Here is a 53,749-nt window from a genome sequence, read left to right on the forward strand (position 1 = left end):
CGGGTCTGGGGATCCACAGGGGATTGGATTGGTTTCGCAGCCCCAAGCTCCCATGGCTCCCTGCCCACCCCATTGACTGAGACCCATTCTGTCGCAAGGGTTCTCAGACTTGTGTCGGGCAGTCAGGGTCTGCGGTTGTTCAGCAACCCAGAGATCATCGGCAAGGCCCCGGAGCCTCTTCAATCCATTACGTTGCGCCAACCTGGCGTGGTTTAGTCTTTGAACTTGCCTGGGACTTGCTGTGGAGGCGTGGAGGGGACTCATCGTTCCCGGTTGTGATCATGCCGGTGATACCCCCAGCACGCCCATGGTCACGGGCGTGCCAGACCACCTGCTCTCGATGGTTTGGGCTCTCGTCCTCTCCCGCATGGGCGTGGCGGAGCGCCAGACAATCGAGCCAGATCGAAAGCCCACAGCCCACGCCTCCCATGGATAGCAGCGCCAGGAGTTCGGGCCAGGCCGGCTGCGGCTGGGGAGGGCCAGGAGATGCATCGCTCTGAAGCCCCGATGGCCTTGAGCAGGTTGATCTAGAGGGGGGCGCGCAGGGCTGGCTCGTGGCGAGGCAGTAACCAGCCGCCGAAGGCGGCATAGAGAGCCGGCAGCACCAGCAGGGTGAGGGTGGTGGAGGTGATCAAGCCTCCGAGCACCACAATCGCCAGCGGTTGCAGGATCTCGTTGCCTGCCCCGAAGGCCAACGCCAGCGGCACCATGCCCAGGGCGGAGGTGAGAGCCGTCATCAGGATCGCGTTGAGGCGCTGCAGGCTGCCGGCGCGGATCACCTGCTTGAGCTCCATGCCTTCGGCGTGGCGGCGGTTGTAGTTGTCCACCAGCAGCAGGCCGTTGCGCACTGCCACCCCGAACAGGGTGATGAACCCAATCAGGGAGGCCACCGAAAGCACACCGCCGCTGAGCAGGATGGCCACCAGGCCACCGACGAGGGCCAAAGGCAGGTTGATCAGGATGGCGATCGTCGCCGGCAGAGATTTGACGGATACGAACATCAACACGGCCATCACCACCGTGGCCAGCAGGCTGTAGAGCACCAGGTTGGAGGTGGCCCGCTCCTCCGACTCGAACTGCCCGCCATAGCGGGTCAGGTACCCAGTTGGCAGTTTGATCGTGTTGTTGATGGTGTTCTGGATGTCACCGACGACCGTGCCCAGTGGCCGGCCACTGACGTTGGCAGACACCACGATCAAGCGGGAGACATCTTCCCGGTTGACCACATTGGCGCCCAGTCCGTTGTCAATCCGGGCAAGGGATCCCAGCGGCAGCATGGTGCCGGCGGGGGTGGCGATCGGAATAGCCCGTAGGGCATCGAGGCTGTTACGGGATTGCTCTGGCAGCATCACCACCACATCGGTGCGATCGGTGCCGTTGCTCACCACCTGGCCCACCGTCTTGCCGTTGAGGGCGATCTCCACCGCATCAGCGAGTTGCTGCATCATCAGTCCGTTGGCGGTGGCGGCCTTGCGATCGAAAGCGATCTGCACCTGCTGGATGGGCAACTGGGGTTCGAGCTGCAGATCCACGACCCCCTCGATCGGCTCGATCGCGTCACGCACCTGCTCGCCGATCCTGCGCAGTTCGGCCAGGTCGGGCCCGTAGATCTTGATGGCGATGGCGCTGCGCACACCCGAGAGCACCTCATCCATGCGGTGGGAGATGAAGCCGCCGATGTTGGGTGCCACGCCTGGAAGGCGAAGAAAGGCTTGGCGGAGTGCGGCGAGGGCGGCAGGGCGATCCTTCATCGCTGCATCACTCAACTCCACATCCACATGGGCCAAGTTGACGCCTGCCCCATCGGCATCTCCCGGGGCCCGGCCGGTACGAACCTGCACCCACTCAAACAGTGGATTGGCCTTGAGGGTATTGGACAAGGCCAAACCGGCACGGTTGGTCATCTCCAGCGACACGCCGGGATAAAGCACCATCGAATTCACCAGGGACTTCTCGCGGAACTCCGGCAGGAACACCCGCCCGAGGCTGGGCAGGATGGCGCAGGCCAGCACCACCATGGCCAGCGCTGCTGCCAGCACCCGTTTGGGGGAGATCAGCACCATCTCCAGCAATGGCCGGTAGGCCCTCTCGACCCAGTTGGCGATCCAGGTGTTCTCGGCGGGGAGCCGTGTGTTCGCCAGCAGAATCCCGCAGAGCGCTGGCGAGAGGGTGAGTGCCACCAGGGTGGAGGCGGCGATCGAAAGCAGATAGGCCAGGCCCATCGGCGCGAAGATCCGCCCTTCCACTCCCGTGAGGCTGAAGATCGGCGCGAACACCACCACAATGATGACGGTGGAGAGAATCACCGGTTGGCGCACCTCCACCGAGGTTTCGTACACCACCTGCAGGGGATTCTTGGGCTGGGCAGCCGCCTGATTGCGGCGCAGTCCGCTGTAGCAGTTCTCCATGTCGACGATGGAATCGTCGACCACCGAGCCGATCGCCACCACCAGCCCGCCGAGGGTCATGGTGTTGATCTCCAGCCCAAAGGCGCGCATCAGCATCAGGCCGATCAGCAACGACAGGGGGATGGCGCTGAGGCTGATCACGGCGGTGCGCCAGTTCATCAGGAACAGCAGCATCACCACCGAGACGATCAGGATCCCTTCGATCAGGGAAGCGCTGACGTTCTTGATCGCCGTTTCAATGAAACTGGCCTGTCGGAAGCTGCGCGTCACCTGGATGTCGCCCGGCAGGGTCTTGCTGAGGGCAGCGATGCGTTGCTCCACCTCGCGGGTCACCCTGGGGGTGTCGATGTCGGGCTGTTTGTTGATCATCAGCACCACCGCCGGCTGGCCGTTGAAGCTGCCATCGCCGCGCTTGAGGGCGCTGGCCAGCTGAACTTCGGCGACATCCCCGAGCCGGAGCGATTGGCCTTTGCTGCCTGTCACCACGGAATCGGCGAGGTCCTCAGGGCTGCTTGCCTGGCCATCGGCGCGGATCAGTTTTTCCTGCCCGCCTGCGATCAGAAAGCCGCCGGGGGCATTGGCGCTGGCGGCAGCGGCGGCCTCAGCCACGGCTTGCAGCGACACATTGCGGGCCTGAAGTTGCTGGGGATCGATCTGGATCTGCTGCTGGGCTTCTTCACCGCCATAGAGGGTCACCTGGGAGACACCGGGTACCGCAAGAATCTGGTTGTTGAAGGTGGTGGTAACGATCCGGCGCAGCTCCATCGGCGTGGTCGGGCCGCCGCCCTTCAGCGTGAAGGCGTACTGCAGGATCGTGCCCAGCGGCGACACCAGCGGCGAGATGGCCGGCGCGCTGGCATTGGCTGGCAGCTCCGCCTCGATCTGCTGCAGGCGTTCCGCCACCGATTGGCGGGCCCGGTTGATGTCGGCGTTCTGCGCAAACACCACCTGCACCATCGAGAGCCCCACCTTCGAGGAGGAGCGCACGGTTTCCACTCCCGGCAGTCCGTTGACGGCCGATTCGATCGGCACGGTGATGCGCCGTTCCACCTCTTCCGGTGCCAGGCCATCGGCGGTGGTCTGCACATCCACCTGGGGCGGAGCGAACGGGGGGAACACATCCAGGGGCATGCGGCTCAGGATCGACAGGCCCCACAGGGTGATCAGGAAGGCGGCCACAACCACCAGCCAGCGCCTGGCAATCGAGGTGCGCAGCGTCTGGTTGAGCAGGCGTTCCAGCATGGGAATGGGTTGGGGGGTGCGGGAGAGCGCGAAGGGCGCGGAGGTCAGGTTTTCTTTCCCAAGCGAGAGACCACGACCACACCGCCCACCACCACCACCGCAGCACCGGCCCCGATCACCAGGGGGTTGAGGCCTGCGGCGGCCGAGGGGGTGGCAGCAGCGGCTGGAGTGGCTGGGGCATCAGAAGCAGCGGCGGGGGTTTCCCCACTGGCGGCCACAGCGCTTTGGCTCTTCTTCGATTCGGCGTAGAGCGAGAGGGCCCCCTGGGTCACCACGTTGTCTCCCGGCGAGATGCTGCCGTCGGTGATTTCGATCTGATCGCCCTTGGTGGCGCCGGTCTGGAGGAACACCGGGTCGTAGGTGGTGCCGCTTTTCACGAAGGCCAGGGGCTTGCCATCCGCCTGCACCACCGCAGCGACCGGAATCGAAATCACACCGCCGACTTCCGTGGCAGGGGCGGTGGTGATACCCAGCATGGAATCGATCTCGGCGCTGGCCTTCACCTGGCGCACATTCCCCTGCGGCTGAAACTCGTCGCCATGGCCCACATGGGCCAGGGCCGGACTGAGGCTGCCGAGGCCCAGGGTGGCGAGGCTGAGGCCGCCGGCCAGAAGAAGAGCGCGCATGCTGCGGCTGCCGCAAGGGCAGGACAAGGTCCCGCAGAGGATGCCGCAAAGGGGATGAAAAACAGGTGAAACCGCTTGCGCTGACTAGGATCAGCCGCAGTCTCTTTCTCCTGACCCAGGCCATGCCCCTGCGCATCCTGTTGGTGGAGGACGAAGCGGAGCTGGCCGGCGCGATCCAGGCGGTGCTCAGGGCACAGCAGCACATCGTGGATCACGTGGCGGAGGGCCTGGGGGCCTGGAGCCTGATCCGCAGCGAGCTGGCCACCTACAACCTGGTGATCGTCGATTGGATGCTGCCGGGTCTTTCAGGCCCGGAGCTCTGCCGGCGGCTGCGCGGGGCCGGCCTGACCCTGCCGGTGCTGATGCTCACGGCCCTGGCCGACACCAGCCACCGGGTGCAGGGCCTGGATGCCGGCGCCGACGACTACCTGAGCAAGCCGTTCGCGATGGAGGAATTGCTGGCGAGGATCCGGGCGCTGCAGCGGCGCCAGCCCAGCTACCGCGAGCTCCTGCTCAGAGCCGGTCCCTATCTCCTGGATCCAGCGGAGCGTTGCCTCACCGTTCAGGAGGCGGTGGGGAGCACCAGGATCGTGCTGTCCGCCAAGGAATTGCAGCTGATGGCCTATTTCATGGAGCATCCGCGGGAGATCATCCCAGGGGCGCGGTTGCGGTCCCAGCTCTGGTCGTTGGATGCGGACCCGATCAGCAATGTGGTGGCGGCCCAGGTGCGGCTGTTGCGCCGCAAGCTCGCCAGCCATGGGCTGCCCTCTCCAATCGAGACGGTGGCCTCGAAGGGCTATCGCTTCGAGCCGGAGCCCTAGGGACGCGCCCATGGTGTGGCCTGGTCCCATTCCCCGCAGCCGCCTGCGGCTGGCAGCGGCCTATCTGGTGGTGATCGGCTTGATTCTCTACGGCGCCGGCTATGGACTGTTTGGCCTGTTGATGCGCTCGACCTGGTCGGCCCTCGAGAGCGAGGTGGAAACACTGGCCGGCACCTTGCACGACAGCCTCAAGCCCCTGCTGCCGGAAGAAGCCAGTCCCTCTGCCCAGCTCGCCGCCGTGCTCCCCGGGCTCTGCCTGGTGGAGCAGTCCTGCCCGAAGCTCTCCACGCTGCTGCCGCGTCATGCCGTCAGCATCACGGATTCGGAGCGCTTCTATCTGCGTCTGCTGGATCGACGTGGCGCTTTGATCGCCCACTCCCCTGGATCTCCCAAAGCCGGAGCTCAGGATCCGAACCTGACCTGGATGGTGGTGGCAGGCCAGGGAGGCGAGCGCTTCCTGCAGTATTCGATCCACCTGCACCGTTCCCACGCGCCAGTGCAGGCAGGCGCGGCACCGACGGAGCTGGATTGGGGCTATCTGCAAATCGGGCGCAGCTTGCGCGGGCTGGACGCGGAAAGGGAACGGCTGTGGTGGGCCACCCAGACGATCGTGATGCTGGCCCTGGTTGTGGCAGGCCTGGCCAGCTGGTGGTTGTCCGGCCTGGCGATGCGGCCGCTGCTGGCGGCCTATCGGCAGCAAGAGCAGTTCACCGCCGATGCGGCCCATGAACTTCGCGCCCCTGTGGCCAACCTGCTGGCCGTGGTGGAGGCCCACAGAATGCAACAGCCTGCTGACCCCATCGCCAGGGACCAGATGCTGGCGGCTCTCCATGGGCAGGGGAAACGGCTCAGCGGCCTGATCACCGACCTGCTGCTGCTCACCCGGCTTGAGGGATCTGAGGCTGCTGCTGCAAGGGAGCTGTGCTCCTTGCCGCAGATCGCGCGCGACCTGATGGAAGAGACCAGTGAGGCGGCGGCGGCGGCAGGGCTGAAGCTGAGGCTGGTGGGTGGCGAGGATGATCTCGTCGTGTTGGGGGTTGAATCGGAGCTCTATCAGCTCGTGTCCAACCTGCTGCTGAACGCGATTCAGTACACGCCGCCGGGAGGGCAGGTGGTGCTGAGCCTAGAGCGAGAGAGAGGCCAGGCGGTGCTGCAGGTGCGGGACAGTGGCATCGGCATCACAACGGCCGATCAGCAACACATCTTTGATCGTTTCTTCCGCAGTGATCCAGGCCGTTCCCGTCGCCAGGGCGGCACCGGCCTGGGGCTCTCCATCGTGGCGGCGATCATGCATCGCCATCGCGGAGAGATCTCCGTGGCTTCCAAGCCGGGTTCGGGGAGTGTCTTTATCGTGAAACTGCCCCTGGCTGGTTGAGAAGCCTTCGCGGGCTCCCAGCGCCCTGTGGTCCCCCGGCATCAATGCTGGTGAGTCGGTAAGGCTGAACGGCTCCAGGATGACGGCCGATGGGTTGATCAAACCTGGATCGAACGCGAACGATCAATGCGGTGAAGTCACATCATGTCGTTTTCGCCCCGCTGGAACTCGGCCATTCCTTCGCTTGGTCGGTCCAACGCTGCCCCTGAGTGGCGTACAAAGAGTATCTGGTACCAGATGTGAACCTGTGGTGGCCTGTCCACTCTAGGGGCTTGCTCGAAGGCGTCGCATCTCCATAGGCAGCGTTTGCGGACCTACGCCTCGTCTGCAAAGCTCAAGTCACCCTCGCTTCACTTCTCACACTGGCGCTCAATTTCAGTCCAAGGGCCGAGACGACCTTCAAGATGGTGTCCAAGCTAGGACTGCGCTCTCCAGACAAGGCCTTGTAGAGGCTCTCCCTGGAAAGTCCTGAGTCTCTGGCCACCTGGGTCATCCCCTGGGCTCGTGCAATGTCGCCCAGGGCCTTGGCAATGAAGGAAGCATCGCCATCCGCCTCCTCGATGCAGGCTTCCAGGTAAGCCGCCATCTCCTACGGTGTGCGTAGATGCTCGGCAACCTCGTAGGGGGTGGTCGTGGTTTTCATCAGGTCTCCTCCGTCAGGTTGTTTGCCAACAGAAGGGCATCATCAATGTCCTTGGCTTGTGAGCTCTTGTCTCCGCCAGCCAAAAGGATGATCAAGGCTGTTACCCTCTGCAGGTAGTAGACCCTGTATCCAGGGCCGGACGAACCGCTCTACCTGGCGGACTTCGACCATGTACCAACTGTAGTCACCTGGCTACGGTCGCGCAACGCTGCCTGGCAGGCTCCCATCAAGGACAACACATCCTTCGAACGCGTTCTTCGACAGTTCAGTAAACCAGAGAAGGACATGTCTCCTTTTCCGCTGATCACCGTCTGCATCCCGAGTAAAAGACCGAAAGTTTCGCTGCCGCAGCAAGTCTGTAATCGCAGCATTGGCCGCCTCCTTGTTTTCTGGTCAGCCAACCACTGTTCATCAGGATACGTTCAGTCGGCGGGGCTGCAGACGCCCAGTGGGCCGCGGTTGAGCACATGGGTATCGATCATTGTGGTGCTCACATCGCGGTGCCCCAGGAGCTCCTGGATGGTGCGGATGTCTTGGCCGCCCTCAAGCAGGTGGGTGGCAAACGAATGGCGGAACGTATGGCAACTGGCTGCCTTACTCACGCCGGCAGCGGTCATGGCCTGCTTGACGGCCTTCTGCACCACCGTCGGGTCCAGCTGATGCCGTCCTTCCTGTCCTGAGGCGGGATCCCGCCATCGGCGCGCCTGTGGGAACACCCACTGCCAAGCCTATTCCCGATCGGCTTTCGGGTACTTCCTTGCCAGTGCTCCGGGCCGCATTACCTGCCCCCGGCCGGCCTCCAGGTCCAAGCGATGCCGCCTGCGCGCCTGATCAAGATGGAGTCGCAGTGCCTGGATCTGGCTCTGGGGCACCAGCGTGAGTCGATCCTTGCCGCCCTATCCATCTCGAACCAGCCATTGGCGCCGCTCGAAGTCCAGATCCTTCACGCGCAGCCGTAAGGCTTCCATGAGGCGAAGCCCGCTGCCGTAGAGCAACCCCACCACCAGGCCTGGAGTCCCCTCCAGCTCCATGTCCTTGTCCAGCAACTCGCGGTACAGGAAGAGCAGCGCAGCGAGGGCCTGGTTCTGCGTCGAGGCGCTCACCTGCCCCTCCACTGCCAGGTGGGTGAGAAACGCCTCCACTTCCGCCGAGCCCATCGTCCCCGGGTGGCGCAGGCCGTGGAGGCGCAAGAACCGCCTCAGCCAATGCACATGGCTCTTCACGGTGCGTCGGGTGTAATGGCGCAGCTGCAGTTCCTCCCGGTAGCGCTGCAGCAGGCCAGGGGGGCGGACGTTGCTGGCCATGGGCTGGCAGGCGAGGGCATGGCCCCAGAATTCCCTGACCGGGCCCCCCCGTTCCCTTCCCATGTGTCCCCGACGCCTCTGTCGCCCATGGCCGATGCCGACCCCTCCGCCCTGGCGCTCCAGCCCCTGTTCCCGCTGGCCCTGGGCCGGGTGCAGCTGGCGCCCGATCCCCTCGACACCGCCCTGCTGCTGCAGCGTGTCCTGGCGTTGCGAGAGGAGGCCCCCAGCGAGGAGGGCGTGGCCTGGACCGGGGATGTGCGCGGCGCCGGGGAGCTGCACCACGACCCCCTGTTCGCTCCCCTGATCGCCAGGCTGGCGGGCCATGCCTGGCCGTACCTCGAGGCGCTGGGGTTTGATCGCCGGCGGCTGGCGTTGCACGTGCAGCGCAGCTGGCCGGTGATCAGCGACGCCGGCGAGCAGGTGGGGCGGCATCACCACCCCAACGCCCACCTCAGCGCCGTCTACTACCTCAACGGCGACGGCTCCGGCCGTTGCGGCTGCCTGCGCCTGTTCGCGCCCCGGCAGGTGAATGAGCTGGTGCCGGGCCTGGCGTTGGGCCAGGACGGGCCGATCGACGCCACGGCGGCCCTCAACCAACCTTGGTACGACGTGGCGCCCCGGGCGGGTCTTTTGCTGCTGTTCCCGTCCTCGGTCGACCATGCGGTGCTGCCGAGCGAGGACCCCGACGACAGCCGCTTCTCGCTCAGCATCGACTTCGTGCTCACGGCCCCAGCGGCGGCGCCCCATCCGGGGGAGTACCTCGCCCCCCATCCCGGCCGCTGGCTGGCGATCGGGGAAGATGGCAAGGCGGCGGGAGCCTGAGCCGCCCCTGCCACCGCCGCCCCTCCCGGACTCCCATCCCCCGTGCCTGAGACCACCCCAGCGACCACCCCAGAACCGGCCATCTTCCAGATCAGCGCCAGCCTGAATGGTGTGTCCCACAACTTCTCCTGCCGCAGCGACCAGACGGTGCTCAACGCCGCTGAGGCCGCGGGGGTGCCCCTGCCCAGCTCCTGCTGCTCGGGGGTGTGCACCACCTGCGCCGCCTTGCTGCGTAGCGGCACGGTGCACCAGCCCGATGCCATGGGTGTGAAGGCCGAACTCCAGGCCAAGGGCTACGCCCTGCTCTGCGTGTCCTATCCGCGCTCCGACCTCGACCTGCTGGCCGGCCAGGAGGACACCCTCTACGAGGCCCAGTTCGGTCAGTTCCAGAAGTGAGCACCCTGGTGCCCCTGGAGCTGTGGCTCCAGGCCTCCCCCGGCCCGCTTCTGCCCCAGCTGCGTCAGGCGCTGGTGCGGGAGGCCCGCCGCCTGGCGGGTGCGGGCGCTGAGCCGCTGCGCTGGGCGATCACGGCGGTGGATCCCCGGCTCGGCCTGCGGCTTGAGGGCATCGTGGTGGGCCCGGCCCCGACCTCTGCTCCTTGAGCGCGTCAGCCCCGCCCCTGACCACCCTGCTGGTGATTCCCACCGGGGTGGGCTGTGCCGTGGGCGGCTTCGCCGGCGACGGCCTGCCGGCGGCCCGGCTGCTGGCGGCGGCCAGCGGCTGCCTGATCACCCATCCCAACGTGATGAACGCCGCCTCCCTTTACTGGAACGACCGGCGCCTGCATTACGTGGAGGGCTGGAGCCTCGACCGCTTCGCCGCCGGTGAGCTGGCCCTCTCTCCGGTGCCCAGTCAGCGGGTGGGCGTGCTGCTGGACGCGGGCATCGAAGCGGAGCTGCTGCTGCGCCACCGCCAGGTGATCGACGCCTGCCGGGCCAGCCTGGGGCTGACGATCGGCCCGGTGCTCACCAGCGCGGTGCCCCTGGAGGTGAGCCTGGCGATCGGCGCCAGCGGCAGCAGCTGGGGCAGCCTGGGCCGCCCGGATGTCCTGCTGCGGGCCGGTGAACAACTGCTGGCCGCCGGGGCCACGGCCATCGCCGTGGTGGCCCGCTTCCCCGAGGATCCCGGCAGCGAGGCCGTGGCGGCCTACCGCCACGGCACAGGCGTGGACGCCCTGGCTGGGGCGGAGGCGGTGATCAGCCACCTGCTGGTGCGCCATCTGGGGGTGCCTTGTGCCCATGCCCCCGCCCTGGCGCCGCTGCCGCCCGATCCCGGGCTGGATCCGCGGGCGGCCGCCGAAGAGTTGGGCCACACCTTCCTGCCCTGCGTGCTGGTGGGCCTGAGCCGGGCCCCATCCCTGCGGCCCGAACCGGCCAGCGGCAACGGGTTGCTGCATGGTGCCGATCTCGGCGCGGTGGTGGTGCCGGCCGGGGCCCTGGGGGGCGAGGCGGTGCTGGCCTGCGCCGAGCGGGGCGTGCCTGTGATCGCGGTGGAGGGCAATCCCTGCCTGCTCGAGGTGAGCGGCGCAGCCCTGGGGCTGGAGGTGATCCCGGCCGCCAGCTACGCGGAGGCGGCCGGTCTGGTGCTGGCCCTGCGCGAGGGTCTGGATCCGTCGGCGTTGCGGCGGCCGCTGGCCTGAGGGCCTCAGGGCTCGCCGAGGAAATCCCGCTTGCCGAGCTCCACACCGTTGTGGCGCAGGATGGCGTAGGCGGTGGTGACATGGAAGTAGACGTTGGGCAGCACGAAGAACAGCAGGAAGTTCTGACCGTTGAAATGGAAGGTCTCGCTGCGGATCGTCAACTCGATCGGCTTGGTTTCGCTGCCATCGATCTGCTCAGGCAAGAAGCCCTCCAGGCTGGCGAGGGTCGCCTCAACCCGGCTGATCAGCTCCGAGAAGCTGGCTTCGTTGTCCTCCATCGAGGCGCTTTCCTCACCGGCCAGCCGGGCCAGGCCGCGGCGGGCGATGTCGGTGGCGATCTGGACCTGGCGCACCAGGGGGAACATGTCGGGATAAAGGCGCGCCTGCAGCAGCACCGCCGGATCAATCCCTTTGGCTTCGGCGTGGGCGGCCGCCTTGGCGAGGATGGCGCTGAGGTTGCCCAGGCTGCGGGCCAGGGGCGGAACAGCCGCCTCGAACATCGAGAGGGACATGGCTGGGGTGGTGGGCCGGGGGACTGGCGAGACGGACTTTAGGGCGGGTGTTCGGCTGGATTTAGGGAAACGATGAGCAGAAACACTCAGCCGGTTTCCACCCTTAGGCGGATCGAATATGAGTTAAGCTCCCTTCGATCGCTGCTCCGGGCGGCGCGTCGTCAAGTCGTTCTTCACACCTCCACATGGCTTTCATCGAAAAGGTCCCCAGCGTCGTCTTCAAGACCCGTGTGCGCGATGAATCCGTGCCCGGCCCCAACCCTTTCCGCTGGCAGGACCTGAGCACCGATGACATCTTCAAGGGCAAGAAGGTCGTGGTGTTCTCCCTCCCCGGTGCTTTCACCCCCACTTGCTCCTCCAACCACCTGCCCCGTTACGAGGCTCTGCTCGAGGAGTTCAAGGGCCTGGGCGTCGACAGCATCGTCTGCGTGTCGGTCAACGATGCCTTCGTGATGTATCAGTGGGGCAAGCAGGTGGGTGCCGACAAGGTGTTCCTGCTGCCCGACGGCAACGGTGAGTTCACCCGCAAGATGGGCATGCTCGTCGAGAAGGGCAACCTGGGCTTCGGTGAGCGCTCCTGGCGTTATTCGATGCTCGTCAACGACGGCACGATTGAAAAGATGTTCGTGGAGCCCGGGCTCGAGGACAACTGCCCCACCGACCCGTTCGAGTGCTCCGATGCCGACACCATGCTGGCCTACCTGAAGGGCACCGCTCCGGCCGGCGTCTCCGCCCCCAGCCGCGAGTTCGTCGGCTGAAGCCGCCACAGGGCTGGCCTGATCAAGCTCCATCCCCCGCTCCTTCTCCGGAGCGGGGTTTTTTCATGCCCCGAATCGATGCCGGTTCAGCGCCTCTGGGTCAGCATGATCCAACCGATGGTGGTGGCTGAGGCGGTGAAGCTGGAGACGGCAACCCCAACCTTTCGCTTCCGGCCCCTGGGTCCAGGTCGTTTCTTCGTTGCGGCGTTTCTGGCGTTCTGGCTGTGCGGCTGGCTGGCGGGAGAGGTCTTCGCCGTGTCGCTTCTCTGGAAGTTGCTCAGCACGTTTCTGACCACCGGTCAGGGGACGCTGCCGGCGACCCTGTTCCTGCTGGTCTGGGTCAGCTTCTGGAGTGTCGGTGGCGCCGCCGCCCTGCACCATCTGGTCGGAGGACCGGCTGAGCGTCGCGGCGGACGGGAGTCTGGAGCGATGGGTGCAGCTGGGACCCTTTCGCCACCGGCGTGCCCTGCCCCGCGGGGCTATCCGGCGTTTCCTGGTGCGTGATGGGGGTCTCGGTGGGGCGCTGGTGGCTGAGCTGCCCAGCCGCAGCCTTGAGCTCGCCCGGCTCGGCAGTCTGAGCCAGCGGCAGGAGGCCGCCGAGCAACTCAACCGGCTTCTGGGTCTGTCTCCGGAGGCGCTAGCCGATCAGCCCTCGGCCCCGGCCGTCCTGCCGGCGGGCTGGCAGGAGCTGACCCCCTCCTTCGGCAGTCCGCTGCTGGTGCCCGACCTGGCCCTGCGGCGGCGGCATCGCCTCGTCGTGGGCCTGATCAATCTGGTGCTCTGGGGCCTGCTGGCCTTGCTGGGGCGTGGCGGCTTCACCGGACCAGGGTTCTGGGCGATGGGGATTCCGCTGGCGCTTGTCGCTCTGCCCTGCGGCTGGGCCCAGGTGTGGCTGGCGTTCGGGCGCCTGGAATGGCGGCTGGAGTCGCGGCTGCTGGTTCTGCAGCGCCGCTTCGGCCATCGCCTGCGAACCCTGGGGGAAGCCCGGGTCCTGGAGCTGATCGAACGGGTCGATTCCGATGGGGATCGCTCCTATCGGTTGCAGGCCCCCCGGACCCCCGGGAAGCCCCTGCGGGTCGATCGCCACGCCAGTGATCCGTCCTCCCTGCGCCAGCTGGGGGCCTGGCTGGCGGCGCGCTCCCATGTGCCGTTCGAGGATCGGGTGCCCACCGAAGCGCAACGCCGGGAGCAACGGACCGCTGAACTGGACCGGGGCCGGCCGGGTGAAACAGCGGCCTGACGACTGACCAAACCCAGGCCTTGTCTGCCGACAGATGGCCCGATCCGCCGGATTGGAGTCGACGACTTGTGCCGCCTGATGGAATCCCAGGCGATGGCCTTCGCCGCTTCGATGTGCCTGAGGCCAACCGGATCATCAGCCAGTGATGACAGCCATCGGCCCTTGCTCCCTGGTCAGCCGATTTAAACCTTCCTTCAACATCTCCGTGGGAGCCTTTCGATCTAGGCGCGAAAGGCAAGGCCGCAAGTGGTTGTTCTCCGGAGAGAAATGGCTAGGATTCTGTGGTAACTTCCTGGAAATTTGCCGCAGACGTGCTCGATAACCATCCCGCTTCTGCCACAGATCAGCATCACCCCTCATGGAGATGGTGAACGGGTTCGATGGGTTTTTCGGGCACGTTTCCTTTCCTGCATCCGGTTCCCGGGATGCGACGGCTCAGAGAAGTGATCACCGATACCGAGAGAGCTCAAGAGCCTGCCCTTGACGCTCGCGCTCAGCCACTCACCACCGTTGTTGGACCTGTCGCCGCTGGCCTTGGGGCCTGGTCGGGGAGCCAGCTGATGTTCGAATCCTTGCCGGACCCCTTGCTTTTGCTGGTGCCCGAGAAGAGCCCCTCCGGCACGAGCATCAACGTTGTCTGCGTGTGGGCCAACGCTCCAGCCTGCGCCCTGCACGGCCGCACGCAGCAAGGGATGCTGGGGACGCGTCTGTTGGATGTTCAACCGTCCACCGGCCTCTTCACGCCTGGCCTGCTTGTCATGGAAACGGGGCAGGCTGTTGTTATCGAGGGGCTCGATGGGTCCGGCCATGGGGGCTCTCCCCAGGCACCCTGCCGAGATCCGCCTGTTTCTCGCCAACGGGCTTCTCTGCTGCCTCTGGTGGCAGGCCAGCCCTGGGAGGGAGATTCCGCCACAGTCCCGGCGGTGGCGGAGCGGCGCTATCGCCTGCTGACGCGTCACGCCTCCGATGGGGTCGTCGAAGTGGACAGCGATCATCCGATCGTCTGGGTCTCCGAGTCGATCGAAGCCAGGCTGGGCTGGACGGCCGCCGCCCTGCTTGGTAAGCCCGCCATCGCCTTTGTGCACCGGAACGAGCGTGGCCGGGCCCTGCGCGCTGGCCTCGGCCGTTCGTGCCAGGGTTCGTTCCAGGGGGATCTTCGGATCCTCTGTGCCGACGGGCGCTGGAGGCTTGGTGCTGTCCTTCCGTGACATCCACGACCAGGTGAGGATCCGCGCCGAGCTGGAGCACAGCCTTCAGCACGACCCCATGACCGGCCTGGCTGTCCGCCGTGTCGCCCTGGATCGGATCCGACGCGCCCTCGACGGGCTGGAGGGCACGGGGTCGACGCTGGCGGTGTTGAGCATCGGCGTGGACGGCCTCACCCAGGTCAACGATGCCCTCACCCAACCGGCCAGGTCACCGGCTATGAGGCTCTGGCCCGTTGGGTGCGACCCGATGGCATCGAAGTGGAACCGGGCAACTTCCTGCCCTGCGCCGCGTGCCGTGGTCTGATCTCACGCATCAGCCAGCAGATTCAGCCGCTGGCCTCCAGTGGGGTCCGTTGGTACGTGGATGATTTCGGCACCGGCTACTCGTCGATCAGCCATCTGCGCGATCGGCCGATCGCCGGGCTGAAGCTGGATCGCTCCTTCACCTGCGCCATGCGTGCCAGGGACACCAAGAGTCTGCGGCTGGCCCAGGCGCTGGTGGGGATGGCCGAAGGGCTGGAAAACGTCGAGGAGGCCCGCCTGCTCGCCTCCCAGGGCTGGCTGCATGGTCAGGGTTGGCTCTACGGCAAGGCGGCCCCCCGCGGCTGGGTCCCTCTCCGGTTCGGAACTGAACCCTCTCAGCCCGGAGCGGCGCAGAGTTCCGCGCAACAGGTCGCAAAAGCCACCGCTGGATCAGCGGCCCCGCTGATGGGTCGGCCGATCACCAGGTGGCTGGCTCCGGCCGCCACCGCCGCGGCCGGTGTCATCACCCGCTTCTGATCGGCCGCTGCGCTGCCGGCTGGGCGGATGCCGGGGGTCACCAGAGTGAAGGGCTGGGGATGGGCGGCCCGCAGGCCCGCCACCTCCCAGGGGGAGCATACCGCTCCGGTGAGGCCCGCCGCCGCTGCCATCGCGGCCAGCTGCGCCGCGTAGGCAGCCAGCGGCGTCGTGATGGCCAGTTCCTGCCGGAAGCGGTCGGGATCCCAGCTGGTCAGCACGGTCACCGCCAGCAGGGTGGGGGCGCCGAGGCCCTCCTGGGCGGCCCCCTCCAGGGCCGCCATCTGGGCGGCGGCCAGGGCCTCACCGCCGGCGCCGGCGTGCACCGTGATCAGCTCGGCCCCCAGGCGGGCGGCACTGCGGCAGGCGCCGGCCATGGTGGCGGGGATGTCGTGGAACTTCAGGTCCAGGAACACCCGCAGACCCCGCCCCCGCAGCTCCCGCACCACCTCTGGCCCGGCGGCGGTGAACAGCTCCAGGCCCACCTTCACCCAGCGCAGCGACGGGATTGCTGTCACCAGCGCCAGGGCCTCGTCGTTGGTGCCGCGGTCGAGGGCCAGGATGATCTGATCGGCGGGGTCGACCACCTCCGTGGTGCGTTCAGCGGCTGCCATCAGGCCACCAGCCGCCGGAAGGTCTTTTTGCCGAGCTGCAGCACCTTGCCGGCCAATTCCTCCGGGCTGCTGAATTCCTGGTTCGGGTCGCTCAGCTTCTCGCCGTCCAGCTTCACGCCGCCGCCCTGGATCTGGCGCCGCCCTTCGCTGCTGCTGGCACAGACCTGCAGGGCGCTGAGCAGATAGAAGGCCTTCAGCGGAAAGGCCAGTCCCGCCAGGGAGGTCTCGGGCACGCTGTCCGCCTGGAGTCCGTCCCCTGCCCCCCCCGCTCCGGAGCGGCCGGCGGCCACCAGCCCGGCGGCATCGGCCTGGGCCTGGAGCGCTGCGTCGCGCCCATGGCGGGTGGCGGTGACCTCCAGGGCCATCGCCTTCTGTCGCTCCCGGGGCTCGGCAGGCAGCGCCGCCGTGTCCAGGTCGGTGAGCAGGGTGAGGTAGTCCTCCACCACCGCGTCCGGCACTTTCTCGAGCTTGGAATACATCGAGAGGGGATCTTCCGTCAGCCCCACCGTGTTGCCCAGGCTCTTGCTCATCTTCTGCACCCCATCAAGGCCCGGCAGGATCGGCAGCAGCAGGCCGAACTGGGGCCGCTGGCCGAAATGACGCTGCATGTCGCGTCCCATCGCCACGTTGAATTTCTGGTCGGTGCCGCCCAGTTCGAGGTCGGCCTGCACCGTCACCGAGTCGTACCCCTGCAGCAGGGGGTAGAGGAACTCGTGCAGGCTGATGGGGGTTCCTGAGCCGTAGCGGTTGGCGAAGTCCTCCTTGGCCAGCATCTGGCCCACGGTGCTGATCCCCAGCAGCTCGATCACCTGCGGCAGATCCAGGCCCTTGAGCCACTCGGAGTTGCGCCGCACCTCCAGCCGGCCGGGGGTCTCGAAATCAAGCAGGGCGCGTTCGGGGGGTTGACCCTGGCCCAGCTGGGCCAGGTAGGTGGCGGCATTGGCCTCCACTGCCGCCGCGTCGAGCTGCACGCGGGTGCTGCTCTTGCCGGTGGGATCGCCGATGCGGGCCGTGAAGTCGCCGATGATCAGTACCGCCGTGTGGCCGGCGTTCTGGAAGGCCCGCAGCTTGCGGAACAGCAGGCTGTGACCCAGGTGGATGTCGCTGCCGGTGGGGTCGATGCCCAGCTTCACCCGCAGCGGCCGTCCCTGGTGCGCCGACTCCGCCAGCCTGGCCTCCAGGCGTTGGTCGGGGTCGGGATCCCGGCCGGCGGGAAACAGGTCAGCGATGGCCCGGGCCAGGGCTTCGGGCAGGGCCGCCAACGCCGTTGCTTCCGCCTGCTTCGCCTGGATTGCTTCGCCCATCAACGCCAGCCGCCTGCCTGGGGCGATGGTAGGCAGCCATGGAGCGCCGGTTGCTTAGCCCAGCAGGGCCGCCACGGCGGCCGCCGCCCTCTCGCCACTGTCCACCGCACCCTCGAAGAAACCGGGCCAGCGCTCCGCCACCTCCGTGCCGGCCCAGAACACCCGGCCATGGGGCCGCAGCAGGGCGTCGCCGCTGCGGGTCCACAGCCCCGGGGGCATCCAGGCGGCAAAGGCGCCACCGATGAAGGGTTCCTGGGGCCAGTTCTTCTCCACGTACTCCAGCGGCTCCAGGGCCATGGGGCCGAAGTACGCGGCCAGATCGTCGAGCACGGCGGCCCGGCGCTGCTCCGCCCCCAGGGCGGACCACCGCTCCCGGCGGCGCCCCACCACGAAGGCGGCGAGCACCCCGAGGCCCGTCTCCGGGTCGGAGCTGTCGGCGCACAGCTCCACCCAGGGGCGATCGCCGATGCCGATGCCGGACAGCCCCGTCTCCCGCCACCAGGGCCGCCCGTAGACGATCAGCACCTTGGAGCAGTTCCCCATGGCCATCCCCTCCTGCAGGGCGAGCCGGTCGGCCGGCAACGCCGGCGTGAAGCGGATGGCACCCGCCAGCGCCGGTGGCATGGCCACGATCACGGCCCGGCAGCGGTGGCTGGAGCGATCGGTGATCACCTCGACAGCCACGTCAACGTCGGCGTCTGCGTCGGGGCCGGACGCGCTGTCGGGTTGATGGATGGCCCGCACGGGCTCCCCCAGCACCAGGGCGTCCCCCAGGCCCTCGGCCAGCAAGGCCGGCACTTGGCCGGCGCCGCCGTGGATCAGGTCCTCCTCGGGGTGGTCCCCCTGGGGCGCCGTGCGCTGCCCCCAGGCCACGTGCAACAACGACACCTGGTCCGGTTCCGCCGGCCCGAGAAAGCCGACGGCCCGGCAGAAATAGGCGAAATACCAGGCGGCGAAGGGGGTGTGGGTGTGGGCCTCGATCCAGTCCTGGAAGCTCAGCCGATCGAGGGCGGCGGCGTCGGGATGGCGGTGGGGATGGCCCTCGGGCAGGGACGCCACCAGCGCCTGGAACTGTTTCAGGGCCGCCATGGCATCGTCCCAGTCGCGGCTCGGGACCGACGGCGGCTGACCCTCAGGGAACCCCTGGAAGAAGCCGCTGAAGGTGCAGCGATGGGAGCCGAGGCAGAGGACGGTCTCACCGTGGTGGGGCGAGGGGAAACGGCTCAGACCGTGGGCCTCGAGCAGCGCCCCGAAACGGGAGTGACTGGGTCCCACCCACTGGCCGCCCAGGTCGACCCACGCCGGCGATCGGGCCTTCGCCAGCTGCAGGGGGGAGCGCACCATGCGGCCCCCCACGGCCGGAGCCGCCTCAATCACCGTCACCGACAGGCCTGATCGCTGCAATTCCCTCGCGGCCACCAGACCTGAGAGCCCGGCTCCTACAACGACGACATCGTTCATAGAGGCTCAGCCTTCGGCTTCCAGTTGGCTTTTCATGCGCTCGAGGGTGAGATTCATCTGCTCGAACATCTTTTCCGGGGTGAGGCCGAACTGGCCGAGCTGGGTGCGCAGCTGTTCGACGGTGAGCTTGGCCTGGAAGTCCTCGGAGAGTTCGAAGCGCTTCATGAACACCTGATACCGCTCCATCATCTCCTCCATCCGTTCGATGTACAGCTTCTTGCCCTCCCGGTCGAACTTTCCGTACTCGCCGCCCAGCTGCATCAGCTGCTGGTAATCGCTGAACAGCCGCTTCGCCTCGTCCTGGACGATCTCGGAGTCGAAGAAAGCCATGGGGACGTCGGCTCCGGGCTGCTTAGGAGAGCGATTCTGCAGAGGCCGGGGCGCCAGGGGAGTGCGGATCCACGTATCGGGGCCACGGCCCGCAACGAAAGATACTGAAATAATGGTGAGTGTCTGGTGAAAATTGGTCGATCAATTGGCGGGGGCGGTCGCGCCCTCTGTTCCCGTGGACCTCACCCCCCTGCTGCCCCATGTGCGTGACGACATCACCCAGGGACTTGTTCTGCTCAAGGGCGTCCGGCTGGTGCTCTGCCTGGGCACCCGGGCCCACGTGGCCCTGCTGATGGGAACCCCGGCCCGGATCCTGGGTGCCGCCACCACCGCCACCGAGGGGCTGGCCCTGGTGCGTCAGCACCAACCCACCCTGCTCCTGGTCAGCGACCGGTTGGAGCTGGGCTGCGGTGTTGACCTTGTGGTGCAGGTCAAACGCAGCCATCCCGAGGTCCGCACCCTGCTGGTTCTATCACGGGAGCACCAGCTGGCCCTGATCCAGGCGGCCCTGCGCGCCGGCTGCGACGGCATCGTGCCGGAGTCGCGGTTGCTGCACGGCTCCGCTCTGCAGGCCCTGCGCGCCGTGCTCGGCGGTGAGATGTACCTCGACCGTTCCCTGGTCCGCGCCCTCCAGGCAGGGCAGGAGACCGGCGGCAGGCATGAGGGGCTCAGTACCCGGGAGCGGCAGGTGCTGGAGCGGGTGGTGCAGGGCCTGTCCAATCCCGAGATCGCCGGGGATCTGATGGTTTCTGTCGACACGGTCAAGACCCATGTGCGCAACGTGCTTCTCAAGCTGAGGGTCCGCGGTCGCATCCAGGCGGTGGTCACGGGCCTGCAGCTGGGCCTGGTCGACTGGCCCCAACCCGGAGGCACCCGCTAAATTCGGTTTCGACGTGCATGCAGGTGGGCCTCCATGGCAGGGCGCCACTGGCTGGATCCCCTGGCCCGCCGGCTGCTGGTGGCCGCTGGGCAGTTGCCACCGCCCCCACGGGTCGCCCCCATCGCCCTCGCCGGTCAAGCCGACGAGACGGTGGAGCGGGAGTTGCTCGCCCTCAAGCTGGCCCAGAACCCCAAGCTGCGGCTTCGCGATGCTGCTGAGGTGCATCACGCCGCCGCCCTGGGTTGGACGCTCGAAGTCAACGTTGCCGCTACCGGCGACTGGCTGCGGTTGCCGGGCTGCCGGCCCGATCAGGTGGATCGGCTGATCCGTCTGCGGCGCGACGGGGTGCAGTGGTCTGGCCCCGGGGGGCTGGCCAGGGCGCTGCAGGTTCCCCCTGAACAGGTGCTGGTCTGGTTGCCGGTGCTTCGTTTTGCCCGGCACGGGGAGCCCGGGCCTGCCCAGGTACCGGTTCCCCTGGCGATCAACCAGGCCTCGGAAGGCCTGCTGCGGGAGCGTCTCGGCCTGGGTCCGGAGCGCTGCCGGCTGCTTCTGAGGGAACGGGCCCGGGAGCCCTTCCGGGATCTGGCCGATCTGCAGCAGCGGCTGCAGCTGTCCCCCGAGATGGCCGAAGGCTGGATCGGCCGGTTCCGCTATGCCGCCGCCCCGGGGCCGGTGCTGCCGCCGTCCCGGAGGCCGGTCCCATGAGCCGTCAGGGGGAATTGTTCACGGCCGCGGCCGGGGCAGTCGGCGCCTCGCCGTCCCGGGAGCTCCCCCTGCTGCGGCAGCAGTTGCTCGCCTGGCAGGGCAGGCTGGCCGCACATCAGGGGCCGCTCTACGACGAGGCCACTCCTGAAGGCCCCCCCCCCCTGCTGCAGGGGCAGCTCTTCCCCGTTGCCGCCGACCCTGGCGATCCCCAAACGGTGTCTCGCCGCTTCGATCCGCTCAGCCTCAGCCCCCAGAGCCTCTCCTTCTGGCGCTGGCCCCGGCTGCCCCAGCGGGGGGCGGCCCTGTACCTGGTGATGGACCGTCCGCCCCAGCTGCCCGCGCCGCTGCTGCTCTATGTCGGCGAGACGGGCCGGGCCGACCAGCGCTGGAAGGGCGACCACGACTGCAAGGGCTACCTGGCGGCCTACGGCGAGGCCCTGGCGCGGGTGGGACTGGAAGCGCGGCCGTGCATCCGCTTCTGGTGTGACGTGCCGGCGGCGGTGTCCCCGCGCCGGGCCCTGGAGCAGGCCCTGATCCGGCGTTGGCTGCCCCCGTTCAACAAGGAGACCAGGGAACGCTGGGCCACGCCGTTCACGGCCGACTCTGGCTGAAGGACAGGGCCAGGCTGGCTACGATCATGGGTCGCCTGCGCTGGATCCATGGAGTTTCGCTGTCTTGCCGTCACCGGTGCCCTGAAGGAGACCTGGACGGGTGACACCCTGGTGGTGGGCCTGTTCGCCCCCGCCGCGGGCAGCGGCCTGGCCCTGGCCGAGGAGCTGGTGGGTGAGGGGTTCGAAGGCTTGCTGCAGCGGCGCCGTTTCGAGGCCAAGTCCGGCCAGAGCATCACCCTGGAGCGGCCGGGTGGCTCCCCGGCGAGCCTGATCCTGGTGGGTCTGGGGGATCCGGCGGACTTCGGCCTCGAGGCCCTGCGGCAGGCCAGTGCGGCAGCGGCCCGCCGCGCCGCCGCCGCCGGTGCCGTGGAGCTTGGCCTGTGGCTTCCGGTCGAGGGGCTGGAGCCGGTGGCGGCCACCGCCGCCATGGCCGAAGCGGTGCGGCTCGGGCTCTATGCCGACCAGCGCTTCAAAAGCGAGGCGGAACCCTCGTCCCTTCCCTCCCAGGTGAGCCTGCTCGGCGTTGCGGCAGGGGCCGAGGCGGGCCTGGCCCACGTGGCGGCCACCTGCAGCGGCGTGGAACTGGCCCGGCGGCTGGTGGCGGCACCGCCCAACAAGGCGACCCCCCAGTGCCTGGCCGAGGAGGCCGCCGCCATCGCCGAGGCCTTCGGCCTTGAGCTCAAGGTGCTGGAGCGGGACGACTGCGAGGCCCTGGGCATGGGGGCCTACCTGGGGGTGGCCCAGGGGTCGGACCTGCCCCCCAAGTTCATCCATCTCACCTACCGGCCCACCGGGGCGGTGACGCGGCGGGTGGTGCTGGTGGGCAAGGGGCTCACCTTCGATTCCGGCGGCTACAACCTCAAGACGGCCGGCTCCCAGATCGAGATGATGAAGTACGACATGGGCGGCAGCGCTGCGGTGCTGGGGGCCGCCCGCGCCATCGCCGAGATCCGGCCCGCCGGCCTGGAGGTGCATGTGATCGTGGCCAGCTGCGAAAACATGATCAGTGGCGGCGCCATCCGCCCCGGTGATGTGCTCACCGCCTCCAATGGCAAGACCATCGAGATCAACAACACCGATGCGGAGGGGCGACTCACCCTGGCCGATGCGCTCGTCTATGCCTGCGGTCTGGAGCCGGATGCCATCGTCGATCTGGCCACCCTGACCGGTGCCTGCGTGATCGCCCTCGGCGAGGAGATCGCCGGGCTCTGGTCCCCCAGCGACGGACTGGCCGAGGCCCTGCTCCGTGCCGGCGACGCCGGCGGGGAGGCCTTCTGGCGCATGCCCTTGCGCGGCTCCTACAAGAAGGGGCTCAAAAGCCACATCGCCGACCTGAAGAACACCGGCCCGCGGCCGGGGGGCTCGATCACCGCGGCCCTGTTCCTGCAGGACTTCGTCACCAAAGGGCTGCCCTGGGCCCACCTCGACATCGCCGGGACCGTCTGGAGCGACAAAGCCCGCGGGGTGGATCCGGCCGGGGCCACCGGCTTCGGGGTGCGCACTCTGGTGGCCTGGCTGCTGGCGGGTGCCGCCAGCTGACCCCATCGCCGCCGGCCCTGGCGGCAGAAGGTTGCCGCCTAGGTTTGCTCCCAGACCAGACAACGCATCGCCCCATGGCCGTTCACAAGATCCGCTGGTACGTGAAGGCCCAGCTCGGTGTGCTCCTGCTCCCCGCCGGACTCTGCCTGTTCGGGGAGGGGGTGATCCGCAAGGGCATCCAGACCTGGTCCGCGTTGGCGGCTTCGGCTGATCAGGGTCAGACGTTGCCAGAGGCGGGACCCTGGGTCTGGTATGGAACCCTGGGATTGATCCTGATCAATGCCGGTGTGGGGCTGATGGTCGAGAGTGGCCTGCTGCGTGGCTATCCCCGCACACCGCCCCGGGCCTGAGGCTCAGACCGCCACCGGCTCGGTGTCTCCCCTGCCGGGAACGTGGATGTGCAGCTCCTCAGGAGATTCCAGCCGATGGATCTGCCAGGTGGCTTTGTCACCAAAGCTGGCCTGCAGCTGGTCAAGGTCGTCGGACGCCTGCCTGGGGCTCGCGTAGGGCCCGATATGGCGCGTCTGCAGACCGTCACGGATGGTCAGCAGATACATACAGAAGGTCTCCCGGCATTCACCAAACGTTAGGGCATTCTTCGGGGTTGCGACAGGGTAGGCAACACCGTGTCGGCATCATCCGGTCGGGTTCGGTTCAGCTGCCCTGCCAGCGCTGACTGCTGCGGGCCCGCCGACCCCAGACGGCGTCCAGGCGTCGGTCGCGACCACAGGACCAGCGGTAGTAGTTGTACTGGACGCCGTTACGCTTGGCGTAGTTCTGGTGGTAGCCCTCCGCCGGCCAGAACTTCGCCAGGGGCCGGATCGCCACCTTGATCGCGGCCGCTGGCTTGCCCAGCTCCCGGGCCGCTGCCACCAGGCTGTTGCGGGCCTCCACGGCCTGGTTGGCGCTGGTGGTGAAGATCACGGGACGGTAGGAATCGCCGCGGTCGCAGAACTGACCGCCAGCGTCGAGGGGATCGATGTGGCGCCAGTAGGCCCGCAGCAGGGTGTCGTAGCGGATCTCGGTGTTGTCGAAGCGCACCCGGACCACCTCCTGATGGCCGCTCCCCCCGGCCGAGACCTGCTTGTAGGTGGGGTTGGCCCCCTTGCCGCCGCTGTAGCCGCTCTCCACGTCGAGGACGCCGGGAAGCACCTCCAGATCGTGCTCCAGGCACCAGAAACAGCCACCAGCCAGAACCGCCTCCTCGGTGGCCGCCAGGGCCGGAGCCACCGGGGCCCCCAGGGCGAGCAGCAGCCCCAGCAACAGCGCGATCAGTCGCATGGGGTGTGTCCCGAGAACGGTTCCAGAATCGCCATCGCCGCCCGGCGGGTGACGCCCGGCTCTCCCAGCTTCTGCCTAAGCCGAACGTAGCCCTCCTGCACCCGCTCCCGTGCCCCGGAGGCGGGATCAAACAGGGGCAGCAGGGCCGCGAGGATGGCCTCTGGGGTGAAGTCGTCCTGCAGCAGTTCGGGCACGAGCCGTTCACCGAGCACCAGGTTCACCGGGGAAATGTGGGCCACGTTGAAGTGGATCACATGTTTGGCCAGGAACGCGGTGGGCCGGCTCACCCGGTAACCGGTCACCTGGGGCACCCCCCGCAGGGCCAGTTCCAGGTTGGCCGTTCCGGACTTGGTGAGGGCGGCATCGGCGGCCGCGCAGAGCAGGGGCCGCAGCCCATCGGCCTCACCGGCCGGGATCACCCGCACGGCCTTGACCCCGGCCGCCTGCATCGTCTCGGCCAGGACCGCCTCGAACCCCGGCAGGCCAGCGGGCAGCAGCACCTGCAGATCGGGCCGCTGCCGCTGCAGCAGGGCCACCGCCTCGGCCATGGGCGGCAGCACATAGCGCAGCTCCTGCCGCCGCGAGGCCGGCAGCACCAGCAGCACCGGCGCCTCCGCCGGCAGGCCCAGCCGCTGGCGGGCCTCCTGGCGCGAGGGTCGCTGCTGCAAGGTGTCGATCAGGGGATGGCCCACCCAGGTGACCTGGGCGCCCCGTGCGGCATAGAAGCTGGCCTCCTCCGGAAAGATCGCCAGGATGCGGTCGGTGAAACCGATCAGCCGGGTGGTGCCGCCGTCGCCGAGGCGGAAGGCCCACTCCTGGGGGGCGATGTAATAGGTGATGGGCACATCGGGGTAGAGCCGCCGCAGGCGCAGACCCAGGTTCACGTTCGCCCCCATGTAGTCGATCAGCACCACCGCATCGGGGGGGTGCCGGCGCAGCCAGCGGCGCACCCTGGCCTGCAGCTTGAGGGTGGGAATGACCAGGGGGATCGGCTCCCACAGGCCGATGGCCCCCAACTTGGTGGTGTCCGCCAGGAGCTGGGCCCCGGCCCGTTCCATCCGGCTGCCCCCGAGGGCGACCACTTCGAGGGGCAGGGCACGGCGGGCAGCCTCCTCATGCAGGGCCTTGACCAGCAGGGAGCCCTGCAGATCACCGGAGACCTCTCCGGTGCTGACCAGGAGTCGCACCATCAGCGCTGGGCCGGCAGCGGTCCGCGCCGGCCCGGCCCCACCGAGGCCTCGAGAAAAGCGCACAGCTCATCGGCCGCGGCCAGCAGGGGACGCTCCCGTGCCTGCCGCAGGGCAGCCGCCAGCACCAGATCGCTGCGGTAGATGAGGGTCCAGAGATCCTGCAGCTGGCGGAACTGGGCGCCATCGTCGAGCTGGGCCACGCCGCTGCGACGCAGCCCGACGCGGTTCAGCCCCCGGAGGCGGCCGGGATGGCCCTCCACGGTCATGAAGGGGGGCACGTCGCGGTCGATGCGGCTCATGCCGCCCACCATCGCCAGGCTGCCGATGTGGACGAACTGGTGGATGCCGAGCACGCCGCCGATCACGGCACGGTCCCCGATCACCACATGGCCCGCCACGGCCACACCGTTGGCGATCACGATGCGGTCGGAGAGCTGGCAGTTATGGCCGATGTGGCTGTAGGCCATCAGCAGGTTGCCGTTACCCAGGACGGTGCTCTCCCCTTCGGCGGTGGCGCGGTTGATGGTGACGCACTCCCGGATCGTGTTCTCATCCCCCATCACCACTTCGGTGGGGGCGCCGCCGTATTTGAGGTCCTGGGGCTCGAGGCCGATGCAGGCTCCCGGGAAGATCCGGTTGCGCTTGCCCATCCGCACTCGCCCGTCGATCACGACATGGGGACCGATGCGACAGCCTTCGCCGATCTCCACCTCCGGACCGATGACCGCATAGGGGCCGATGTCCACGCCGGAGGCCAAGCGGGCCCGGGGATCGACCAGGGCCGTGGGATGCACGGATGTCGTCATGGCTGCACTCGACATCGCGTCAGTCCACGAGCGAGAACATCAGCTCGCCCGAGCAGACCCGCTCGCCATCGACCGTGGCAATGGCGTGCACCTTGCCGAAACGTTTGCGTTTCAGGCTGAGCAGTTCGCAGGTGATCAGAAGCTGATCGCCTGGGACCACGGGGCGCCGGAAGCGCACCCCGTCGATGCCCGCGAAGACGAACAGGCCCTTGGGCAGATCGGGCATCTGGGTGACGATCAAGCCCCCCACCTGGGCCATGGCCTCGACGATCAGGACGCCGGGCATCAGGGGGCGTCCCGGAAAATGGCCCTGGAACTGCGGCTCGTTGATGGTGACGTTCTTGAGAGCCACCGCCCGCTTGCCGGGGATGTACTCCACCACCCGATCCACCAGGGCGAAGGGATAGCGATGGGGGAGCAGATTGAGGATCTGCTCGCTGCTGAGCACCACGGCCCGTGCCGTATCGGCGGCGGGGCGGGTGGCTGGGGCGGCCTCGGGAGCGGCGGAGGGGAGAACGGTCAAGGAATCAGTGGGTCGGAACGGGCACGGGCAGGCGGGGTGCCTGGGCCGCAAGGGCCGCGGCTAGGGCGGTGTGCAGGCCATGGGAACCGCGGTAGGCAAAGACGTGGGCCCGTGGCAGGCCCACCAACGCCAGATCTCCCAGCAGGTCCAGCAGCTTATGGCGCACCGGTTCGTCGCCGAAGCGCAGCGGTGGATTGACCCAGCCGTCGCCGTCACAGACCAGGGCATTGTCGAGGGCGCCGCCGCGGATCAGGCCCGCGGCCAGCAGCTGCTCCACCTGCTCCCGGAAGCCGAAGGTGCGAGCCGGGGCGATCTCCGCCACGAAGCGCTCCGGGGTGAGATCCAGGCTGTAGAGCTGGCGGCCGATGGCAGGCTGGGGAAAGTCGATGGCAGCCGCCAGGCGCAGCTGGTCGGCCGGCAGGGCCACCACGAAACTCTGGCCCTGCTGAAGGGTGAGGGGCAGGGGCGGCAGGGGGGGCTCAAGGCGCTCCCCCCGGCTGCTGAGCCCCGCCTCTCCGATGGCAGCCACCCAGGGAAGCCCCGAGCCGTCCAGGAGGGGGATCTCCACCCCTTCCACCAGCAGCTCCGCCTGGCTCACGCCGGTGCCGGCGAGGGCCGCGAGCAGGTGCTCCACCGTCGCCAGACGGCGATCCCCCAACTGCAGGCAGGTGCACAGGCGGGTGTCGCTCACCTGCTCTGGGCCCAGTTGCTGCAGCGGCCGTTGCGGGGCGTCCAGCCAGCCCAGCCAGTAGCCCGGCCGTTCCGAGGGGCCGAGGCGGACGCGGGAGAGGGCGCCGCTGTGCAGCCCGACCCCGCTGCGCTCCACGGAGGAACTCAGGGTCCAGGCCTGGCGGTAGTCGCTGGGCCAGCTGGTCACTAGAACTTCCAGCCCACGCCGAGGTTGAAGCGCCACTCGCCCGTGAAGTCCTGGCTGGCCACCTCCAGGCGCAGTGGGCCAACGGGGGTGGTGACGATCAGGCCGGTGCCGATCGAGAAGCCGGAGCCCGGCTTGTTGAGCAGGCCGCCCAGGTTGCCTGGTACGCGCGTCTGGCTGCCGAAGGTGGTGCCGCCATCAATGAACAGCTCGCCGCTGACGATGCTGAACAGGGGGAACCGGTACTCGATCGTGGCTTCGCCGAAGCTGCGGCCCACCCCGAGATCGCAGTCGAAGTAACCCCGCACCGAGTTGCCGCCGCCCAGACAGAAGGCCTCATAGGGCGGCAGATCGCCGACCACCGTGCCGGCGGACATCTGGAAGGCCAGGGCCTGTTTGCAGTCTTCGGTTTCGCCGGCCTTGGGCCGGCACCCCTTGTAGAACTTCAGCCAGCGGACCGGGATGAAGTGGGTGAAGCTGCCCCGCAGCCGGTTGAAGGTGGGGGAGTCAGGTCCAACCGAGAAGAACTGTTCGGTGCCGAGGCTGATGAAGTTGCCGCTGGTGGGGTTGCGGGGGTCGTTGAGGGTGCTCATCGTCGCCGCCAGCCGCAGGCCCAGCAGCTGGTTGCTAGCCGCGCAGTTGTAGGCGAGGCAGATGACCGAGCTGGTGGGAACCGTGAACAGAGCGGTGGACTCGTTCGGGGTGGCTAGACCGAAGCGGCGGGAGGTGCCGGAGAAGTCCATCGGTGTGGCGACCTGGCCGGTCAGACCCAGCAGCACGGTCCAGGGAGCCCGCTTGAAGGGGTTGCCACCGTTGAGGGGCCGCACGAACTGGACGTTGGCGCCGACGCGCTGGATCAGGACGCTGTTGCCGTCGAACTGGAACCAGCTGAGGTTCTGGCCGCTGACTTCAGAGGCGATGCGGGCCGCCGTCACCGACGGGAAGACATCCAGGAGGGGGTTGAACGGCGAAAAAATGTTGTAAGCCACCTGGGTGCCAGGGGCCCGATAGAAGTCGGAGACGGTGAAGATGTTGCCGTTGTCCTGGCTCTGGAAGACCTGGGGGGCATCCCGGCTGATGAAGGCTTTCACACGGAAGGCGGTCCGGAACCGGTCCCCCTTGATCCAGGGGTCGCTGAAGGAGATGTCGGCCAGGCCGCCGAACTGGCCGTAGGTGAAGCTTGTGGAGAGATCCCAGGCGCGGCCGAACAGGTTGCTGTCCTGCACCTGGATCTGGCCGAAGACACCCTGGCTCTGGCTGTAGCCCAGACCACCGGAAAGGGAACCGGTCGACTGCTCGACAACCCCCAGCACGATCACCACCGAGCCGGGATCCTCCGGTTCGGGACGCAGGGTCACCTTGACGTCGCTGAACAGTCCGGTGCCGTACAGACGCTTGAGGTCGTCCTCCAGGTTGCGGCGATTGAAGACTTCGCCGGTCTTGATCGAGATCTCACGGGTGATCACCCATTCCTTCGTCTTGCCCTTGATCGGCTGGCCCTTGTCGTTGGTGGCCGATCCCTCCTTGTTGAGGAACTGGACCTCCACGCCCTTCACCGTGCCCTGGCGCACCAGCAGCTGAACGTTGCCATCCGGGCCCACCCTGGAGGGTCCGGTGACGCGGGCCAGGGAGAAGCCCTGGTCGGCGTACCACTTCTGCAGTTCCTGCATGCGGCCCTGCAGGGTGACCAGGTTGAGGGTCTTGCCGTAGTCACCGGCGAAGGTGTCCTGCAGCACCGTCTCGGGCAGCTTGGCGTCGGTGGGATCGAGGCTCACCTTGGTGAGCACCGGGTTGGGCACCACCGAGACCACCAACCTCACCCCGAGGGGGCCGTCCTGGGGCTGGATCCGCACGTCGGAGAACCAGCCGGTGGCGTAGATGGCCTGCAGATCCGTTTCCAGTTCGCTGCGGGTGATCGCGTTGCCTGGGGTCACCGCCATGGCGGCATAGGTGGCCAGCTCCAGCCGCTCGCTCTCTGGATGATCCGCCAGGCCTTCGATCACCACCTCGCTGATCAGCACCCGGGGCTCGGCCGATGCGGCGGGCGTGGGGGCTGGACCCAGGGTGGGTTTGCCGGGCCTGTCGTCGCTGGCGGCAGGGGCGCTGGGGGTGGCTCCAGGGGCGGGAACGGCTGGGCTGGTGGGGGTGGCTCCGGGGGCGGGAGCCTCTGGGGTGCCGGATGGGGCAGGGGCGACGTCGGCCGGTGCGGCGAAAGGATCGGCTCCGGCCTGGGCCAGCGAGGGCACGGGAGCCTGCCCCTCGCGCTTGGTTGGCGGACTCTCGTCCGCCCTGGCCTGGCCGCCTGTCAGCAGCAGGGCCACGAGCAGTGGCAGGGAGGCGGTCGCCGCCCGGAGCGTGACGCTTCGAAGGGTGTGGGGCCTGCCGAGGCGAACGCCAAGCATGGATGTCGTCTGCAGAGCGGCCAGGCCGCAAATTCCGCTGACCTTACCCGTAGACCCGCGGTTGGGGACAGACCCCTTGGACCCGTTTGAGGACCTCCCCGTAGGCCTCGACAACACCGCCCAGGTCCTGGCGGAAACGGTCCTTGTCCAGAATCCTTGCCTCGGCATCGCTCACCGACCGGTTCCAGAGGCGGCAGGTGTCGGGGCTGATCTCGTCCGCCACAACCAGTTCGCCGGTGGTGGTGAACCCCAGTTCGATCTTGAAATCCACCAGTTCGAGCCCCACCTGGGCGAACAGCTGGCGCAAGCCCTCGTTGACGCGGAAGGCTAGTTCACGGATCGCCTGCAGCTGGGCGGGCGTCACCAGCTGGAGCCGCTCCAGACGCGCTTCGCTGAGCAGGGGATCACCCAGGGCGTCATCTTTGTAGTACAGATCCAGCAAGGGCGGATCCAGTGGGGTGCCCGCCGGGATCGGCATCTGGCGGCAGAGGGAACCGGCGGCCACGTTGCGCACCACCACTTCCACCGGCACCACCCGCACCGGCCGCACCATCATCCAGTGGTCCCCCTGCAGGCCCAGGTAGTGGGTGGGCACCCCCAGCCGCTCCAGGTGTTCGAACAGCAGGGCGGAGATGCGGCAGTTGAGGGCCCCCTTGCCGAGCAGCTGGGCCTTCTTGAGGGCATTGAAGGCCGTGGCGTCGTCCTTGTACTCCACAGCCACCAGGTCGTCCTGGTCGGTGGCGTACACCCGCTTGGCCTTGCCTTCGTAGAGGAGGGGGCCGGTGGCTGGGGAGAGGGTCATGGGGCGGGTGTCGTGGTCGGGGCCGGTTCCGTCGCCGGTACCGGAAGATCGGCGGCATGGCTGCCGGGGTCGCGGGGGGAGCGCAGCTGGATCTCCAACTGGCGGGTGCGGGGGGCTGAAGCCGGATCCTCGCGCCGCCAGCGCCATTCCCCGTAGGCGTCGTCGAGGCGGCCGCTGAGCCGCAGGCGCCGCTCCACGGCCCGCTCGGAGGGCAGGGCGGCCTGGGTGTCCAGCAGCTCCGCCACCAGACCCCAGGCCCCCGCCGCTGCCGCCTGGTCGAGGGCTGCCTCCAGCAGGGCCTCCCGCTGCGGCGCCGGCAGTTCCGCCAGCAGCGCCACCGCCTGCTGCAGACGCAGGGCGCCCGCCAGACCGCCCTGGCGGGCTCGCACCAGCAGTTCGCCTCCGACCCGGGGAAAGCCCCGTGATTCCAGGTGCAGGGCCAGGAGCTCCAGGGCTGAGCGACTGATCACGGTGCCATCGTCCCGGCGCTGCAGCGGCAGGGTGATGGCCTCAAGGGACGTACCGCTCTCTTGCCGCAGCCGCTCCAGGGCCAGGGCCGCCCGGCGGTGGTCCAGCCCTGCCGAGGCGGCGCGCCACTGCAGCTGCAACCACTGCACCCGCTCGGCCCCGGCGGCCGGGCCGAAGCGGTTGAGCACGTCCATGGCCTGGCTGGGCGCCCGGCAGCTGAGCAGCACGTCGGCGTTGGCCAGCACCACCTCCAGGGGCTGGGGAGCCGGATGGATCGTCAGCAGCCGCTGCTGCAGCGGCCTCAGGCGCTCACCCAGACCGGCCTCGGCGCTCTGGCGACAGGCCGCGTCGAGCTGCTCCAAATCCCCGTCGTATAGCAGGTCGGCAAACGCCTTCTCGCTGAGCAGTGGGGGCGGTTCCTCGGGCTCCTGCGTCGGCCCGGATGGTCCGGCCTCCGCCGCATCAGTGGCAGGGACCACCGTCGCTGCCGGCTTTGGGGCCACTTCCGATGCCGCAGCCCCCAGCGGCGTGAACAGGCCCAGGATGGCCAGGGCTCCGAGGGTCCTCAGGAGCGACTTCCGCCACTGCGCCGGCCACCACCACCCGCGCAGGGGCTGGCCATTGGTTGGGCCGGATCCGCTGGGCGGGACGGCGGTCGAGGCGGCGGTCGGAGAGAATGGCAAACGGGAGTGACAGCAAGGCAGGTGAAGGCAACTGGTGCAACACCCGTGCCGGCGCTCAACCTAGGGGAGCTCTCCTCCCCGATCCACCCCCCCCTTTTCTGCCCCCCTTTCTGCCCATGGCTTCATCCACCATCGCCGATGTTCCCCCCGTCGGCCCCGTGCCGGCCCGGGTCCTGGTGGTGGGCGGTGGTGGACGCGAGAACGCCCTGGGCTGGGCTCTGGCGCGCTGTCCTGGGGTGGAGCAGGTGCTGGTGGCTCCCGGTAACGGCGGCACGTCGGATCTGGCGGGCTGCGTCCAGCTGGCCATCGCCGAAACCGACCAGGAGGCCCTGGCCACGGCCTGCCGGGAGCGGGCCATTGACCTGGTGGTGGTGGGGCCGGAAGCACCCCTGGCGGCCGGTCTGGCGGACCGGCTGCGGGCGGAGGGGCTGGCGGTCTTCGGCCCTGGAGCGGATGGGGCCCTGCTGGAGGCCAGCAAGCGCTGGGCCAAGGACCTGATGCGGGAAGCGGGTGTGCCCACGGCGCGGTACTGGGCGGCAGCATCGCGGCAGGAGGCCCTGGAGGCTTTGGAGCGGCATGGTCGCCCCCTGGTGGTGAAGGCCGATGGGCTGGCGGCCGGTAAGGGTGTGACGGTGGCTGACAGCCTGGATCAGTGCCGCCAGGCCATCGAGGAGGTGTTCGCCGGCCGCTTCCAGACCGGCGCTCCCGGCGGAACCGACGCCGCCCCCTCCCTGGTGCTGGAGGAGCGGCTGCATGGCCCGGAGGTGTCGGTCTTTGCCCTCACGGACGGCCGCACCATGGTGCTGCTGCCTCCGGCCCAGGACCACAAGCGCATCGGCGAGGGGGACACGGGGCCCAACACCGGCGGCATGGGGGCCTACGCGCCCGCCCGGCTGCTGGATGGGGCAGGGCTGGAGCAGGTGCGCCAGCTGGTGCTGGAGCCGATCCTGGCGGCCCTGCGCTCCCGGGGCATCGACTATCGCGGCGTGATTTTCGCCGGCCTGATGCTCACCGAGGACGGTCTGCGGGTGATCGAGTTCAACTGCCGCTTCGGCGACCCGGAATGCGAGACCCTGATGCCGCTGCTGGGCCCGGAGCTGGCCCGGGTGCTGCTCGCCTGTGCCACCGGCCATCTGGAGGGGGCCCCGCCCCTGACGATCAAGCCCCGCTGCAGTGCCTGCGTGATCGCTGCCGCCGAGGGCTATCCCGGGGAGGTGCGTCGTGGTGATCTCATCCATGGCGACCTGGCGGACGACCCGGATCTGCAGCTGTTTCACGCCGGCAGTCGCCGGGATGAGGATGGTCACGTGATCACCGCTGGAGGGCGGGTGCTGGCTGTGGTGGCCCAGGCCGAGGACTTCGACGCCGCCTTCGAGCGGGCCTACGCCGGCCTGGGACGGGTGGGCTTCGACGGCATGGTCTTTCGCCGAGACATCGGCCACCAGGTGCGGACGCGACCGCCGGTGCGGCCATGACGCTCAGTGATCCTGGGTCCGCCCGCAGCAGCGCCGAGCCGGCCGATTCCCTGAACCTCTGGCAGGCGCGCCTGCGGCGCTGGTGGGCTGAGTTCAGCCTGCAGACGAAACTTCTGGCGGTCGCCACCCTCGTGGTGAGCCTGCTGATGACGGGCATCACCTTCCTGGCGCTCAACGGCATCCAACGCGATGCCCGGATGAGCGACACCCGCTTTGCCCGGGACCTCGGGCTGCTGCTGTCAGCCAATGTCACCCCCCTGGTGGCGGAGGGCAACGACCGCGAACTGGCCTCGGTGGCCGAACGCTTCTGGCAGTCCAGCCGCAGCCTCCGCTACATCTTCTTCGCCGATTCCGACGGTGTGATCTACCTGGGCATTCCCATGGGGGGTAGCACTGGCATGGGTGAGCGGGTACTCAGTCGCCGATTGGAGCTGCCTGCCGACATCCAGCGCCGCCCCGACAATCCCCTGATCCGCCAGCACCTCACCCCGGACGGCCTGGTCACCGATGTGTTCGTACCGATGGTGAGCGACGGCCGCTATCTGGGCGTGGTGGCCCTGGGCATCAACCCCAACGAAACGCTCCTGGCCAGTGCCGCCCTCACCCGTGAAGTGACCGTGGCGGTGTTCATCTCCATCTGGGTGCTGGTGATCCTGGGCTCGGTGTTCAACGCCCTCACCATCACCCAGCCGGTGAAGGAGCTCCTGCGGGGGGTGCGTTCGATTGCCGGTGGCAACTTCGAGACCCGCATCGCCCTGCCGGTGGGGGGGGAGTTGGGTGAGCTTCTCAACGGGTTCAACACCATGGCCTCCCAGTTGGAGGTCTACAAGGCGGCCAACATCGAGGAGCTCACGGCCGCCCAGGTCAAGCAACAGTCGCTGATCGCCACCATGGCTGATGGGGCGGTGCTGCTCGACGCTGAAGGACTCATCGTTCTGGCCAACCCAACGGCCAGGCGCCTGTTCCGCTGGGAGGGCCGCAACCTGGAGGGCAGCGAACTGGCCGGCGAATTGCCCGATCGGCTGGCGATGGAACTGCACGATCCGCTGGAGAGCCTGATCCTGAGCGAGCGGGACAACACGGAGGTGCGCTGCAGTTTCGGTGATCCCGCCCGTACCCTGCGCATCGTGCTCCAGTCGGTGCGGGATGCCAGTGGCGAGAGCCTCAAGGGCATCGCCATGACCATCCAGGACCTGACCCGGGAGGTGGAGCTGAATGCCGCCCAGAGCCGCTTCATCAGCAATGTCTCCCACGAGCTGCGCACCCCCCTTTGCAACATCAAGAGCTACGTGGAGACGCTCCACGACATGGGCGACCTGCTCAGCCCCGAAGAGCAGAAGGAATTCCTGAGCATCGCCAACGCCGAAACCGACCGTCTGTCGCGGCTGGTCACGGATGTGCTTGACCTGTCACGGCTGGAGTCGGACCGGGTCTGGCAGCTGGAGCCCATGGACCTTGCTCCGGCCATGGAGCAGACCCTGCGCACCTACCGGCTGAACGCGGAGGAGAAGGGGGTCATCCTGATCTTCGCCGGCGATCAGCACCTGCCCCGGGTCCGTGGCAACTGGGATCTGCTGCTCCAGGTGTTCGACAACCTGGTGGGCAACGCCCTCAAGTTCACCCAAGAAGGTGGCCAGCTGCTGCTGCGGGCCTACCCCTGGCCCGACCACTGTCTGCTGGACCCCGGCGCCAGCCCTGGCGACCATCCCTCCTGTTCTCTCACCTCCCCCCTGCCCCGACTGAGGGTTGAGATTGCCGACAGCGGCTGTGGCATCTTCGAGGCCGACCAGGCGCGGATCTTCGAGCGGTTCTTCCGGGTCGAGAACGCCGTACATACCGAGGCCGGCACCGGTCTGGGACTCTCGATCGTGAGGGGAATCCTTGAGAAACACGGCAGCCAGGCCCGGATGGCCAGCGAGCCTGGCGTGGGCACCACCTTCTGGTTCGATCTGCCCCTGGAGGACGCCGACGGTGATGAATTGAAGGTGCAGGTGGAGCGCTCCTCGGCCATGGCTGAGATGGACAAGGAACGGCGAATTCCCGTGGCTTGAGTGATGGTCCGCCTGGTCAGTTCTCCCCATCCACGCTGCGCATGATGCGCCCCAAATCGGCCCGTTCATCGGTGGTGATGCGGTGGGGAACACCGCTGATGATGCGCTCGAAATTGGCGAAGGAATCCTTGATCTCCGGTCCGTTGCCCGTGATCACGAACTCGCGGATGCCCTTGTCGTGCCAGGAGCCGCGCATCTTGAACACGTTCAGGGCCCGGGCCATCTCGCCGCGGATCTCTACATACTGCAGCAGCAGAATGGTGTCGGTGATGGTGGAGATGTGGGAATCGGTGATCGAGTGGCTGCCCATGAACTCCTCGGAGGTGTTGGTGAAGAAGCCCGCGATCTCCTCCTGTTTCGCATATCCCGTCACCCCGATCACAAACTGCCTGAAGGCGTTGTGGCTGACGCCCCTGGCCAGGGCGGAAAGGGAATCAATCGCCATCCTGGACGGTTTGAACTCGCTGATCTCCGTCTTGATGATCTGCAGGTGATCCTCCAGGCCGGTGGACTCTGGATAGGCGCAGATGATCTTGAGCAGACCGTCCTGCTCCATCTGCTCAAAATCGATGCCCCAGCTGGTGGCGTTGCGTAGCAGCTGGGCGCGGGATTCCTCGTAGGCGAACAGGATCGCGCGCTCCTTGCTGCGGCAGGCATCTTCCACGAATTTGCTGACCAGCAGGGTCTTGCCGGTGCCGGTGGCGCCGGTCGCCAGAATGATGGAGTCCTTGAAGAAGCCCCCGCCGCACATCTCATCCAGCCGGGGAACGCCGGAACTCAGGCGCACGTTGGAGGAGCGCTGGGTGAGGCGCATCGCCCCCAGCGGGAACACACTGATGCCGTGGCTGCCCATGGTGAAAGGGAACTCCCCTTTCATATGGGTGGTGCCCCGGAGCTTGAGCACCTCCACCGTGCGGCGCCGCCGTTCCCCCTCCAGTACGTTGCGCAGGATCACCACGTTGTCGGAGACGAACTCCTCGACGCCGTAGCGGGCGATGGCTCCGTACTCATCAACCCGTTCGGTGGTCATCAACGTGGTGACGCCGATCTCCTTGAGCCGGGCGATCAGTCGGAAGATTTCCCGGCGCACCACGGAGATGGCGTCGTACTGCTGAAAGACGGCCGTGATGGAATCGATCGCCACACGCTTCGCTTTGTATTTCCGGATCGCGTAGTGGATCCGTTCGATCAGGCCGGAAAGGTCGAAACTTCCTGAGACTTCCTGGCCATCGGGATCCGGAGAGGCATCAAGGACAAATAGCTTGTTCTGCTCCACCATTTCCTGCAGGTTCCAACCGAAGCTGGAGGCATTGCGAAGGATGTCGAGAGGAGATTCCTCGAAGGTGACAAAAATTCCGTGTTCGTTGAACTGGCGGATCCCATTGCAGAGAAAATTCAACGAGAAGACCGTTTTCCCTGTCCCTGAGGTGCCGCTGATCAAGGTCGATCGGCCGATCGGCAGACCACCATGGCAGATGTCATCGAAGCCTTCGATCCCCGTGGGAAGCTTCTGCATCTGCATCCGGCTGGCGGCGGGGTCGTGGTCGTTGGGATCCGGCATCGAAGGGATGAAAGGGGGGCTGGGTGTGCTGGGGAGTTGGCCTGGTCAGGACGGCCTCAGGAGGATTCGGGAGGGGTGGCTTCACCGCCCGCTTCGAGATCGTCGATATCCAGCTTGAAGTCCTCGTCCGAGAGTTCTTCGTAGAGGAGATCGAGGCCGATCAACACCCGATCCCGGTCGGAAAGATCGCCGATGATCCGCCGCACGGGTGGCGGCAGGATTTTCGCCAGGGTGGGCGTAGCCAGAATCTTGTCTTCCTCGGCCAGTTGTGGATTTTTGAGAACGTCGATCACCTTGAGGGCGTAAACCCCACGGAACTCGGATTCGAGGATGTCGCGTAGCGTTTTCAGGGCCCGCATGGAATTGGGCGTGTTGCCTGCCACGTAGAGCTTGAGAATGTAAGTCTTGCGGAATGTCATGGCGGTGGCTTAGGCGATGGGGCTGGCTACTTCGGGCATGGGGGCAGTCAGGATTGGCACGTCCGGAGGAATAGAGCGCCGATACATCTCGCAGAGGTGGGCCATGACATCGAGGAGGGCCAGCCGGTAGTCCTGCAGGAAATCGTTCTTCTGTCCCTTCAGCATGAGCTGTTTCCAGAACTCTTCGATCAGATTCACGTGGATCTCAACCATCTTGGTAATCGGTAGATCGGCAAAGAAGGCGGTGTTCACGAAGCTTTCGATCGCCTGGTTGGCCGTGGCCGGATTCTTGAAGTAACTGATCAGCAGATCGCGGTAGCTGCGCCGCAGGGAGTCGAGCAGTTCGCTCCGCTCTTCGGCTTCCAGGTTGCGCAGGAAACGGGAGGGGTCCCGCTTGTAGTAGACGCTCAGGTACCCGAGGCGACCGTTCAGCCGGTTGGACAGTTTCCAGCCGTCGGGGGTGGTCGCCTGGGCTTCGCTGCTGGCTGGCGGGGTGTGGTGGCGCAGGAACCGGGAAACGGCAGCATCGAGGCTGTAGCTCAGTTGCTCCAGCTGGTCGGGGGGCAGGCGGACTTCAGCTCCATGGAACAGCACATCACCAGTGACAGGCCCGATCAGCACGGCCGGTAGTTCCAGCCCCCGCTCATGCAGGGTGCTGAAAAAGCTTGTCTCCACGGCACCCTCCTCGAGCAGCAGGCCGTCGACGTCCTCGCAGCGCTGCTCCAATGGCACGATGGGTTCGGTGGCAGGGTCAACCTGCACCAGGTGGTAGCGCCCACCTTTGAGACACTGAAGACAGGCCTCCTGCAGAGCAGGGCTCTGGATGACGGTGAGGATGTTGAGAACCGGTTGGGGCATCGACCGCTGCGGCGGGGTGCTCCCCTGGTCGAGCTGAATCTTGACGGAAGGTAGCCCCAGACGTGAAGATCTTAGTTCTGTCTTTCGATTCCGTGCGCCCAGGCCCAATGGCGGCTCCCTGCCGCCAGCCTGGCCACGCCCCTGACGTGATGACCCAAGCCCCCCAGCAGGACCTCTCCAGCGAAGCCGCGACAGGAGCAGCGACCAGTGACAGCACCGGCGCTTACGCCATCGTCGAGGCCTCCGGCCAGCAGTTCTGGCTCCAGACCGATCGCTACGTCGACCTTGATCGACTCAGCGCGGACGTCGACAGCACTGTCACCCTGGAGAACGTGCTTCTTGTGAAGGATGCGTCCGGCACCACCCTCGGCCAGCCCTATGTGGAGGGTGCCACGGTGGATCTCAAGGTGATGGCCCATCGCCGCGGCCAGAAGATCATCGTTTACAAGATGCGTCCCAAGAAGAAAACCCGTCGCAAGAACGGTCACCGTCAGGAGCTCACCCGCGTCATGGTCCAGTCGATCAAGGTGGGCGGCAAGGCGATCGCCTGATCGGGCCCCCCAGCGTCCAGTCCACTTCTTTCTCCCGCCCCCCACTCTCTCCCCATGGCCCACAAGAAAGGCACAGGCTCAACCCGTAACGGCCGCGATTCCAATTCCAAGCGCCTCGGCGTCAAGCGCTATGGCGGTGAAACCGTCAGCGCCGGTTCGATCCTGATCCGTCAGCGCGGCACCTCGGTGATCCCCGGCGTCAATGTCGGTCGTGGTTCCGACGACACCCTGTTCGCCCTGGTGGACGGTGTTGTCAAGTTCGAATCGATCAAGCGGGGCCTGCGTAACCGCAAGCGCATCAACATCGCCGTCGCTGCCTAAGTCAGGGGCACCTCGCCCAGTTCCGTGCCGTCACCCGGAACCTCCAGATAGCGCCTCAGCCAGCCCACCAGTAGGTAGAAGGGCAGGGTGTCGGCCAAGGCCGCCACCAGCTTGAACACGTATCCGCTGGCGATGAACACCCCCAGCTGGGGCAGCACGGGCTCTCCGGCCCTGATCGGCAGTACATGGGCGGCGTAGTGGCTGATCAGCACCACGGCTGAGGTATCCACGATCTGGCTGATCAGGGTGGAGCCGTTGTTGCGTAGCCACAGGGCCTTGCCGTTGCTGAAACGCTTCCAGAAATGGAACAGGCGCACGTCGGTGAACTGGGCTGCCATGTACGCAGCCATGGAGGCCCCCACGGCCCCGAAGGCCAGCCGGCGAACCTCGAAGAACACCGGCACCCCAGCGGCCTGGGGGTCGGGCGGCAGCCCCGCCACCCCACCGAATCCGTCCAGGCCCGGCAGGATGCCCCCCAGCCAGAGCACCAGCACGATCCAGCCATTGAGCATCAGACCCACCCACACCACCTGGGAGGCGCGTCGCTCGCCCCAGATCTCGCTGATCAGGTCGGTGCAGAGGAAGGTGACGGGGTACGGCAGGGCCCCGATCGCCACGATGATCGGGAAGGAGCCGATGCTGCCCAACGTCAGGAACCGGGTCAGACCGAGGATGTTCAGCATGCCCATGGTCCCCAGGAAGATGCCGGCCAGCACCAGAAAGGTCAGCTCGCGCCGGTCCTGCAGCGTCATCGGCGCTTGAGCATGGGTGAAGGTTCCACCAGGCTGCCGCCTTCGCCCCCGTCGCGCCACGGTTGCGGCTTCCTGGTGCTCGACAAACCCGCCGGCCTGACCTCCCACGATGTCGTCGCCCGGGTGCGGCGGGCCTGCGGCCTGCGGCGGGTGGGCCATGGCGGCACCCTGGATCCGGCGGTCACCGGCGTGTTGCCGATCGCTCTGGGTCCGGCCACCCGCTTGCTGCCCTACCTCCCCGGCGACAAGACCTATCGCGGCACCGTGCAGCTGGGGCTCCGCACGGGCACCGATGACCTTGAGGGTGAGGTGCTGGAGCAGCAGGCCGTGCCGGTCCTCGGCCTCGAAGAGCTGGAGCGGGCCCTGGCCCCCTTCCGGGGGGAGATCCTGCAGGTTCCCCCCCAGGTCTCCGCCGTGCATGTGGATGGCCAGCGGGCCTACGCCCGGGTCAGGGCGGGAGAACAGCTGGCACTGGCGGCGCGGCCGGTGCTGATCCATGGCCTCGATCTGCTCGGCTGGGATCCGGCCAGCGGCCGCCTGGAGCTGCAGGTGCGTTGTTCCGCCGGCACCTACGTGCGCGCCCTGGCGAGGGACCTGGGGGAGGCCCTGGGCTGCGGTGGTGCCCTGGCCAGCCTGCGCCGCACCGCCGCCCTCGGTTTCGGCCTGCACCAGGCCATTTCCATGCAGCGCCTGGCCAGCGGCCCCATGCCCCCCCTGCTGGATCCCCTCGAGGTGCTGGTGGATCTGCCGCGCCAGCGTCTCGATCCGGCCCAGCTGTCCCCCTGGCGTTGCGGCCGCGCGCTGCCCCGTACGGTGGAGCAGTTGCCAGAAGGGGCTGTCGCCGTGCTCACGCCGGATGGCGCTCTGGCTGGCATCGCCCGTGCCGATGGCAAGGGCCTGCTCCTGCCCCGGCTGGTGTTTGACGCCGCCGGTTGAACCTCCCCCGACACCGCGATGGCCGGCCACAGCAAATGGGCCCAGATCAAGCGCACCAAGGCGGTGGTGGATGCCAAGCGGGGAGCCCTCTTCACCCGGCTGGGCCGGGAGATCACCGTGGCGGCCCGCTCCGGTGCCGATCCCGCCGGCAACTTCCAGCTCCGAACCGCCATCGAGAAGGCCAAGGTGGCCGGGCTGCCCAACGCCAACATCGACCGGGCGGTTGCCAAGGGGAGCGGTCAGGGGGGTGCTGGCGCCGAGCTGTTTGAGGCAGTGCGCTACGAGGGCTACGGCCCGGGAGGGGTGGCCGTGCTGGTGGAGGCCCTCACCGACAACCGCAACCGCACCGCTGCCGACCTGCGGCTGGCCTTCGGCAAGCATGGCGGCAATCTCGGCGAGACCGGCTGCGTCAGCTACCTGTTCGAGCAGCTGGCCGTGGTGCGACTGGCCCTGCCCAGTGTCGATGAAGAGACCTTGCTGGAGAGCCTGCTGATCCTGGAGGAGCGGGGTGGACCGGCGGCGGCGGGCTACGCCATCGACGCGGATGGGGTCGATGTGTTCGGGGCCTACGCCGATCTCGAAGCTCTCCAGGATGGGCTCAGGCATCTGGACCTGCCGCTGGCAGGTTGGGAGCACCGCTGGATCGCCTCCCTCCCCTGCCGCCTTGACGATGGGGCGCTGCTGGCCGCCTGTCTGCGCATGCTGGATGTGCTCGAGGATCTCGATGACGTGCGCAGTGTCACCACCAATCTCGAAGCGGACGATGCCCTGATGGCAGCGGTCCTGCTCGGCTGACGCTGCCGCTTTCGTCTCAGCCCATGGCGTCGGCGTCGGCGATCACGGTGAGGGCGGAATGGAGCTGCAGCCAGCTGGCGGGCAGCTCCGCTGTGGGGGGGGCCTGGAGGGCACGGCGCAGGATGGCCGCCTTCTCGGCGCCGGTGACCACCAGCAGCACCCGGCGGGCCGAGAGGATCTCGGCCAGTCCCAGGGTGATGGCCTGTTCGGGAACGGCGTTGGGGTCACCCCCGAAGGCGCCAGCGTTCTGGCGGCGGGTGTGGCCGCTGAGTGTCACGCAGCGGCAGGCCATCCCAGGGTCCGAGGGGGGTTCGTTGAAGCCCACGTGGCCGTTGAGGCCCAGGCCCAGCAGTTGCAGACCGATGCCGCCGGCCGCGGCGACGGCCGCGCCATAGCGATGGGCTTCGGCCTTCGGATCGGCGGCCTGTCCATCGGGGAGTTGCACCCGCTCGAGGGCCAGGCCGAGGGGAGCCACCAGCTGGCGGGCCATGGTGGCGGCGAAGGAGCTGGGGTCCTGGGGCGTCAGCCCCACGTACTCGTCCAGGTTGAAGCTGCACCAGGTGTCCCGCACCCTGGCGGCCAGGGCGGGCTCCAGCCGATCCAGCCGTCGGGCCAGGGACGCGTACACCGGCGCCATGGTGCGTCCAGTGGCCAAGCCCAGGGGGAACTGCGGGCGCAGCCGATCCGCCAGCAGCAGGGCCGCCACACGTTCGGCCACCGCCGCCGCATCGGCCAGAACGACGGGCGTGATGGCCGGACTGATGGGGTGGAGCGTCGCGTGCTGCCTCAAAGGGAGGCGTAGGGGAGGATCCTGACCCCCTGGTAGTAGTGCTGCAGGATCTGGCGGTAATCCTCGCCCCGCAGGGCCAGGCCGTAGGCCCCCCACTGGCTCATGCCCACCCCGTGGCCGTAGCCGCGACCGCTGACCAGCAGCGTTGGCGCGGCCGGTGGTCGGGGGGTGCGCCACGGGGCCTGGACGATGCCGGACGCCAGGGAGCGGATCCCCTCGGGTGTGAACACGCCCTGCAGGGAGGGCAGCGGGGGAGGGAACGGGTAGCCCCTGGGGGCCTCGAAGTCGAAGCGGGCCAGGGTGCTGCGCAGGCCCAGCCGCTGCCGCAGCTCGGCGCCCGTGAGCAGCAGCGAGCCTCCCGGTCCCGTCACCCGGGCCTGGCGGATGCGGCCGGAGCCGGTGGTGGAGAGCACCTCGATGCGGAAGGCGCCATCGATCTCCCGGAAGGCCCTGGTCAGTTTGTCGGGCTCGACGCGCAGCTGCCAGGCATGGACAGGGCTGGCCTGGTCGAAATCGGGCACGCTGACCAGATAGGGGAGCTGCTGGCGCCAGATGTCGCCGCTGTTTTCGGTCAGGCCGCCACTGCTGCTGTGGAAGACCGCGTTGATCAGGGCGGAACCGTGCACCAGCACCTGGGAGCGGGTGCTGCGCACCGCTTCACGGGTGGAGTCGGTTTCGGCCTCCACCCCCTTGTAGACCTGGCTGGCCACCGTGGCCTTGAGGTCGAAGGGGGCGGCCGGCCGGCGTTGGCGCAGGGCGTAGGTGCGGGCCGCCACCGCCTGGGCCCGCAGGGCCGCCTGCGGCCAGCTGGCCGGCATCTCGCTGCCCACCACGCTGGGCAGATAGCTCTCGACATCGATCAGGTTGATCGCCTGCAGCCGATCGCCCTCGCTGCGCACCAGCAGCCGGCCGCGGTAACGGCGCTGCAGCAGGGTCAGCACGGCCTCGCTCCCCTGGGCCGGGGCGGGATCGATCCAGGCCTGACCCGATGGCAGGGACAGCCGCCGGGGAGCACCGGCCGGCCCCTGCAGCCTCGCCTCCAGGGCCGCGCCGCTGCGGACCAGCTGCAGCCGGCCCCCCGGGGCCAGCTCCAGCAGGGTGCGCCCCGAGCCATCGCCCAGGCGCAGGGCGGCGCTGCCGGCCTCCAGTTCCAGGCTGGGGGCTTCCTGCAGCAGCACGCGCACCACGGGGGCCGGGGCCCTGGCCTCGATGGGCACCGGCGAAGCCAAGGCGGCCGGGAGCAGCGCCAGGGGCAGACCAGCGCGCCATCCGAAGCGGAGCAGGGACACGGGTGGACGCGAGCGACAACGGGTCATTCTGGACGGCTCTCTCGGCGATGGCTACGGCGCCGGCCACCAGACCGGCTGGCGGCGTGGCAGCATGCGCGTTGAGGCCTCCGGGTTGTGCAGGTCACCTTTCTGGGAACCAGTTCTGGTGTTCCCACCCGCGCCCGTAACGTTTCTGCCGTCGCCCTGCGTCTGCCCCAGCGGGCCGAGCTGTGGTTGTTCGATTGCGGCGAGGGAACGCAGCACCAGTTCCTGCGCAGCGAGCTGCGGGTGTCGCAGCTGCGCCGCATCTTCGTCACCCACATGCACGGTGACCACGTCTTTGGTCTGCCTGGACTCCTGGCCAGCCTCGGCCTGGCCGGCAGCTGTGGCGGGATCGATCTCTACGGACCGGATCCCCTGCGGGACTACCTGGAGGGGGTGATGCGCACCTCCTCCACCCGCATCGGCTACCCCCTGCGCACCCACCGGGTGAAGGAGGCCGCGGCCCGGGGCAGCCTGGTGCTCGATGACGACGACATCACGGTGCGCTGCACGGCCCTCACCCACCGGGTGCCGGCCTATGCCTACCGGGTGGATCAGAAGCCGCGGCCCGGCCGCTTCGACGTGGAGCGGGCCAGGGCCCTGGGCGTTCCCCCTGGTCCGGTCTATGGGGAACTCAAGGCCGGTCGCAGCGTCACCCTCGACGACGGCCGGGTGATCCGCGGCGAGGCCCTGTGCGGGCCGCCGCGGCCAGGCCGCAGCGTCGTGTACTGCACCGACACGGTGTTCAGTGAGGCGGCGGTGGCCCTGGCCCGTGGCGCCGATCTGCTGATCCACGAATCCACCTTCTCCCACGGCGAAGCGGAACTGGCCATCGCCCGCCAGCACTCCACCAGCACCATGGCCGCCCAGACCGCCCTGGAGGCGGGGGTGAAGCGGCTGGTGCTCACCCACCTCAGCCCTCGCTACGTGGCCGGGAATCCCATGACCCCCGACGACCTGGTGGCTGAGGCCCGAGCCATCTTCCCCGAGACGCTTGTGGCCAGGGACTTCCTCAGCCTTGAGGTGGGGGAGGCGGGCTGAGCCTGCAACAGTTCACGTGATTCGGTTCCGGGGGACCCATCGCCCGTGATACAAGGTCTCAGTTGCGGTCCCACCGCCATTTCGCCGGCTTCTTCCATGGCCCCCCTCTTTCTCTCAGCCGCCCCCTTTTCAGCCCTCCGCCGTGCCATCGCCCGGACCCTGCTGATCCTTCCCCTGGCCCTGCTGGTCTGCTTCGCGGGTCCCGCGGCAGCGGCCCAATGGAGCGCCGACGACCTCACCGTGCCGGTGTCCCCTGACGGCAGCCTGGTGACCTTCACAGAGAAGGAGGTCAAGAGCGGCCGCAAGCTCTTCAACGACAGCTGCGGCACCTGCCACGCCGGCGGCATCACCAAGACCAACCAGAACGTCGGTCTGGATCCCGAGACCCTCGCCCTGGCCACCCCGCCCCGGGATTCGGTCGACGCCCTGGTTGATTACATGAAGGACCCGACCTCCTACGACGGGGAGTACAGCATTTCCGACGTGCATCCCAGCCTGCGCAGCAGCGACGTGTTCGTGAAGATGCGCGACCTGGACGACGAGGACCTGCGCCTGATCGCCGGCTACATCCTGGTGGCCCCCAAGGTCCAGGGGATCCAGTGGGGCGGCGGCAAGATCTACTTCTGAGCCGTTAGCACTCTCCAGCCGGCAGCCCAGCGCTGGCCGGCTTTTTCATGGCCTGACAGGGAGGGGGGATTCAGGGTGCCGGGGCTGGAGGCGCCAGGTTGCCGGCTTCCAGGGACCCAGGCAGCTTGCTGTACCACCACTCCTGCAGGCCGGGGGCCAGCCGCTGGGGGAACAGGGTGATGATGGTGCAAGTGGGCCTGGACCCCGGCTGGAGCAGCTCCACGGCGTAGGAGGGGCAGCGGCGGGCGGCCAGGTCTGGCACGAAGCGGCGGCCGACGCGGCGCCAGCTGGGTTCCTTGCTGCGCCAGGCCAGGCGGCAACAGGGCCAGGGCAGTTCCTCCCGATCGAACAGGCGACAGCAGGGCCCCAGGACCCGGTAGCTGTACTGGCCGCCGGGGCTGGGATGCTCGCTGCCGGAGGCCAGCACGGTGTCCACCAGGAGTGACATGAAAAAGCCACCCCTGAGGGTGGCGGAGAAGAACACGGGGTTCAAGGGGCAATCCGCGCGAATCGCCCGGCGAGGAGCTCAGTAGAGCTCTTCTTCGGTGTGGGTCTTGATGGTGCAGTCGGAGGTGGGGTAGGCCACGCAGGTGAGGACGAAGCCGGCCTCGATCTGGTCGTCGTCGAGGAAGCTCTGGTCTGACTGGTCGACGGTGCCGGCGGTGAGCTTGCCAGCGCAGGTGGAGCAGGCGCCGGCGCGGCAGGAGTAGGGCAGATCAATGCCCTGCTCTTCGGCGGCGTCGAGGATGTACTGGTCGTCAGGAACCTCGATGGTCTTGTTCAGCCCCTCGCTCTCGTTGACGAGGGTGACCTTGTAGGAAGCCATGGAAGAGATTGGAGCTCACAGACACCCGGCAGCCAGGGCCTGAAGGACCCGCCCTTCCTACATCCGACAGGGGGCTTTCCCGGCGATCTTGGCCTCGCAGGCCGGGAAGGCCAATCAAAGCCAGGACACAGATCAGCGTGCCTTATGCAACATCTGAGGCCGAGCGGATCCGCAGCAGGCCCCAGCGGTCCTGTTCGACCCGCTGCTCCACCCGCCAGCCCGCGGCCCGCAGATCCCTCTCCAGGCCAGGGGCCTGATCCACCAGCAGACCGCTGAGCAGGCCCACCCCGCCGGGGCCCAGCAGGCGCGGAAAGCAGGGAATCAGGGCCTCGATCACCGGCGCCAGGATGTTGCAGAGCAACAGATCGGCGCCGCGCCCCCCCAGCAGCTCCGAGAGGGACTCCGCCGACCCGGTGGTCACCGTCAGCGCCTGCGCGCCGTCCAGGCCGTTCAGGGCGGCGTTCTCCCGGGTCGCCCGCTCCGCCAGGGGGTCGGTGTCGGCGGCCGCCACGGTCGCCGCCCCCAGCCGCAGGGCGGCCAGGCCCAGGATGCCGCTGCCGCAGCCCAGATCGGCCACCCGCAGCTCCCGCAGGCCCGGCCCCAGGCCGGCCCGCTCCCGTTCGCTGGCCAGGGCTTCGAGCGCCTCCAGGCAGAGGCGGGTGGTGGGGTGGCTGCCGGTGCCGAAGGCGCTGCCCGGATCGATGCGGATCACCAGGCGATCGGCCTGCTCCGGCGGCACCTCCAGCCAGGCCGGCAGCACCAGCAGCCGCTCGCCCACCGGATCGGGCCGCCAGTGACTCTTCCAGCTCAGGCTCCAGTCCTCGTCGTCCTGGCGGTGCCAGCGGACCTCCGGCAGCACCAGGTTGAAGGGTTCCCCCAGGGGGGCCAGGGCCCGCTCCAGCTCCAGCCGCTGGTCGGCGGGCCAGTCGCTTTCGGGCAGCCAGGCCAGCAACTGGCGGCGCTCCGGCGCCTCGGGGGGATGCTGCAGGGCGACCCGCGGCACCCCCAGGAGCGGCAGCTTCCAGAGCAGGGATTCCTCCAGTTCGGCAGGGGCGGCCATCTCCAGCCGCCACCAGACCAGGCCCATCAGAGGGTGACCGGATGGGCGGCCTGGATGCCGTTGATGTCGTGGATCACCGCCAGCAGGCTGGGGGGAATCGGGTCATCGAGGCTCAGCACCATCACGGCGTCGCCCCGCACGATGCGGCGCCCCACCTGCATCGAGGCGATGTTGACGTTGTGCTCGCCGAGCAGGGAGCCCAGCTGGCCGATGATGCCGGGCATGTCCCGGTGCCGCGTGAAGAGCATGTGACGGCTCGGCGTCACGTTCACCGGGAACTCGTCGATGGTGGTGATGCGCAGTTCCCCGTCGGTGAACACCGCGCCGGTGACGCTGTGGTTGCCGCGGGGGCTACGGGAGCTCAGCTGGAGGGAGCCGCCGGCGAAGTCGCGGCTGGCATCGTCCTTCACCTCAAGCACGTGGATGCCGCGCTCCTTGGCCTCGAGAGTGGCGTTGACGTAGTTGATGCTGTCGCCCAGGGCGGCCGAGAGGATGCCCTTGAGGGCCGCCACCACCAGGGGCTGGGCCGGGTGGGAGGCGAATTCCCCCTGCAGCCGCACCTCCAGTTCGCTGATCTGGCCACTGGCCAGCTGGCTGAGCAGCAGGCCGAGGGTTTCGGCCAGTTGCAGGTGCGGTTTCAGCTGTTCCATCACCTCGGCGGTGAGGCCGGGGATGTTGACGGCGCTGCGGGCCGGCAGGCCCAGCAGCACGTCCCGGATCTGCTCGGCCACGTCGATGGCCACGTTCTCCTGGGCTTCCTCCGTGGAGGCCCCCAGATGGGGGGTGAGGATCAGCCGCTCCTTGACCAGCCGCAGCGGTGAATCGGCTGCCAGGGGTTCTTTGGCAAACACGTCGATCGCCGCGCCGGCGATCACCCGGTTGTCCACCGCCTCGGCCAGGGCCTGTTCATCGATGATGCCGCCGCGGGCGCAGTTCACCAGCCGGGCGGTGGGCTTCATCGTGGCCAGCAGGGCCGCGTTGACCAGGTTCTCGGTGTCCGGGGTTCGGGGCAGGTGCAGGCTGATGTAGTCGGCTTCGGCGAACAGCTGGGGCAGGGCGAGCAGGCGCACCTGCAGGAGCTGGGCCCGCTCGGCGGAGATGAACGGGTCGTAGGCGGCCACGTCCATGCCCAGGGCCCGGGCGACGCGGGCCACGTGGGAGCCGATCTTGCCGAGCCCGACCACGCCCAGGGTTTTCTTGTAAAGCTCGTTGCCCACGTAGGTCTTGCGGTCCCAGCCGCCGGCCATGGTGCTGGCGTGGGCGTGGGGCACGTGCCGCGACAGGGAGAGCATCAGCGCCAGGGCATGCTCGGCGGCGGCGATCGTGTTGCCTTCTGGAGAATTCACGACGATGACGCCGCGACGGGTGGCGGCTGGCACATCGACGTTGTCGACCCCGACGCCGGCCCGGCCGATGATGCGCAGCTGGCTGGCGGCCTCGATCACCTCGGCGGTCACCTGGGTGCCGGAGCGGATCATCAGGCCGTCGTACGCGCCGATGCAGCCCACCAGCTGCTCCGGGCTGAGACCCGTGCGCACGTCCACTTGGGCAACCTGGGAGAGGATGTCAATCCCCGCCTGGTCGATGGGATCGGAGACCAGAACCTTCGTCATGTCCGGCAGCGGTGCGGGGGGCGGGGGGCGGGGGGTACGCCCCCAGAGGGGCAGGCCGGAGGTGCAGTGTAGAGAGCGGTGAGGAGACGAGCCCATGTCACTGAGTGTGGTGGTCGTGTTGGACGATCGCGATCGCCTGCAGGCGCTGCGGGATCGATTACTGGCGCTTCAGCCGGCCCTGACCCGTGTGCTGGCGATCGGCAGCGGTGAGGCGACCATGTCGGACGTCGAGCGACTGGACCCGGCCACGGCCCGGCGGCGGCGGCAGCAGTCGCTGGTCCGCTGGTTGCTGCCCTTCGGTTTTCTGGCCGGTCTCACCTTCACCCAGATCACGGATCTGCACACCTTCAGCTTCGCCGGGGCCTACGGGGAACCGCTGATCGGCGGCCTGCTGGGCATGGGCTCCGGCTGGATGGGCAGCTTCGCCGCCGCTGCCAGCGTCAGCTCCGAGGAGGATGACCGCATCCGCATTCTGCGCAACCGGCTCGAGGAGGGCTGCTGGCTGCTGCTGCTGGAGGTACCCGCCGGGAGGGAGATCCCCTGGAGCACCATCCAGCTGGCACAACCGAAGGCGGTCGTGCGGCTGGATGACACCTGAGATCGGGCGCCATGCTTCCACGACGGGACTTACTGGCAGGAAGTCGCCACCCCGAGGCCCTGGAGGGCCTGTTCAGCCTGGCGGAAACGGCCCTGCGCACCTGGGAGCCCCAGGTCAGCGGTTTTCTTGACGCCTCGGTGCGGGAGGAGGCCGAGGCCAGACTCGGCGCCCTCAGTGAACTGAGCCTCGCCAGCGACGGCGGCCACCCCGGCGCCGAGCGCCGCTGCCTGCTGCTGGGACGGGCGGGACAGGAGCCCACGGCCCCTGATCTGATGGGGCTGGAGGTCAGCGGCAATTTCCTTTTCGATCCCGCCTCCGCGACCGACATGGTCGAAGGACTGGCCCGCGCCGGTGCCAGCGCGGCGGAGCGGGGCGATCTGTGGCTGCGGGGCGATCGGGGCGCCCAGGCCATCGTCTCAGCGGCCCTGGCCGGGCGGCTGGATGGGGGGGAGGGCCTGGTGCGCACGGTGTCGGTGCGCTTCGAGGCCAGGCCCATCGAGGCGCTGCAGCTGCCAGCCCAGCGCCTGCCCCGCCAGCTGACCACCGTGGAAGCCTCCCTGCGGCTGGATGCCCTGGCCTCCGCCGGTTTCGGCCTGTCCCGTAACCGCATGGCCACCCTGATCCGCCAGGGGGCCGTTCGCATCGACTGGCGCGTGGTCAGCAGCCCTAGCCAGCCGCTGGCCGTGGGCACGCGGGTCCAGCTGGAGGGGCGGGGGGAGTTGGAGGTGTTGGCGATCGATCCCACCAAGCGGGAGCGCTTCCGGATCCGGATGGAGCGCCATTGAGACGCTGGGACCTCAGTTGACAGGAGGGAAGGTCGGCGAGTAGGAAAAGCCTTGGGAAGAGGCGGATCCAACGGATTTCCCGTTGGTGAAGTTGCGCTCGACATTCCGTTTCGATCTCTATCGAGATACCTGTCGTTTTCCCTGCACCTCGGTGACCCGGAAACGGGCGATTAGCTCAGAGGTAGAGCACTACCTTGACACGGTAGGAGTCACTGGTTCGATTCCAGTATCGCCCATTTCAGCTCTATTTAATTCCCCTGAATCTGCAGGCATTCAATTGTCTGTCGTTTCGCTGCTACCCTCAGCCGAACGTGCCTGTGAGCCTGCCAGCGTGAGCCCCACCGAGGCCGTTCCACCTCTGTCCTGCACGGTGGTTGTGGGGCTCGGTCGATCGGGGCTGGGGGCCGCCCGTTTGCTTCACGCTCGCGGCGAGACGGTGGTGGTGATCGAGAGCGGCGACTCTCCAGACCTTCGGGCCCGGGCCGCCGAGCTGGAGAGCGAGTCCATGGCGGCGCACCTGGGGGTTCCCCTCAGTGTCGAGGCGTTCTACGCCTTGCCGCTGCCGCCGTCGGCGGTGGTGGTGAGTCCGGGCATTGCCTGGAACCATCCGGTGCTGGAGCAGCTGCGCTCCCGGGGGGTGCAGGTGCAGGGGGAGATCGTGCCCGCCTGGCAGGCCAGCCGGGATGTGCCCTGGATCGGCATCACCGGCACCAACGGCAAGACCACCGTCACTTGCCTGGTGCACCACCTGCTGGAGCAGGGCGGCAAGGACGCGCCGCTCTGCGGCAATGTCGGCATTTCCGCCGCCGAGGTGGTGCTGCAGCGGCGCCTGGAGGACGGCCACCGCCCTGACTGGCTGGTGGTGGAACTGAGCAGCTACCAGCTGGAGGCGGCCCCGGCGGTCGCCCCAGCCATCGGCGTGTGGACCACCCTCACCCCCGACCACCTGGAGCGCCACGGCACCTTGGCTGCCTACCGGGCCATCAAGCGGCGCCTGTTGGAGCAATCGCGTCTCCGCATCCTCAACGCCGACGACCCCGACCTGCGCCGCCACGCGGACACCTGGGACCAGGCCGACTGGATCACCGCCGGGCCCAAGCAGGCCCTGCCAGCCGGCCTCGACCCGGTGCTCTGGATCGATGAGCACGACCTGGTGCAGGGGCGCCAGGGACCCCTCTTCCCCGCCAGTGCCCTGGCGATGCCCGGGGCCCACAACCGCCAGAACCTGCTGCTGGCGGTGGCGGTGGGGCTCCAGGCCGGGCTGGAGCCAGCGGCGATGGAGGCCGCCTGTCGCTGCTTCCCCGGCGTGCCCCACCGGCTGGAGCGTCTCCGCCACCTCAACGGCGTCACCTGGTTCAACGACAGCAAGGCCACCAATTTCGATGCCGCCGAAGTAGCCCTGCGGGCCCTGGAGGGACCGTTGGTGGTGCTGGCCGGTGGTCAGTCGAAGCAGGGGGAGGCCAAGACCTGGCTGGAGCGGCTCCAGGAGCGGGCGGCAGCGGTGGTGCTCTACGGCGCCGCCCGGGAGGAATTCACTGGCCTGCTGCACGCCAGCGGCTATGGCGGTGTGGTGCGGCAGGTGGAGGATCTGGAGGCTGCCGTGGCCCTGGCCGCCAGCCTGGCGCCGCAGCTCGGCTGCCAGGGGGTGCTGCTGTCCCCGGCCTGTGCCAGCTTCGATCAGTACACCAGTTTCGAGGCCCGCGGTGACCACTTCCGTCGGCTGGTGCTGGCCCTCTGAGACAGAAGACCCATGGCCTGGTGGTTGATGAAGAGTGAGCCGGATGTCTACGGCATCCAGCACCTGCAGGCGGAGGGCACCACCCTCTGGGACGGGATCCGCAACTATCAGGCCCGCAACTTCATGCGCTCGATGCAGATCGGTGACCGCGCTTTTTTCTACCACTCCAATGTCAGTCCCCCCGGCATCGTCGGCCTGATGGAGGTGATCGAAACGGCGGTGCTGGATCCCAGCCAGTTCGACCCCAGCTCCAAGTACTTCGATCCGGCCTCAAAGCCTGGGGCCCCCCGCTGGGACTGCGCCCGTCTGGCCTATCGCGCCACGTTCCCGGCGATGCTCAGCCTTGAGGCCCTGCGGGAGTCGTTCAGCGTCGAGGACCTGGTGGTGGTGCGGCGGGGCAACCGTCTCTCGATCCTGCCGGTGAGTGACGCCAGCGCGGCGCGGATCTTCACCCTGCTGGGGGTGACTCCGGACGCCTGAGTCGATACCCATCCCTGCTCAGGCCGCCGGCGCCGAAAACGCCTGATGGCCAGGAAACAGGTTGGCCAGATAGCAGCGGGTCACCCCCCGGTTGCGGACGCCGTTCTGCACAAGAAAGCCCGCCAGGGCGGCCTGGAACAGCCGGTACTGGTCCCAGTTGGGGTGGCACTCGATGAACTGACGCATGGCCTCCAGCAGCGGTTCGGGCACCTCCGCCCGCAGGCTCACCAGCGACTCGGCCCCGTCCAAGGGCAGGGTTCTCGGGCGGGCCATTGCGGATTCCATGCAGTGCGTCAGCCACTTCTCCACACTGAAGCGGCCACGTCAAACGGCAGCGGCTCAGGCGAGGGGTGCCAGGTCCCAGCTTGAGACACAAGCCATTGCAGGGGCTTTCAGGCGTCCCCCGCGTTGCCATCCTCCCGCCGCAGCGGAGGCCGGCTGCTGTCAAGCCAGGGCGGCGGCCGGCGCCGTTTCTCCCCAGCTGAGGACAGGGGACAACGGCAGAGGAGCCCCGCCTGGGGAGAAACGGTGCAAAACAGGGGTGGCGGTTGCGGAATCCGCCAACGATCAAGAATCCTGATCGCTTCCATCGTGCCCAGCGGGTCTCAGGCGCTCCAGGGCCGCGGCAAAGGCTTCGCTGGCGGCGGCACTCCAGCCCCCTTCGATTCCCCGCGATCCCGGCTCCGGGGCGAGTACCAACTGCAGCGACCAACCGTGCAGATCCCCCCGCAGGCCCAGCCACAGGGATCCACCGCGGTCAGCCCGGGGATCCCCGATCGGCAATTCCAGCTCGATGTCGATGGCTTCGTCCGCCATCAGGGTGGACTTGAGGGCCCTGTGCTGGGCCGACAGGCGACCTGCCGCCTGTTGCAAGGCGTGCAGTTCGGCTCCTGTCAGTTCGCTGGCCCACCCATCACCGCCGATCAGGGCGGAGTAGGGGGTGCGGCTCTGGTCCACCACCAGCCGCCAGCCCTGGCCTTCGCCGATCTCCACAGCGGATTGGGATGGGCCCGGCTCAGCCGGGCAGCAGGTCGGGCTGGTCCTGCTCGTCGCTGAGTTCGACGATGGCCCGCTGCACGGGCTTGATCATCGAGTCGTCGAGCAGGCCGTCGAAATCGTCGAAGCGGCGTTGCTTGGCCCGGAAAGCGATGCGAACGGTGGTCAGGTAGCGGTTGCTGGAGTGCCGGATCAGGCTCTCTCCTCTCTGGGCCAGCTCCTTGGCGTTGAGATCGCTGTTTGGCATACAAACCTGACTATCAATAACGGCAGCCTAGATCAGCCCCCCGGCCCGCCCTTCCCCGCTGCACAAGGCCT

The 53,749-nt window shown here is 68.1% G+C and carries 58 protein-coding genes, 1 tRNA gene and 2 pseudogenes; 30 read left to right on the top strand and 31 right to left on the bottom strand.

The window, feature by feature from the left end; all coding sequences use genetic code 11:
- Positions 1-527: 527 nt before the first annotated feature.
- Together KBZ33_RS11865 and KBZ33_RS11870 are read right to left on the bottom strand one after the other, a co-directional pair.
- Complete coding sequence (locus tag KBZ33_RS11865; RefSeq protein ID WP_254953488.1) at positions 528-3,650, bottom strand: efflux RND transporter permease subunit; 3,123 nt, start codon at positions 3,648-3,650, stop codon at positions 528-530.
- A gap of 44 nt (positions 3,651-3,694) precedes the next feature.
- Positions 3,695-4,276: a hypothetical protein gene (locus tag KBZ33_RS11870; protein ID WP_254953487.1), complete on the bottom strand. Its 582-nt coding sequence runs from the start codon at positions 4,274-4,276 to the stop codon at positions 3,695-3,697.
- A gap of 122 nt (positions 4,277-4,398) precedes the next feature.
- On the opposite strand from KBZ33_RS11870, the gene rppA reads away from it, so the two are divergent.
- Both rppA and rppB read left to right on the top strand, forming a co-directional pair.
- A complete protein-coding gene (gene rppA, locus KBZ33_RS11875; protein ID WP_254953486.1) occupies positions 4,399-5,097 on the top strand; it encodes a two-component system response regulator RppA in 699 nt (232 codons plus the stop codon).
- A gap of 10 nt (positions 5,098-5,107) precedes the next feature.
- The gene (gene rppB, locus KBZ33_RS11880; RefSeq protein ID WP_254953485.1) at positions 5,108-6,472 is read left to right on the top strand and encodes a two-component system sensor histidine kinase RppB; all 1,365 of its coding nucleotides are present in this window, start codon (positions 5,108-5,110) and stop codon (positions 6,470-6,472) included.
- Between the two features lie 334 nt (positions 6,473-6,806).
- On the opposite strand, the gene KBZ33_RS11885 is transcribed toward rppB, so the two are convergent.
- Entirely contained in the window at positions 6,807-7,058 is a 252-nt protein-coding gene (locus KBZ33_RS11885; RefSeq protein ID WP_254953484.1) for an addiction module antidote protein, read from the bottom strand.
- 479 nt (positions 7,059-7,537) lie between these two features.
- Positions 7,538-8,419, bottom strand: a pseudogene (locus tag KBZ33_RS21485) (integron integrase).
- Positions 8,420-8,506: 87 nt separating this feature from the next.
- Between KBZ33_RS21485 and KBZ33_RS11900 the strand changes: the two are divergent.
- The 4 genes from KBZ33_RS11900 to KBZ33_RS11915 all read left to right on the top strand — a co-directional run bounded on the left by KBZ33_RS11900 (position 8,507) and on the right by KBZ33_RS11915 (position 10,880).
- Positions 8,507-9,241, top strand: a complete 735-nt coding sequence (locus KBZ33_RS11900; RefSeq protein WP_254953479.1) for a TIGR02466 family protein — start codon at positions 8,507-8,509, stop codon at positions 9,239-9,241.
- A gap of 81 nt (positions 9,242-9,322) precedes the next feature.
- Positions 9,323-9,637, top strand: a complete 315-nt coding sequence (locus KBZ33_RS11905; protein WP_254953494.1) for a 2Fe-2S iron-sulfur cluster-binding protein — start codon at positions 9,323-9,325, stop codon at positions 9,635-9,637.
- Entirely contained in the window at positions 9,634-9,843 is a 210-nt protein-coding gene (locus KBZ33_RS11910) for a hypothetical protein (protein ID WP_254953478.1), read from the top strand. The genes KBZ33_RS11905 and KBZ33_RS11910 overlap by 4 nt, the downstream gene beginning before the upstream one ends.
- A complete protein-coding gene (locus KBZ33_RS11915; protein ID WP_254953477.1) occupies positions 9,840-10,880 on the top strand; it encodes a DUF3326 domain-containing protein in 1,041 nt (346 codons plus the stop codon). The genes KBZ33_RS11910 and KBZ33_RS11915 overlap by 4 nt, the downstream gene beginning before the upstream one ends.
- A gap of 5 nt (positions 10,881-10,885) precedes the next feature.
- Here the strand turns inward: KBZ33_RS11915 and KBZ33_RS11920 are convergent, their stop codons facing one another.
- On the bottom strand, positions 10,886-11,392 hold the full coding sequence (locus KBZ33_RS11920; protein ID WP_254953476.1) for a DUF1993 family protein: 507 nt from the start codon (positions 11,390-11,392) through the stop codon (positions 10,886-10,888).
- Between the two features lie 185 nt (positions 11,393-11,577).
- On the opposite strand from KBZ33_RS11920, the gene KBZ33_RS11925 reads away from it, so the two are divergent.
- The 6 genes and pseudogenes from KBZ33_RS11925 to KBZ33_RS21835 form a co-directional block, all read left to right on the top strand.
- Complete coding sequence (locus tag KBZ33_RS11925; RefSeq protein ID WP_254953475.1) at positions 11,578-12,150, top strand: peroxiredoxin; 573 nt, start codon at positions 11,578-11,580, stop codon at positions 12,148-12,150.
- A gap of 78 nt (positions 12,151-12,228) precedes the next feature.
- On the top strand, positions 12,229-12,654 hold the full coding sequence (locus KBZ33_RS11930; RefSeq protein WP_254953472.1) for a hypothetical protein: 426 nt from the start codon (positions 12,229-12,231) through the stop codon (positions 12,652-12,654).
- A gap of 22 nt (positions 12,655-12,676) precedes the next feature.
- Positions 12,677-13,390 carry a hypothetical protein gene (locus tag KBZ33_RS11935; RefSeq protein WP_255011779.1) on the top strand — a complete coding sequence of 238 codons (714 nt, stop codon included), beginning with the start codon at positions 12,677-12,679 and terminating at the stop codon, positions 13,388-13,390.
- Between the two features lie 878 nt (positions 13,391-14,268).
- The gene (locus tag KBZ33_RS11940; protein WP_255011780.1) at positions 14,269-14,598 is read left to right on the top strand and encodes a PAS domain-containing protein; all 330 of its coding nucleotides are present in this window, start codon (positions 14,269-14,271) and stop codon (positions 14,596-14,598) included.
- Complete coding sequence (locus tag KBZ33_RS11945; RefSeq protein ID WP_254953465.1) at positions 14,579-14,902, top strand: GGDEF domain-containing protein; 324 nt, start codon at positions 14,579-14,581, stop codon at positions 14,900-14,902. The genes KBZ33_RS11940 and KBZ33_RS11945 overlap by 20 nt, the downstream gene beginning before the upstream one ends.
- A gap of 56 nt (positions 14,903-14,958) precedes the next feature.
- Positions 14,959-15,129 (top strand): annotated as a pseudogene (locus KBZ33_RS21835) (EAL domain-containing protein); the annotation flags it as partial.
- Positions 15,130-15,236: 107 nt separating this feature from the next.
- On the opposite strand, the gene pyrF reads toward KBZ33_RS21835, so the two are convergent.
- From pyrF to KBZ33_RS11970, 4 genes are read right to left on the bottom strand one after another with little or no spacing between them, the layout of a single operon-like run.
- The gene (pyrF, locus tag KBZ33_RS11955) at positions 15,237-15,989 is read right to left on the bottom strand and encodes an orotidine-5'-phosphate decarboxylase (protein ID WP_254953461.1); all 753 of its coding nucleotides are present in this window, start codon (positions 15,987-15,989) and stop codon (positions 15,237-15,239) included.
- Positions 15,989-17,293, bottom strand: a complete 1,305-nt coding sequence (gene tyrS / locus KBZ33_RS11960; protein WP_254953459.1) for a tyrosine--tRNA ligase — start codon at positions 17,291-17,293, stop codon at positions 15,989-15,991. Before tyrS ends, pyrF begins: the two co-directional genes overlap by 1 nt.
- 54 nt (positions 17,294-17,347) lie before the next feature.
- Entirely contained in the window at positions 17,348-18,754 is a 1,407-nt protein-coding gene (locus KBZ33_RS11965) for a flavin monoamine oxidase family protein (RefSeq protein ID WP_254953457.1), read from the bottom strand.
- A 6-nt stretch (positions 18,755-18,760) separates the two neighbouring features.
- Complete coding sequence (locus KBZ33_RS11970; protein WP_254953456.1) at positions 18,761-19,084, bottom strand: DUF1825 family protein; 324 nt, start codon at positions 19,082-19,084, stop codon at positions 18,761-18,763.
- 175 nt (positions 19,085-19,259) lie between these two features.
- Between KBZ33_RS11970 and KBZ33_RS21615 the strand changes: the two genes are divergently transcribed.
- From KBZ33_RS21615 to KBZ33_RS11995, 5 genes are all read left to right on the top strand, one after another.
- A complete protein-coding gene (locus KBZ33_RS21615; protein WP_254953454.1) occupies positions 19,260-19,964 on the top strand; it encodes a response regulator transcription factor in 705 nt (234 codons plus the stop codon).
- Positions 19,965-19,997: 33 nt separating this feature from the next.
- Positions 19,998-20,669: a hypothetical protein gene (locus KBZ33_RS11980; RefSeq protein WP_254953451.1), complete on the top strand. Its 672-nt coding sequence runs from the start codon at positions 19,998-20,000 to the stop codon at positions 20,667-20,669.
- Positions 20,666-21,280, top strand: a complete 615-nt coding sequence (locus KBZ33_RS11985) for a GIY-YIG nuclease family protein (protein WP_254953449.1) — start codon at positions 20,666-20,668, stop codon at positions 21,278-21,280. Before KBZ33_RS11980 ends, KBZ33_RS11985 begins: the two co-directional genes overlap by 4 nt.
- A 48-nt stretch (positions 21,281-21,328) precedes the next feature.
- Complete coding sequence (locus KBZ33_RS11990; RefSeq protein WP_254953448.1) at positions 21,329-22,819, top strand: leucyl aminopeptidase; 1,491 nt, start codon at positions 21,329-21,331, stop codon at positions 22,817-22,819.
- Between the two features lie 74 nt (positions 22,820-22,893).
- Complete coding sequence (locus tag KBZ33_RS11995) at positions 22,894-23,169, top strand: hypothetical protein (protein ID WP_254953446.1); 276 nt, start codon at positions 22,894-22,896, stop codon at positions 23,167-23,169.
- A 3-nt stretch (positions 23,170-23,172) separates the two neighbouring features.
- Here KBZ33_RS11995 and KBZ33_RS12000 read toward each other — a convergent pair whose 3' ends face one another.
- The 9 genes from KBZ33_RS12000 to KBZ33_RS12040 all read right to left on the bottom strand — a co-directional run bounded on the left by KBZ33_RS12000 (position 23,173) and on the right by KBZ33_RS12040 (position 31,644).
- Positions 23,173-23,376, bottom strand: coding sequence for a hypothetical protein (locus KBZ33_RS12000; RefSeq protein WP_254953445.1), 204 nt, complete (start codon positions 23,374-23,376; stop codon positions 23,173-23,175).
- Positions 23,377-23,473: 97 nt separating this feature from the next.
- Positions 23,474-24,100, bottom strand: a complete 627-nt coding sequence (gene msrA / locus KBZ33_RS12005) for a peptide-methionine (S)-S-oxide reductase MsrA (protein ID WP_254953443.1) — start codon at positions 24,098-24,100, stop codon at positions 23,474-23,476.
- Entirely contained in the window at positions 24,091-25,290 is a 1,200-nt protein-coding gene (gene lpxB / locus KBZ33_RS12010; RefSeq protein WP_254953441.1) for a lipid-A-disaccharide synthase, read from the bottom strand. Before lpxB ends, msrA begins: the two co-directional genes overlap by 10 nt.
- Positions 25,290-26,096, bottom strand: coding sequence for an acyl-ACP--UDP-N-acetylglucosamine O-acyltransferase (gene lpxA, locus KBZ33_RS12015; protein WP_254953440.1), 807 nt, complete (start codon positions 26,094-26,096; stop codon positions 25,290-25,292). The genes lpxB and lpxA overlap by 1 nt, the downstream gene beginning before the upstream one ends.
- 19 nt (positions 26,097-26,115) lie before the next feature.
- Entirely contained in the window at positions 26,116-26,544 is a 429-nt protein-coding gene (gene fabZ / locus KBZ33_RS12020; RefSeq protein ID WP_254953493.1) for a 3-hydroxyacyl-ACP dehydratase FabZ, read from the bottom strand.
- 79 nt (positions 26,545-26,623) lie between these two features.
- On the bottom strand, positions 26,624-27,496 hold the full coding sequence (gene lpxC / locus KBZ33_RS12025; RefSeq protein WP_254953439.1) for a UDP-3-O-acyl-N-acetylglucosamine deacetylase: 873 nt from the start codon (positions 27,494-27,496) through the stop codon (positions 26,624-26,626).
- A complete protein-coding gene (locus tag KBZ33_RS12030) occupies positions 27,496-29,895 on the bottom strand; it encodes a BamA/TamA family outer membrane protein (RefSeq protein ID WP_254953438.1) in 2,400 nt (799 codons plus the stop codon). Before KBZ33_RS12030 ends, lpxC begins: the two co-directional genes overlap by 1 nt.
- A gap of 43 nt (positions 29,896-29,938) precedes the next feature.
- Positions 29,939-30,697, bottom strand: a complete 759-nt coding sequence (gene purC, locus KBZ33_RS12035; RefSeq protein ID WP_254953436.1) for a phosphoribosylaminoimidazolesuccinocarboxamide synthase — start codon at positions 30,695-30,697, stop codon at positions 29,939-29,941.
- Positions 30,694-31,644, bottom strand: coding sequence for a hypothetical protein (locus KBZ33_RS12040; protein WP_254953434.1), 951 nt, complete (start codon positions 31,642-31,644; stop codon positions 30,694-30,696). Before KBZ33_RS12040 ends, purC begins: the two co-directional genes overlap by 4 nt.
- 320 nt (positions 31,645-31,964) lie before the next feature.
- On the opposite strand from KBZ33_RS12040, the gene purD reads away from it, so the two are divergent.
- Both purD and KBZ33_RS12050 read left to right on the top strand, forming a co-directional pair.
- On the top strand, positions 31,965-33,323 hold the full coding sequence (purD, locus tag KBZ33_RS12045) for a phosphoribosylamine--glycine ligase (protein WP_254953432.1): 1,359 nt from the start codon (positions 31,965-31,967) through the stop codon (positions 33,321-33,323).
- Positions 33,320-35,374, top strand: a complete 2,055-nt coding sequence (locus KBZ33_RS12050; RefSeq protein WP_254953430.1) for an ATP-binding protein — start codon at positions 33,320-33,322, stop codon at positions 35,372-35,374. Before purD ends, KBZ33_RS12050 begins: the two co-directional genes overlap by 4 nt.
- Positions 35,375-35,390: 16 nt before the next feature.
- On the opposite strand, the gene kaiC is transcribed toward KBZ33_RS12050, so the two are convergent.
- The 3 genes from kaiC to KBZ33_RS12065 are packed head-to-tail and all read right to left on the bottom strand — an operon-like array spanning position 35,391 to position 38,212.
- A complete protein-coding gene (kaiC, locus tag KBZ33_RS12055; RefSeq protein ID WP_254953428.1) occupies positions 35,391-36,935 on the bottom strand; it encodes a circadian clock protein KaiC in 1,545 nt (514 codons plus the stop codon).
- A gap of 56 nt (positions 36,936-36,991) precedes the next feature.
- Positions 36,992-37,354: a circadian clock protein KaiB gene (kaiB, locus tag KBZ33_RS12060; protein WP_254953426.1), complete on the bottom strand. Its 363-nt coding sequence runs from the start codon at positions 37,352-37,354 to the stop codon at positions 36,992-36,994.
- A gap of 9 nt (positions 37,355-37,363) precedes the next feature.
- A complete protein-coding gene (locus KBZ33_RS12065) occupies positions 37,364-38,212 on the bottom strand; it encodes a circadian clock protein KaiA (RefSeq protein ID WP_254953424.1) in 849 nt (282 codons plus the stop codon).
- 149 nt (positions 38,213-38,361) lie between these two features.
- On the opposite strand from KBZ33_RS12065, the gene rplU reads away from it, so the two are divergent.
- The gene (gene rplU / locus KBZ33_RS12070; RefSeq protein ID WP_254953422.1) at positions 38,362-38,763 is read left to right on the top strand and encodes a 50S ribosomal protein L21; all 402 of its coding nucleotides are present in this window, start codon (positions 38,362-38,364) and stop codon (positions 38,761-38,763) included.
- A 54-nt stretch (positions 38,764-38,817) separates the two neighbouring features.
- A complete protein-coding gene (rpmA, locus tag KBZ33_RS12075) occupies positions 38,818-39,084 on the top strand; it encodes a 50S ribosomal protein L27 (RefSeq protein ID WP_254953420.1) in 267 nt (88 codons plus the stop codon).
- Here rpmA and KBZ33_RS12080 read toward each other — a convergent pair.
- A complete protein-coding gene (locus KBZ33_RS12080; protein ID WP_254953418.1) occupies positions 39,081-39,836 on the bottom strand; it encodes a queuosine precursor transporter in 756 nt (251 codons plus the stop codon). The two genes, rpmA and KBZ33_RS12080, sit on opposite strands and share 4 nt — an antisense overlap.
- Positions 39,837-39,848: 12 nt before the next feature.
- Here KBZ33_RS12080 and truB point away from each other — a divergent pair, with 12 nt between their 5' ends.
- Positions 39,849-40,772: a tRNA pseudouridine(55) synthase TruB gene (gene truB / locus KBZ33_RS12085; RefSeq protein WP_254953416.1), complete on the top strand. Its 924-nt coding sequence runs from the start codon at positions 39,849-39,851 to the stop codon at positions 40,770-40,772.
- Positions 40,773-40,790: 18 nt separating this feature from the next.
- Positions 40,791-41,567: a YebC/PmpR family DNA-binding transcriptional regulator gene (locus KBZ33_RS12090; protein ID WP_254953414.1), complete on the top strand. Its 777-nt coding sequence runs from the start codon at positions 40,791-40,793 to the stop codon at positions 41,565-41,567.
- Positions 41,568-41,583: 16 nt separating this feature from the next.
- On the opposite strand, the gene KBZ33_RS12095 is transcribed toward KBZ33_RS12090, so the two are convergent.
- Complete coding sequence (locus tag KBZ33_RS12095) at positions 41,584-42,357, bottom strand: glucosamine-6-phosphate deaminase (protein ID WP_254953412.1); 774 nt, start codon at positions 42,355-42,357, stop codon at positions 41,584-41,586.
- The gene (locus tag KBZ33_RS12100) at positions 42,354-43,673 is read right to left on the bottom strand and encodes a SpoIID/LytB domain-containing protein (protein ID WP_261362413.1); all 1,320 of its coding nucleotides are present in this window, start codon (positions 43,671-43,673) and stop codon (positions 42,354-42,356) included. Before KBZ33_RS12100 ends, KBZ33_RS12095 begins: the two co-directional genes overlap by 4 nt.
- A gap of 87 nt (positions 43,674-43,760) precedes the next feature.
- Here KBZ33_RS12100 and rnz point away from each other — a divergent pair, with 87 nt between their 5' ends.
- Positions 43,761-44,708: a ribonuclease Z gene (gene rnz, locus KBZ33_RS12105; protein WP_254953408.1), complete on the top strand. Its 948-nt coding sequence runs from the start codon at positions 43,761-43,763 to the stop codon at positions 44,706-44,708.
- Positions 44,709-44,804: 96 nt separating this feature from the next.
- Complete coding sequence (gene psbV / locus KBZ33_RS12110) at positions 44,805-45,335, top strand: photosystem II cytochrome c-550 (RefSeq protein WP_254953406.1); 531 nt, start codon at positions 44,805-44,807, stop codon at positions 45,333-45,335.
- Positions 45,336-45,405: 70 nt separating this feature from the next.
- Here psbV and KBZ33_RS12115 read toward each other — a convergent pair whose 3' ends face one another.
- From KBZ33_RS12115 to serA, 4 genes are all read right to left on the bottom strand, one after another.
- Positions 45,406-45,783, bottom strand: coding sequence for a hypothetical protein (locus KBZ33_RS12115; RefSeq protein ID WP_254953492.1), 378 nt, complete (start codon positions 45,781-45,783; stop codon positions 45,406-45,408).
- Positions 45,784-45,861: 78 nt separating this feature from the next.
- Positions 45,862-46,161: a ferredoxin gene (locus tag KBZ33_RS12120; protein ID WP_094585612.1), complete on the bottom strand. Its 300-nt coding sequence runs from the start codon at positions 46,159-46,161 to the stop codon at positions 45,862-45,864.
- Between the two features lie 142 nt (positions 46,162-46,303).
- The gene (prmA, locus tag KBZ33_RS12125) at positions 46,304-47,248 is read right to left on the bottom strand and encodes a 50S ribosomal protein L11 methyltransferase (protein ID WP_254953404.1); all 945 of its coding nucleotides are present in this window, start codon (positions 47,246-47,248) and stop codon (positions 46,304-46,306) included.
- The gene (gene serA / locus KBZ33_RS12130) at positions 47,248-48,834 is read right to left on the bottom strand and encodes a phosphoglycerate dehydrogenase (RefSeq protein WP_254953402.1); all 1,587 of its coding nucleotides are present in this window, start codon (positions 48,832-48,834) and stop codon (positions 47,248-47,250) included. Before serA ends, prmA begins: the two co-directional genes overlap by 1 nt.
- Positions 48,835-48,928: 94 nt before the next feature.
- Between serA and KBZ33_RS12135 the strand changes: the two genes are divergently transcribed.
- From KBZ33_RS12135 to KBZ33_RS12155, 5 genes are all read left to right on the top strand, one after another.
- Positions 48,929-49,432 (top strand): hypothetical protein, encoded by a 504-nt coding sequence (locus KBZ33_RS12135; protein WP_254953400.1) that lies wholly within the window; start codon positions 48,929-48,931, stop codon positions 49,430-49,432.
- A gap of 11 nt (positions 49,433-49,443) precedes the next feature.
- Complete coding sequence (locus KBZ33_RS12140) at positions 49,444-50,217, top strand: photosystem II S4 domain protein (RefSeq protein WP_254953398.1); 774 nt, start codon at positions 49,444-49,446, stop codon at positions 50,215-50,217.
- Between the two features lie 164 nt (positions 50,218-50,381).
- A tRNA-Val gene (locus tag KBZ33_RS12145) sits at positions 50,382-50,453 on the top strand.
- 95 nt (positions 50,454-50,548) lie between these two features.
- Positions 50,549-51,955 (top strand): UDP-N-acetylmuramoyl-L-alanine--D-glutamate ligase, encoded by a 1,407-nt coding sequence (murD, locus tag KBZ33_RS12150; protein ID WP_254953396.1) that lies wholly within the window; start codon positions 50,549-50,551, stop codon positions 51,953-51,955.
- A 12-nt stretch (positions 51,956-51,967) separates the two neighbouring features.
- Positions 51,968-52,435, top strand: coding sequence for an EVE domain-containing protein (locus KBZ33_RS12155; RefSeq protein WP_254953389.1), 468 nt, complete (start codon positions 51,968-51,970; stop codon positions 52,433-52,435).
- An 18-nt stretch (positions 52,436-52,453) separates the two neighbouring features.
- Here KBZ33_RS12155 and KBZ33_RS12160 read toward each other — a convergent pair whose 3' ends face one another.
- The 3 genes from KBZ33_RS12160 to KBZ33_RS12170 all read right to left on the bottom strand — a co-directional run bounded on the left by KBZ33_RS12160 (position 52,454) and on the right by KBZ33_RS12170 (position 53,678).
- Positions 52,454-52,708, bottom strand: a complete 255-nt coding sequence (locus KBZ33_RS12160; protein WP_254953387.1) for a DUF2811 domain-containing protein — start codon at positions 52,706-52,708, stop codon at positions 52,454-52,456.
- A gap of 294 nt (positions 52,709-53,002) precedes the next feature.
- Complete coding sequence (locus KBZ33_RS12165) at positions 53,003-53,428, bottom strand: DUF1818 family protein (protein WP_254953386.1); 426 nt, start codon at positions 53,426-53,428, stop codon at positions 53,003-53,005.
- A gap of 22 nt (positions 53,429-53,450) precedes the next feature.
- Complete coding sequence (locus KBZ33_RS12170) at positions 53,451-53,678, bottom strand: DNA-directed RNA polymerase subunit omega (RefSeq protein WP_254953384.1); 228 nt, start codon at positions 53,676-53,678, stop codon at positions 53,451-53,453.
- Positions 53,679-53,749: the final 71 nt, after the last annotated feature.

Origin of the sequence: Cyanobium sp. Cruz-8D1 (genome assembly GCF_024345975.1) — a bacterium.
GTDB lineage: Bacteria > Cyanobacteriota > Cyanobacteriia > PCC-6307 > Cyanobiaceae > Cyanobium.

Bases quoted from the DNA above. Each gene is read 5' to 3' on its own strand.
- KBZ33_RS12065 (WP_254953424.1), bottom strand. From the start codon at position 38,212: ATGCCCCAACCGGTTCTCAACATCCTCACCGTCATCCAGAGCCCTGCT.
- KBZ33_RS12155 (WP_254953389.1), top strand. From the start codon at position 51,968: ATGGCCTGGTGGTTGATGAAGAGTGAGCCGGATGTCTACGGCATCCAG.
- msrA (WP_254953443.1), bottom strand. From the start codon at position 24,100: ATGCGACTGATCGCGCTGTTGCTGGGGCTGCTGCTCGCCCTGGGGGCC.
- KBZ33_RS12030 (WP_254953438.1), bottom strand. From the start codon at position 29,895: ATGCTTGGCGTTCGCCTCGGCAGGCCCCACACCCTTCGAAGCGTCACG.
- KBZ33_RS12120 (WP_094585612.1), bottom strand. From the start codon at position 46,161: ATGGCTTCCTACAAGGTCACCCTCGTCAACGAGAGCGAGGGGCTGAAC.
- KBZ33_RS12100 (WP_261362413.1), bottom strand. From the start codon at position 43,673: ATGACCCGTTGTCGCTCGCGTCCACCCGTGTCCCTGCTCCGCTTCGGA.
- KBZ33_RS11870 (WP_254953487.1), bottom strand. From the start codon at position 4,276: ATGCGCGCTCTTCTTCTGGCCGGCGGCCTCAGCCTCGCCACCCTGGGC.
- KBZ33_RS11920 (WP_254953476.1), bottom strand. From the start codon at position 11,392: ATGTCCCTCTCGATGTTCGAGGCGGCTGTTCCGCCCCTGGCCCGCAGC.
- KBZ33_RS11925 (WP_254953475.1), top strand. From the start codon at position 11,578: ATGGCTTTCATCGAAAAGGTCCCCAGCGTCGTCTTCAAGACCCGTGTG.
- rppB (WP_254953485.1), top strand. From the start codon at position 5,108: ATGGTGTGGCCTGGTCCCATTCCCCGCAGCCGCCTGCGGCTGGCAGCG.
- rplU (WP_254953422.1), top strand. From the start codon at position 38,362: ATGACCCAAGCCCCCCAGCAGGACCTCTCCAGCGAAGCCGCGACAGGA.
- KBZ33_RS12050 (WP_254953430.1), top strand. From the start codon at position 33,320: ATGACGCTCAGTGATCCTGGGTCCGCCCGCAGCAGCGCCGAGCCGGCC.
- KBZ33_RS11900 (WP_254953479.1), top strand. From the start codon at position 8,507: ATGGCCGATGCCGACCCCTCCGCCCTGGCGCTCCAGCCCCTGTTCCCG.
- lpxB (WP_254953441.1), bottom strand. From the start codon at position 25,290: ATGGTGCGACTCCTGGTCAGCACCGGAGAGGTCTCCGGTGATCTGCAG.
- rppA (WP_254953486.1), top strand. From the start codon at position 4,399: ATGCCCCTGCGCATCCTGTTGGTGGAGGACGAAGCGGAGCTGGCCGGC.
- KBZ33_RS12080 (WP_254953418.1), bottom strand. From the start codon at position 39,836: ATGACGCTGCAGGACCGGCGCGAGCTGACCTTTCTGGTGCTGGCCGGC.
- KBZ33_RS11885 (WP_254953484.1), bottom strand. From the start codon at position 7,058: ATGGCGGCTTACCTGGAAGCCTGCATCGAGGAGGCGGATGGCGATGCT.
- kaiC (WP_254953428.1), bottom strand. From the start codon at position 36,935: ATGCCGGATCCCAACGACCACGACCCCGCCGCCAGCCGGATGCAGATG.
- KBZ33_RS11965 (WP_254953457.1), bottom strand. From the start codon at position 18,754: ATGAACGATGTCGTCGTTGTAGGAGCCGGGCTCTCAGGTCTGGTGGCC.
- pyrF (WP_254953461.1), bottom strand. From the start codon at position 15,989: ATGGCAGCCGCTGAACGCACCACGGAGGTGGTCGACCCCGCCGATCAG.
- KBZ33_RS11990 (WP_254953448.1), top strand. From the start codon at position 21,329: ATGGAGTTTCGCTGTCTTGCCGTCACCGGTGCCCTGAAGGAGACCTGG.
- KBZ33_RS12170 (WP_254953384.1), bottom strand. From the start codon at position 53,678: ATGCCAAACAGCGATCTCAACGCCAAGGAGCTGGCCCAGAGAGGAGAG.
- KBZ33_RS12160 (WP_254953387.1), bottom strand. From the start codon at position 52,708: ATGGCCCGCCCGAGAACCCTGCCCTTGGACGGGGCCGAGTCGCTGGTG.
- KBZ33_RS11985 (WP_254953449.1), top strand. From the start codon at position 20,666: ATGAGCCGTCAGGGGGAATTGTTCACGGCCGCGGCCGGGGCAGTCGGC.
- purC (WP_254953436.1), bottom strand. From the start codon at position 30,697: ATGACCCTCTCCCCAGCCACCGGCCCCCTCCTCTACGAAGGCAAGGCC.
- truB (WP_254953416.1), top strand. From the start codon at position 39,849: ATGGGTGAAGGTTCCACCAGGCTGCCGCCTTCGCCCCCGTCGCGCCAC.
- KBZ33_RS12000 (WP_254953445.1), bottom strand. From the start codon at position 23,376: ATGTATCTGCTGACCATCCGTGACGGTCTGCAGACGCGCCATATCGGG.
- KBZ33_RS12135 (WP_254953400.1), top strand. From the start codon at position 48,929: ATGTCACTGAGTGTGGTGGTCGTGTTGGACGATCGCGATCGCCTGCAG.
- KBZ33_RS11930 (WP_254953472.1), top strand. From the start codon at position 12,229: ATGCCGGTTCAGCGCCTCTGGGTCAGCATGATCCAACCGATGGTGGTG.
- KBZ33_RS11995 (WP_254953446.1), top strand. From the start codon at position 22,894: ATGGCCGTTCACAAGATCCGCTGGTACGTGAAGGCCCAGCTCGGTGTG.
- KBZ33_RS11970 (WP_254953456.1), bottom strand. From the start codon at position 19,084: ATGGCTTTCTTCGACTCCGAGATCGTCCAGGACGAGGCGAAGCGGCTG.
- KBZ33_RS12090 (WP_254953414.1), top strand. From the start codon at position 40,791: ATGGCCGGCCACAGCAAATGGGCCCAGATCAAGCGCACCAAGGCGGTG.
- rpmA (WP_254953420.1), top strand. From the start codon at position 38,818: ATGGCCCACAAGAAAGGCACAGGCTCAACCCGTAACGGCCGCGATTCC.
- purD (WP_254953432.1), top strand. From the start codon at position 31,965: ATGGCTTCATCCACCATCGCCGATGTTCCCCCCGTCGGCCCCGTGCCG.
- prmA (WP_254953404.1), bottom strand. From the start codon at position 47,248: ATGGGCCTGGTCTGGTGGCGGCTGGAGATGGCCGCCCCTGCCGAACTG.
- lpxA (WP_254953440.1), bottom strand. From the start codon at position 26,096: ATGACGACATCCGTGCATCCCACGGCCCTGGTCGATCCCCGGGCCCGC.
- KBZ33_RS12115 (WP_254953492.1), bottom strand. From the start codon at position 45,783: ATGTCACTCCTGGTGGACACCGTGCTGGCCTCCGGCAGCGAGCATCCC.
- KBZ33_RS12140 (WP_254953398.1), top strand. From the start codon at position 49,444: ATGCTTCCACGACGGGACTTACTGGCAGGAAGTCGCCACCCCGAGGCC.
- kaiB (WP_254953426.1), bottom strand. From the start codon at position 37,354: ATGACATTCCGCAAGACTTACATTCTCAAGCTCTACGTGGCAGGCAAC.
- tyrS (WP_254953459.1), bottom strand. From the start codon at position 17,293: ATGGGCGAAGCAATCCAGGCGAAGCAGGCGGAAGCAACGGCGTTGGCG.
- KBZ33_RS11865 (WP_254953488.1), bottom strand. From the start codon at position 3,650: ATGCTGGAACGCCTGCTCAACCAGACGCTGCGCACCTCGATTGCCAGG.
- psbV (WP_254953406.1), top strand. From the start codon at position 44,805: ATGGCCCCCCTCTTTCTCTCAGCCGCCCCCTTTTCAGCCCTCCGCCGT.
- serA (WP_254953402.1), bottom strand. From the start codon at position 48,834: ATGACGAAGGTTCTGGTCTCCGATCCCATCGACCAGGCGGGGATTGAC.
- KBZ33_RS11980 (WP_254953451.1), top strand. From the start codon at position 19,998: ATGGCAGGGCGCCACTGGCTGGATCCCCTGGCCCGCCGGCTGCTGGTG.